Origin of the sequence: Roseburia sp. AF22-2LB, from assembly GCF_003461125.1 — a bacterium.
GTDB classification, from domain to species: domain Bacteria; phylum Bacillota; class Clostridia; order Lachnospirales; family Lachnospiraceae; genus Roseburia_C; species Roseburia_C amylophila.
On sequence record NZ_QTWM01000009.1, the window covers coordinates 57672 to 115342 of the forward strand.

50 protein-coding genes (2 of these 50 cut by a window edge) are annotated in these 57671 nt (G+C 42.1%); 4 read left to right on the plus strand and 46 right to left on the minus strand.

Going from position 1 to position 57671, the window contains the following annotated elements; genetic code table 11:
• The 10 genes from lysS to DWX96_RS12315 all read right to left on the minus strand — a co-directional run.
• Positions 1 to 1210 carry the 5' portion of a lysine--tRNA ligase gene (lysS, locus tag DWX96_RS12270; protein ID WP_118057617.1) on the minus strand. The gene continues 749 nt to the left of window position 1, outside the view, so the window shows 1210 of its 1959 coding nt (coding positions 1–1210); the start codon lies at positions 1208 to 1210; its stop codon lies beyond the left edge, outside the window.
• An 18-nt stretch (positions 1211 to 1228) separates the two neighbouring features.
• Complete coding sequence (greA, locus tag DWX96_RS12275) at positions 1229 to 1708, minus strand: transcription elongation factor GreA (protein ID WP_117698121.1); 480 nt, start codon at positions 1706 to 1708, stop codon at positions 1229 to 1231.
• A gap of 29 nt (positions 1709 to 1737) precedes the next feature.
• Positions 1738 to 2373 (minus strand): hypothetical protein, encoded by a 636-nt coding sequence (locus DWX96_RS12280; protein ID WP_118057616.1) that lies wholly within the window; start codon positions 2371 to 2373, stop codon positions 1738 to 1740.
• Entirely contained in the window at positions 2370 to 3344 is a 975-nt protein-coding gene (gene dusB / locus DWX96_RS12285; protein ID WP_117947315.1) for a tRNA dihydrouridine synthase DusB, read from the minus strand. The genes DWX96_RS12280 and dusB overlap by 4 nt, the downstream gene beginning before the upstream one ends.
• Positions 3341 to 4111, minus strand: coding sequence for a type III pantothenate kinase (locus tag DWX96_RS12290; protein WP_118057615.1), 771 nt, complete (start codon positions 4109 to 4111; stop codon positions 3341 to 3343). Before DWX96_RS12290 ends, dusB begins: the two co-directional genes overlap by 4 nt.
• 1 nt (position 4112) lies before the next feature.
• The gene (locus DWX96_RS12295; protein ID WP_022242890.1) at positions 4113 to 4460 is read right to left on the minus strand and encodes a DUF6145 family protein; all 348 of its coding nucleotides are present in this window, start codon (positions 4458 to 4460) and stop codon (positions 4113 to 4115) included.
• 94 nt (positions 4461 to 4554) lie between these two features.
• On the minus strand, positions 4555 to 5532 hold the full coding sequence (locus DWX96_RS12300) for a biotin--[acetyl-CoA-carboxylase] ligase (RefSeq protein WP_022242889.1): 978 nt from the start codon (positions 5530 to 5532) through the stop codon (positions 4555 to 4557).
• Between the two features lie 6 nt (positions 5533 to 5538).
• The gene (gene argF / locus DWX96_RS12305) at positions 5539 to 6528 is read right to left on the minus strand and encodes an ornithine carbamoyltransferase (RefSeq protein WP_118057614.1); all 990 of its coding nucleotides are present in this window, start codon (positions 6526 to 6528) and stop codon (positions 5539 to 5541) included.
• Positions 6529 to 6628: 100 nt separating this feature from the next.
• On the minus strand, positions 6629 to 7555 hold the full coding sequence (locus tag DWX96_RS12310; RefSeq protein WP_022242887.1) for an SPFH domain-containing protein: 927 nt from the start codon (positions 7553 to 7555) through the stop codon (positions 6629 to 6631).
• A 132-nt stretch (positions 7556 to 7687) separates the two neighbouring features.
• Complete coding sequence (locus DWX96_RS12315) at positions 7688 to 8869, minus strand: cell wall hydrolase (protein WP_118057613.1); 1182 nt, start codon at positions 8867 to 8869, stop codon at positions 7688 to 7690.
• Positions 8870 to 9118: 249 nt separating this feature from the next.
• On the opposite strand from DWX96_RS12315, the gene DWX96_RS12320 reads away from it, so the two are divergent.
• On the plus strand, positions 9119 to 10930 hold the full coding sequence (locus DWX96_RS12320) for a methyl-accepting chemotaxis protein (RefSeq protein WP_118057612.1): 1812 nt from the start codon (positions 9119 to 9121) through the stop codon (positions 10928 to 10930).
• Between the two features lie 243 nt (positions 10931 to 11173).
• On the opposite strand, the gene DWX96_RS12325 is transcribed toward DWX96_RS12320, so the two are convergent.
• The 3 genes from DWX96_RS12325 to DWX96_RS12335 all read right to left on the minus strand — a co-directional run bounded on the left by DWX96_RS12325 (position 11174) and on the right by DWX96_RS12335 (position 14436).
• Entirely contained in the window at positions 11174 to 12520 is a 1347-nt protein-coding gene (locus DWX96_RS12325; RefSeq protein WP_117947310.1) for a glucose-6-phosphate isomerase, read from the minus strand.
• 93 nt (positions 12521 to 12613) lie between these two features.
• Entirely contained in the window at positions 12614 to 12913 is a 300-nt protein-coding gene (locus DWX96_RS12330) for a hypothetical protein (protein ID WP_022242883.1), read from the minus strand.
• 119 nt (positions 12914 to 13032) lie between these two features.
• Positions 13033 to 14436 (minus strand): hypothetical protein, encoded by a 1404-nt coding sequence (locus DWX96_RS12335; protein WP_118057611.1) that lies wholly within the window; start codon positions 14434 to 14436, stop codon positions 13033 to 13035.
• A 150-nt stretch (positions 14437 to 14586) separates the two neighbouring features.
• Here DWX96_RS12335 and DWX96_RS12340 point away from each other — a divergent pair, with 150 nt between their 5' ends.
• On the plus strand, positions 14587 to 15669 hold the full coding sequence (locus DWX96_RS12340) for an undecaprenyldiphospho-muramoylpentapeptide beta-N-acetylglucosaminyltransferase (protein ID WP_118057610.1): 1083 nt from the start codon (positions 14587 to 14589) through the stop codon (positions 15667 to 15669).
• Between the two features lie 57 nt (positions 15670 to 15726).
• On the opposite strand, the gene DWX96_RS12345 is transcribed toward DWX96_RS12340, so the two are convergent.
• The 14 genes from DWX96_RS12345 to DWX96_RS12410 all read right to left on the minus strand — a co-directional run bounded on the left by DWX96_RS12345 (position 15727) and on the right by DWX96_RS12410 (position 28201).
• A complete protein-coding gene (locus DWX96_RS12345; RefSeq protein WP_118057609.1) occupies positions 15727 to 16146 on the minus strand; it encodes an HIT family protein in 420 nt (139 codons plus the stop codon).
• A gap of 15 nt (positions 16147 to 16161) precedes the next feature.
• Positions 16162 to 17154 (minus strand): SCP2 sterol-binding domain-containing protein, encoded by a 993-nt coding sequence (locus DWX96_RS12350; RefSeq protein WP_117698112.1) that lies wholly within the window; start codon positions 17152 to 17154, stop codon positions 16162 to 16164.
• A 79-nt stretch (positions 17155 to 17233) separates the two neighbouring features.
• Positions 17234 to 18334 (minus strand): rhomboid family intramembrane serine protease, encoded by a 1101-nt coding sequence (locus tag DWX96_RS12355; RefSeq protein ID WP_242988796.1) that lies wholly within the window; start codon positions 18332 to 18334, stop codon positions 17234 to 17236.
• A gap of 87 nt (positions 18335 to 18421) precedes the next feature.
• Positions 18422 to 19654, minus strand: coding sequence for a DUF6382 domain-containing protein (locus DWX96_RS12360; protein ID WP_118057608.1), 1233 nt, complete (start codon positions 19652 to 19654; stop codon positions 18422 to 18424).
• On the minus strand, positions 19638 to 19778 hold the full coding sequence (locus tag DWX96_RS14295) for a hypothetical protein (RefSeq protein ID WP_156454674.1): 141 nt from the start codon (positions 19776 to 19778) through the stop codon (positions 19638 to 19640). Before DWX96_RS14295 ends, DWX96_RS12360 begins: the two co-directional genes overlap by 17 nt.
• A gap of 59 nt (positions 19779 to 19837) precedes the next feature.
• Positions 19838 to 20254, minus strand: coding sequence for a prepilin peptidase (locus DWX96_RS12365; RefSeq protein WP_118057607.1), 417 nt, complete (start codon positions 20252 to 20254; stop codon positions 19838 to 19840).
• A 105-nt stretch (positions 20255 to 20359) separates the two neighbouring features.
• Positions 20360 to 21106 (minus strand): TadE family protein, encoded by a 747-nt coding sequence (locus tag DWX96_RS12370; protein WP_118057606.1) that lies wholly within the window; start codon positions 21104 to 21106, stop codon positions 20360 to 20362.
• A 158-nt stretch (positions 21107 to 21264) separates the two neighbouring features.
• Positions 21265 to 22707, minus strand: a complete 1443-nt coding sequence (locus tag DWX96_RS12375) for a DUF5702 domain-containing protein (RefSeq protein ID WP_118057605.1) — start codon at positions 22705 to 22707, stop codon at positions 21265 to 21267.
• A 36-nt stretch (positions 22708 to 22743) separates the two neighbouring features.
• On the minus strand, positions 22744 to 22968 hold the full coding sequence (locus DWX96_RS12380) for a Flp1 family type IVb pilin (protein WP_022242873.1): 225 nt from the start codon (positions 22966 to 22968) through the stop codon (positions 22744 to 22746).
• Between the two features lie 112 nt (positions 22969 to 23080).
• Positions 23081 to 24304, minus strand: coding sequence for a type II secretion system F family protein (locus DWX96_RS12385; protein ID WP_117841884.1), 1224 nt, complete (start codon positions 24302 to 24304; stop codon positions 23081 to 23083).
• A 717-nt stretch (positions 24305 to 25021) separates the two neighbouring features.
• Complete coding sequence (locus tag DWX96_RS12395; RefSeq protein WP_117841883.1) at positions 25022 to 26248, minus strand: CpaF family protein; 1227 nt, start codon at positions 26246 to 26248, stop codon at positions 25022 to 25024.
• 78 nt (positions 26249 to 26326) lie between these two features.
• Positions 26327 to 27328 carry a hypothetical protein gene (locus DWX96_RS12400; protein ID WP_117841882.1) on the minus strand — a complete coding sequence of 334 codons (1002 nt, stop codon included), beginning with the start codon at positions 27326 to 27328 and terminating at the stop codon, positions 26327 to 26329.
• Positions 27328 to 27873 (minus strand): A24 family peptidase, encoded by a 546-nt coding sequence (locus tag DWX96_RS12405; protein ID WP_158552112.1) that lies wholly within the window; start codon positions 27871 to 27873, stop codon positions 27328 to 27330. The genes DWX96_RS12400 and DWX96_RS12405 overlap by 1 nt, the downstream gene beginning before the upstream one ends.
• A 55-nt stretch (positions 27874 to 27928) precedes the next feature.
• Entirely contained in the window at positions 27929 to 28201 is a 273-nt protein-coding gene (locus DWX96_RS12410; protein ID WP_118057659.1) for a pro-sigmaK processing inhibitor BofA family protein, read from the minus strand.
• 155 nt (positions 28202 to 28356) lie between these two features.
• Between DWX96_RS12410 and DWX96_RS12415 the strand changes: the two genes are divergently transcribed.
• Positions 28357 to 28611, plus strand: coding sequence for a YaaL family protein (locus tag DWX96_RS12415; protein WP_227700759.1), 255 nt, complete (start codon positions 28357 to 28359; stop codon positions 28609 to 28611).
• Here DWX96_RS12415 and DWX96_RS12420 read toward each other — a convergent pair.
• The 14 genes from DWX96_RS12420 to DWX96_RS12485 all read right to left on the minus strand — a co-directional run bounded on the left by DWX96_RS12420 (position 28575) and on the right by DWX96_RS12485 (position 51728).
• Positions 28575 to 29051: a flagellar export chaperone FliS gene (locus DWX96_RS12420; protein WP_118057604.1), complete on the minus strand. Its 477-nt coding sequence runs from the start codon at positions 29049 to 29051 to the stop codon at positions 28575 to 28577. The genes DWX96_RS12415 and DWX96_RS12420 overlap by 37 nt on opposite strands.
• A gap of 15 nt (positions 29052 to 29066) precedes the next feature.
• Positions 29067 to 30455: a flagellin N-terminal helical domain-containing protein gene (locus tag DWX96_RS12425; protein WP_118057603.1), complete on the minus strand. Its 1389-nt coding sequence runs from the start codon at positions 30453 to 30455 to the stop codon at positions 29067 to 29069.
• Between the two features lie 81 nt (positions 30456 to 30536).
• Positions 30537 to 33638 carry a DUF6240 domain-containing protein gene (locus tag DWX96_RS12430; protein ID WP_118083007.1) on the minus strand — a complete coding sequence of 1034 codons (3102 nt, stop codon included), beginning with the start codon at positions 33636 to 33638 and terminating at the stop codon, positions 30537 to 30539.
• A gap of 203 nt (positions 33639 to 33841) precedes the next feature.
• Positions 33842 to 34342, minus strand: a complete 501-nt coding sequence (locus DWX96_RS12435) for a PTS sugar transporter subunit IIA (RefSeq protein WP_118057601.1) — start codon at positions 34340 to 34342, stop codon at positions 33842 to 33844.
• Between the two features lie 88 nt (positions 34343 to 34430).
• Complete coding sequence (locus DWX96_RS12440) at positions 34431 to 35288, minus strand: MurR/RpiR family transcriptional regulator (protein ID WP_147337986.1); 858 nt, start codon at positions 35286 to 35288, stop codon at positions 34431 to 34433.
• Between the two features lie 135 nt (positions 35289 to 35423).
• Positions 35424 to 36803, minus strand: coding sequence for a PTS transporter subunit EIIC (locus DWX96_RS12445; RefSeq protein ID WP_118057599.1), 1380 nt, complete (start codon positions 36801 to 36803; stop codon positions 35424 to 35426).
• Between the two features lie 38 nt (positions 36804 to 36841).
• Positions 36842 to 38731, minus strand: a complete 1890-nt coding sequence (locus DWX96_RS12450; protein ID WP_197420824.1) for an oxidoreductase — start codon at positions 38729 to 38731, stop codon at positions 36842 to 36844.
• A gap of 368 nt (positions 38732 to 39099) precedes the next feature.
• On the minus strand, positions 39100 to 39672 hold the full coding sequence (locus tag DWX96_RS12455) for a PBECR4 domain-containing protein (protein ID WP_117841874.1): 573 nt from the start codon (positions 39670 to 39672) through the stop codon (positions 39100 to 39102).
• Positions 39673 to 40095: 423 nt separating this feature from the next.
• On the minus strand, positions 40096 to 42003 hold the full coding sequence (gene glgB, locus DWX96_RS12460; RefSeq protein ID WP_117698780.1) for a 1,4-alpha-glucan branching protein GlgB: 1908 nt from the start codon (positions 42001 to 42003) through the stop codon (positions 40096 to 40098).
• 27 nt (positions 42004 to 42030) lie between these two features.
• Complete coding sequence (locus DWX96_RS12465) at positions 42031 to 44475, minus strand: tetratricopeptide repeat protein (protein ID WP_118057598.1); 2445 nt, start codon at positions 44473 to 44475, stop codon at positions 42031 to 42033.
• A gap of 341 nt (positions 44476 to 44816) precedes the next feature.
• The gene (locus tag DWX96_RS12470) at positions 44817 to 46151 is read right to left on the minus strand and encodes an AI-2E family transporter (RefSeq protein WP_118057597.1); all 1335 of its coding nucleotides are present in this window, start codon (positions 46149 to 46151) and stop codon (positions 44817 to 44819) included.
• Between the two features lie 25 nt (positions 46152 to 46176).
• Positions 46177 to 48462, minus strand: a complete 2286-nt coding sequence (locus tag DWX96_RS12475) for a hydratase (RefSeq protein ID WP_022242856.1) — start codon at positions 48460 to 48462, stop codon at positions 46177 to 46179.
• 176 nt (positions 48463 to 48638) lie between these two features.
• Positions 48639 to 51023 carry a HAMP domain-containing sensor histidine kinase gene (locus DWX96_RS12480; protein WP_118057596.1) on the minus strand — a complete coding sequence of 795 codons (2385 nt, stop codon included), beginning with the start codon at positions 51021 to 51023 and terminating at the stop codon, positions 48639 to 48641.
• A 15-nt stretch (positions 51024 to 51038) separates the two neighbouring features.
• Positions 51039 to 51728: a response regulator transcription factor gene (locus tag DWX96_RS12485; RefSeq protein WP_022242854.1), complete on the minus strand. Its 690-nt coding sequence runs from the start codon at positions 51726 to 51728 to the stop codon at positions 51039 to 51041.
• A gap of 234 nt (positions 51729 to 51962) precedes the next feature.
• Here DWX96_RS12485 and DWX96_RS12490 point away from each other — a divergent pair, with 234 nt between their 5' ends.
• Positions 51963 to 52553, plus strand: a complete 591-nt coding sequence (locus tag DWX96_RS12490) for a hypothetical protein (RefSeq protein WP_022242853.1) — start codon at positions 51963 to 51965, stop codon at positions 52551 to 52553.
• 30 nt (positions 52554 to 52583) lie between these two features.
• On the opposite strand, the gene DWX96_RS12495 is transcribed toward DWX96_RS12490, so the two are convergent.
• The 5 genes from DWX96_RS12495 to DWX96_RS12510 all read right to left on the minus strand — a co-directional run.
• Positions 52584 to 53315 carry a hypothetical protein gene (locus tag DWX96_RS12495; RefSeq protein ID WP_118057594.1) on the minus strand — a complete coding sequence of 244 codons (732 nt, stop codon included), beginning with the start codon at positions 53313 to 53315 and terminating at the stop codon, positions 52584 to 52586.
• A gap of 21 nt (positions 53316 to 53336) precedes the next feature.
• Positions 53337 to 54275, minus strand: coding sequence for a phosphoribosylformylglycinamidine cyclo-ligase (purM, locus tag DWX96_RS12500; RefSeq protein ID WP_118057593.1), 939 nt, complete (start codon positions 54273 to 54275; stop codon positions 53337 to 53339).
• A gap of 61 nt (positions 54276 to 54336) precedes the next feature.
• Complete coding sequence (locus DWX96_RS12505) at positions 54337 to 56286, minus strand: bifunctional metallophosphatase/5'-nucleotidase (RefSeq protein ID WP_118057592.1); 1950 nt, start codon at positions 56284 to 56286, stop codon at positions 54337 to 54339.
• Between the two features lie 113 nt (positions 56287 to 56399).
• Entirely contained in the window at positions 56400 to 56561 is a 162-nt protein-coding gene (locus DWX96_RS14300; RefSeq protein WP_158561854.1) for a hypothetical protein, read from the minus strand.
• A 264-nt stretch (positions 56562 to 56825) separates the two neighbouring features.
• Positions 56826 to 57671: the 3' portion of a DUF362 domain-containing protein gene (locus tag DWX96_RS12510; RefSeq protein ID WP_117841868.1), read on the minus strand. The gene runs 264 nt beyond the window's last position; the window shows 846 of its 1110 coding nt (coding positions 265–1110); its start codon lies off the right edge, out of view; its stop codon occupies positions 56826 to 56828.

A 57671-nucleotide genomic window follows, 5' to 3' on the forward strand; every position in this document is an offset into this window, starting at 1 on the left:
AACGTTCTACCTTGGTTGGGTCAGACGGTTTCTTCTTGGTAAGCGGAGAAATTGCTACCGGATGATCCATGATAAAGGTCGGCTGAATCAGTTCTTTCTCACAGAATTCTTCGAAGAAGAGGTTGATGATATCACCCTTGGTATGACGCTCTTCGAATTCAATGTGATGTTCTCTTGCCAGCGCCTTTGCAGCTTCATCATCTGCTACGGTATCAAAATCGATGCCGGCATATTTCTTGATGGCATCGTTCATGGTCAGACGCTCAAAAGGCTTTCCAAGGTCGATTTCAATGCCATTGTAAGTAATCTTTGTAGTGCCGCATACTTTTTCTGCAAGATAACGGAACATGCTCTCGGTAAGTTCCATCATGCCTTCATAATCAGTGTATGCCTGGTATAACTCCATCAATGTAAATTCCGGATTATGGCGGGTATCAACACCTTCGTTACGGAATACCCGTCCGATTTCGTAAACACGCTCCAAGCCACCAACAATCAGTCTCTTTAAGTATAACTCAAGAGAAATACGGAGCTTTACATCTTCATTTAATGCATTGTAATGTGTTTCAAACGGTCTTGCGGCTGCTCCACCTGCATTGGAAACCAGCATAGGAGTCTCAACTTCCATGAAGTCACGTCCAGCTAAGAAATTACGGATTTCCTTGATAATCTGGGAACGTTTGATGAAAGTCTGCTTGGATTCCTGATTCATGATAAGGTCTACATAACGCTGACGATATCTGATATCGGTATCAGTAAGTCCGTGGAACTTCTCCGGTAAAATCTGTAAGCTCTTGGATAATAAAGTTACCTCAGATGCATGGATAGAGATTTCTCCGGTCTTGGTCTTAAATACCTTTCCTTTGATTCCTAAAATATCTCCGATATCATATTTCTTGAAATCTTTATAGGAATCTTCTCCGACTTCGTCTCTTGCGACATATGTCTGGATGCTTCCCTTTAAATCCTGTACATTACAGAAAGAAGCTTTTCCCATCACACGTTTGAACATCATACGGCCTGCGATAGATACCTCTTTTCCCTCAAAAGCATCAAAGTCGTCTTTGATATCTGTGCTGTGGTTTGTTACATCATATTTGGTTATCTGGAACGGATCTTTTCCATTTTCCTGAAGTTCTTTTAACTTATCACGGCGCACCTTGATTAACTGGTTAATATCCTGTTCCTGTACGTTCTTCTGTTCCGCCATCTTTGTTCTCCTAATCTGTTAGTTTGATCTTTGGATTCCTAATACTTTATATTTTAAGTTACCCATCTGGGTCTCAACTTCTACTACGTCACCAACGCCGGCACCGATTAATGCTTTACCAACCGGAGACTCGTTGGAAATCTTTCCCTTTAAGCTGTTTGCCTCTGTAGAACCAACAATTTTATAATCCAGTTCCTCATCGAATTCCATATCAAGGATTTTTACCTGACATCCGATGTTAATCTTGTCTAAATCAACTTCTTCTTCTACTACGACTTCTGCATTCTTTAAGATTTTCTCGATCTGTTCGATTCTTGCTTCGATATCACGCTGCTCATCTTTTGCTGCATCATACTCAGCGTTCTCAGATAAGTCTCCCTGCTCTCTTGCTTCTTTAATCTTCTGTGCAACTTCTTTTCTTCTGACCACTTTCAGATTCTGTAACTCGTCTTCCAGTTTCTGTAAACCCTGATAGGTCAAAATGTTTTTCTTATCCATGCTTATTAGCCCTTCCTTTTATAGATTTTCTATTCTGCATAAAATTCTCGCTCTAATCGATCTGAAACCGCTTCACAGCCTGTAAAACCGGTTCCCTTAACAATCATAATATTATACCCAATAGGTACCTCAATGTCAAGATTTGCCCGCTGATACCAGTTCCTTTTATAAATGGAAATATAGATACTTTTTTCCGATAGAAATTCTTCCCGGATTCTTCCGTCAGCTTCAAAATCCAGTATCAGTCTGCCCTCTTCCTGGCCGGTTCCCTTTTGAATTGCATTTTCCTCTTTTCCAATCACTTCTACAATCAGTCCCAGTTCCTCATAGAGATACTCTATTTCCCCTTGGTGATGTTCTGACTGACCGGTGCAAAGCGTATATACATTAAGTCCCGGATAAAGCTGCCGGAGCATATACTGTTCTTCCTCCTGCTGAAGATATTCCCCCGCTTCCGCATCAATGACAAACAGCCGCATGTCCCGGTAGGAAATGTCTTTCTGCTCTAATACTGCTTCGATTATTTTCCGAAAAAATGCATTGCAGGGAAAATAAATTTCTTTTTCAATAAAGTTATTCTGTTCCTGACGGCTGTTCCTGTTTTCTGATTGCAGATTGCTTTTATTTCTGCGTAAAAGACTTTTTAATTTTTTCCACCATTTCATGCTTCATTATATGATGCAAAGGTTTCTAATAATTCCTCCAGCTGTTCGTAAGTCTCCACTTCATTGAGCAGGCTTCGAAGCCTGGATGCATGCTTGTAGCCGCCGGTGTACCAGGCTGCGTGCTTACGCATTTCCCGCATTCCGGTAAATTCGCCCTTAAAGGCAATCTGCATCTTTGCATGACGCAGCACCATATCCACCATTTCTTTGGCGGATGGCTTCGGCAGTTCTTCACCTGTTTCTAAGAAATGGTTAATCTGTGCAAATATCCACGGATTTCCCTGTGCTCCCCTTGCTATCATCAGCCCGTCACAGCCGGTTTCCTGCTGCATCCGGTACGCATCCTGTGGGGTAAAAATATCACCATTTCCAATGACCGGAATCTTTACTGCTTCTTTCACTTTCCGGATAATCTCCCAGTCCGCTTTGCCGGAGTAATACTGTTCCCTGGTCCGTCCATGCACCGCAATGGCAGCTGCCCCGGACTCTTCCGCAATATGTGCCATTTCTACCGCATTGACATGGGCATCGTCAAAGCCCTTTCTGATTTTTACCGTCAGAGGCTTCTTTATGGCTTTTGCTGTTTTTTCGATGATTTCACCTGCCAGAATCGGATTTTTCATCAGTGCAGAGCCGTCACCATTATTGACTACCTTTGGCACCGGACATCCCATATTGATGTCAAGAATATCAAACGGTCGATGCTCGATACGCTTTGCCATCTCGCTCATAATTTCCGGGTCGGAGCCAAAAAGCTGCAGGGAAACCGGATGCTCCCGCTCATCAATGGCAAGCAGGCTCTCGGTATTCTTATTATTATAATAAATGCCTTTAGCACTGACCATTTCCATGCAGATAAGTCCTGCTCCCTGTTCTTTGCAAAGTACACGAAATGGCAGGTCTGTTACCCCTGCCATTGGTGCTAATATCAAATTATTATCAAGTGTTACATTTCCTATTGTCAGTTTCATCGTTTCTGTTTTGCGTAAATAAGACGCATTCCTTCTAATGTCAGTGTCGGATTGTAGTACTGAATATATTTTGTCTCATTTGCAATGATTTTACCCAGTCCGCCGGTTGCAACTACTTTTACATCCTTAAGTCCGGATTCTTTTATCATATTTTTTACGATATATTCTGTCTGTCCAATCTGTCCGAATATCAGTCCTGCCTGCATACTGCTGATAGTTTCTCTTGCAAGGATGGTAGACGGTTTCTTAATCTCGATTTCCGGAAGCTTTGCGGCATCTTCCCAGAGTGCCTTTGCAGAAATGCGGATTCCCGGGGAAGTTACTCCTGCGAAGAAATCTCCATTTCCATTGACGAAGTCATAGGTGGTTGCTGTACCATAGTCGATTACTACAACCGGTCCGCCATAAAGCTCATATGCACCTACAGCGTCTACGATTCTATCCGCGCCAATCTGCGCCGGATTCTCGGATGTGATACGGATTCCTGTCTTCACGCCCGGCTCCACCACCATTGGCTGAATCTCAAAATATTTAATCATTCCACTGCAGAGGGAATGCATGACATTTGGTACTACCGATGAAATGATGGCATCCTTGATTTCATTATGGGAAATCTCGTTATGCTCTAATAAATCAATGATTGTAATACCGTATTCATCAGAAGTTCTCTGCATTTTTGTTGTCATACGAAATGTTGTGATTAATTTTTCCTTATCAAACACTCCAATGGTAATGTTGGTATTTCCTACGTCAATTGCCAGTAACATATTAGTCCTCCTTATCTTCTGTGAATTCTTCTCCCAGGAAAAATACACGGTAATACATTTCAAGCGATTCAAAGAGCTCTGTCTTTTCCCGCTGCATCTGTTTGATTTTTAACACACTGCCGATTTCATCATAGAAGAAATCTCCATCCTCACATTCCGTCCGGAAATTAAGATTTCCCTCTTTGTCAAATATAAGCTGCAGTGTTCCTCCGATATCCTCTGTATACAGTACACAAAGAATATTCAAGTCCTCTTTGATTCCCTCCGGAAGTCCGTTAAACAACGGATTCAGATAGAATTTCTTGGTATAAGCGCTGGAACCGCATAAAACGATTTCTTCCTGCTCCATATATTCATACTCCTTTTTCTTATTTATGCCTTTTTTATATCTGGTAAATGTGGTTTTTCCTGTCTATCCTATAAACATCTATCTCTATGCATATCTATACATATCCATAAATCCCGCGGACAGATACTTCCCCGGAAGACACCAGTTTTCTTGCTTCCCAGGTATCCACGATTAATTCGCCCCGGTCGGTAATGCCCTGTGCCACTCCCTCAAATGGCTCTTTCGGGTCTAACACTCTTACCTTCTGCCCTTTATTGGCAAGACTTGCATCGTATTCCTTCCGCAGATCCCGTAAATCCTGATATGCCATAAACCGGTCATAATAATGCTCGAATTCTTCCCAGACAGCTTCTATTAATGCTGCGCGGTTTACCCGTTTTCCACTTTGTAACAGAAGTGAGGTGGCATTCTGCGCAATTTCTTCCGGAAAACTTTCATTATTTACATTGATGCCTATGCCAACCACAATATGGTTTACATAATCCATCTGTGCACTCATTTCCGTCAGAATTCCTACTACTTTCTTACCGTTGATGACAATATCATTTGGCCACTTTATCTTTGCTTCCATACCGGTGCAGCGGGTAATGCCCTTTGCCACTGCCATGGCTGCCACCAGTGTCAGCATGGATGCATTGGAAGGATTCAGCTCCGGTTTTAAAATCAGTGTCATAAAGATTCCGGTTCCCGGCAGGGAACTCCAGCCTCTTCCGCGTCTGCCTTTTCCGGCATCCTGCTGGTCTGCCACCACAAGGGTTCCATGCTCTGCACCCTCTTCTGCAAGACGGCTGGCTCTTACATTAGTAGAATCTGTTTCATCATAATAATAGATTTTCTTTCCAATCCAGTCTGTTTTACGGATGCTGCTCAATTCATTTTCGCTTAAGATATCCGGTGCGCCTACAATCCGGTAGCCCCGGTTCTGCACCGCTTCAATTTCATAGCCATCCTTTTTCAACTGATTGATTGCCTTCCACACTGCGGTTCTTGATACACCAAAGCGTTCACAAAGCTCCTGTCCGGAAACATAACCTTCCGCTTCCCGCAGTGCTGCAAGTATTTTTGCTTTCATAGGTTCTTATTCTCCTAAAGTTGCAAGCATAACTGCCTTAATCGTATGCATACGATTCTCTGCTTCATCAAATACGATGGATTTCTCACTTTCGAATACTTCATCGGTTACTTCCAGCTCGGAGTATCCGAATTTCTCATAGACATCCTGTCCAATCTTAGTCTTAAGGTCATGGAATGCCGGGAGACAATGCATAAACAACGCCTGCTCTCCTGCATTATCCATCAGCTTCTTATTTACCTGATATGGCATCAGGTCTGTAATACGCTCTTTCCAGGCCTCTTCCGGCTCACCCATGGATACCCACACATCAGTATAGACAATGTCTGCACCCCTGGTTCCTTCCATGGCATCTTCTGTCAGAGTAATGGTTCCGCCTGTGCGGGATGCCACATCTTCACAATATGTAACCAGCTTTGGATCCGGGAAATATTTTTTATTGGTACATGCCACAAAATGCATTCCCAGTTTTGCACAGGTTACCATCAGGGAATTTCCCATATTATAACGGGCATCTCCCATATATGCCAGCTTTACGCCCTTTAATCTGCCAAGATGCTCTCGGATGGTTAACATATCTGCTAACATCTGGGTCGGATGAAATTCATTGGTCAGTCCGTTCCATACCGGAACGCCTGCATATTTTGCCAGTTCTTCTACGATATCCTGTCCATAGCCGCGATATTCGATTCCGTCAAACATACGTCCCAAAACTCTTGCGGTATCCGGAATGCTCTCTTTCTTTCCAATCTGGGAGCCTGACGGGTCAAGGTAAGTTACGTGCATGCCAAGGTCATGGGCTGCCACTTCAAAAGAACAACGGGTTCTGGTACTGGTCTTTTCAAAAATCAGTGCAATATTTTTGCCAATCAGGCTGTCATGCAGAATACCCTGTTTCTTCTTTGCTTTCAGGTCTGCTGCCAGATCTATCATATAGAGGATTTCTTCTGGTTCAAAATCCATCAATTTTAAGAAATTACGTCCTTTTAAATTCATTGCTTTTTCCTCTTTTCTTCTTACTCTTTGATACAAAACGGGCTGTCCTACATAGATGTGGCAGCCCGATTTCATTTTAGGTTTATGGTTTCCTTTTTAATTATTTATCTCCGGCAACCTCTGTAATTGATTTTACCAGTCCTGCAACGCCCTGTATCTCAGATGGAATGATAATCTTTGTTGCCTTTCCGTCCGCAGCCTTTGCAAAAGCTTCCAGGCTCTTAAGCTGTAATACAGCATCGTCCGGTGCTGCTTCTTTCAAGAAACGAAGTCCGTCTGCATTTGCCTGCTGAATCTTTAAGATTGCTTCTGCCTGACCTTCTGCTTCTTTTACGGTTGCTTCCTTCTGTGCCTCTGCACGTAAAATTGCGGCAGTCTTCTCTGCCTCTGCATCTAAGATTGCTGATTCTTTCTTACCTTCTGCTACAAGAATCGTAGATTTCTTCTCACCTTCTGCACGAAGAATTGCTTCACGTCTTTCACGCTCTGCCTTCATCTGTTTCTCCATGGCATCCTGAATTGCCTTTGGTGGGATGATATTCTTTAACTCTACACGGTTTACCTTGATTCCCCATGGGTCTGTTGCCACATCCAGGGAAGCTCTCATCTTGGTATTGATGGTCTCTCTTGAAGTAAGGGTCTCATCTAATTCCAGATCACCGATGATATTACGAAGTGTGGTTGCTGTCAGATTTTCGATTGCCATAATCGGATTTTCAACACCGTAAGCAAATAACTTCGGGTCTGTAATCTGGAAATATACAACGGTGTCAATCTGCATGGTTACATTATCTTTGGTAATTACCGGCTGTGGTGGGAAATCAACCACCTGCTCTTTTAAAAGAACTCTCTTTGCGATACGGTCAATAAACGGTGCTTTAAAATGAAGACCTACGCCCCAGGTTGCAAGATATCCGCCCAGACGCTCTACAACAACTGCATTTGCCTGCGGTACAATCTTGATACAGGATACAATAATTACCAGTACTAGTATTACTAAAATGATAAGTGCTATTAATCCTTCCATTTTTACCCTCCAAAACTTATATTTTGAATAACTATTCACATATTACTATACTTTTTCCAAGATTACAACAGGGTGCCAAAAACTTCTTTTGACACCCTGACTTTATACTCTCTTATATTTTCTTACATTTTCCTAGAAAAATACATGGTTTCCGATGACTACTCCTGCCTGACCGGAACTTGCACGGCGGAAGCTTAATGCCCCACCGGTATTATCTACACCGGATAATGCTTCCTGTGCTGCCTGTAAACAGCTTCCGCTGACACCGCTTGAAATAACAGATGCAACTTTTCCGTTTCCTGCTGGTGTAAACTGACCGCTCTGGTAAATTACATCATAAAGACTGGATGGATATGCACCACTTCTCAGACGGTTCATAACAACTGCTCCGACTGCCAGCTGGCCTTCATAACACTCACTGCCTGCTTCGCACTGGATTAATGCAGCAAGAAGTGTTACTTCATCACAGTTTGCTGCTACAGATGCATTCTGTGTTACCATGGTTGTTGTAGTCTGTGCAGCTTTCTTTGCTGCCTCTTCTGCAGCCTTCTCTTCCAATGCAGCTCTTTCTTCTTCCATGGAAACTGCTGATGCTACATTTAAGGATACGGTTACATAATCTGCAGATACAAATGCAGTGGAATTCTTTAAGCTGACTGCGACCCATCCTTCCGGAGATTCTATCTGTGTATCAACTACAAGCTTATCTCCTTCTGATGCTGCCTTGATAACAGATGCATCCGGATTTGCTTCACTGCGGACACGAAGACCACCGGTGGTTACGGTTGCTACGGTGTCACATACGGTCTGTGCATAAGCATATGCTTCCTGACCTGCCACACAATATTCGCTCTTTACATATCCGTCTACAGAACCGGATGTAATATGATACCAGCCATCTAATGTCTCTACGATATCAGCTGCTGCACCTTTATATAATTTTCCAATTACTTCAGACTCTCCATCTGCGGAGCTTCTTATATATAAGAAATCATCCACATTTGCCATAAGCTTACTGTTCCATGCCTGCTGCTCCTCACTAAGCTGAGGCTCCTCTTCCTGTGCTTCTGCAACAACCACTACATCTGCACGTTCAATGGATGCCTGCTCGGTTGCCGCGTCTCCCAATGATGCCAATTCTTCTATAATGCCGGCGGAGCCATCTGCCTGTACATCTGCCACAGCTTTTGTTTCCTGCTGCGGTTCTGGTACATTTTCTACTGGTGCTGTCTGCATAACTGCTGTGACTGCGGTTACAACGGTAAGCATCACTGCTATAATTGTGCTCTCAATCACTCTTTTTCTTAAATTCATTTTGACCTCCATAACATATATCCTGTTTATCTTTTTTAAGGATTATTAACAAGTATATGTCATTTTATTCATTTTTATTACATTTATTACAAATTTGTTACATCACGGATTATAACAAAGTAATTTTTATTTGTCAAGTTTCTGTACTTTTTATCCAATTCATGATATAATTTCCTAATAATAATTACGCAAAATCACAAGAAAAGATTTCGTCTTTTTCGTAATGGTTATCAAGGAGGATGTATTTTTATGAAGGAACGTAAGCAAAAAGATTCTGCTTTGAAGCAGAATCCAGTAAAGGCTCCAAAGCCTGTGAAAGCGCAGAAAGTGCCGAAAGCACCAAAGGCGCCAAAAGTGCCTAAGGAGAAGAAGGAGAAAAAGGCCGGACTTCACTCCATGCGTTTTAATGTTGTACAGTTAGTTCTGCTGAGTATTATCATCAGTGTTGCTTCTCTTCTGATTATGATTATACCGGTTGCGGATAATGCAATTTCCACTTTGGCAGAAAGTTATATGCGTGATGTCTGTGATACCTGCGGTTTAAATGTTGATGCTGCCCTGAACCGGAGCGGTAACGTTATTTTAAATCAGGCATATCTAGAAACTCTGATCGGTGATGTCTGCATCAATGATCTGGATTCCAGTTACGCCTATGTGGTTGGTTCAGATGGAACCATGATTTACCATCCGGATGAAAGTAAAATCGGACAACCTGTAGAAAATGCCGCAATTAAACAGGTGGTAGCTGATTTAGAAGCAGGTAAAGAACAGCAGAAGGGTCTGGTAATCTATGAATTCAAAGGTGCTGAAAAATATGCGGCTTACTATGTCACTTCCAATAAAGCAGCTATTTTGGTCATTACTGCTGACCGTGGAGATATTTTAAGTGCTAAGGATGCAATTTATGCCCGCGCCGGTGGTGCCGCAATTGTTATCTTTATTGTACTGGGAATCATTTCTTTCCTTATTGCAAGTAAAATGACCCGTCCGATTGTAGAGATTACCAATGTTATCAAACGTTTCTCTTCCCTGAACTTTGCAGAAAGCCCGACTACTATCCGCATCAGCAAACGTAAGGATGAAACCGGGCAGATGGCAAGAGCTATCGGAGATTTACGTGAGAAGTTAGTTACAATTGTTTCACAGATTAAGTCCCAGAGTGAACTGCTTTACAATGCATCTACTGAACTGGATACCAATGCATCCCACACAACATCAACCGTGGGAAATGTAGAAACCGCAGTAAATGAAATTGCTACCGGAGCAACCAATCAGGCTTCCGAAACCCAGAAAGCTACCGATGATATCGTTAATATGGGTAACATGATTGAACATACCAACAGTCAGGTTGAAAGTCTTACAAGCACTGCTAACCTGATGCGTGAATCCAGCGAGGAAGCTGCTGCCACCCTGAAAGAGCTGGACAACATCAACCAGCAGGCAATTGCTTCTATTGATGTTATTTATGAACAGACCAATATAACTAATATCTCTGCCCTGAAAATTAAAGAAGCTACAACTTTGATTTCTTCCATCGCAGAAGAAACAAACCTGCTTTCCTTAAATGCTTCTATCGAAGCAGCCCGTGCTGGTGAGGCAGGACGTGGATTTGCCGTTGTTGCATCGCAGATTCAGAAACTGGCTGACCAGTCCAATGAATCTGCAAACCAGATTGACCAGATTATCCATGCTTTAATTGAAGATTCTGAAAAAGCAGTTAAGACCATGGATGAGGTTAAAACTATTATGAACCTGCAGAGCGAAAACGTGCATAAGACCGGTCAGGTATTCGAACAGGTTCGTGATGGAATCAGTTCTTCTATCAGTGGCGTAGGCGAGATTGCTACCAAAACAACACAGCTTGATAAAGCCCGTGGAGATGTTGTGGATGTCGTACAGAATCTTACCGCAATTGCCCAGCAGAATGCAGCAAGTACCGAAGAAACTTCCGCTTCCGTTATGGAAGTCAGCAATGTTATGCAGGAAATCATGGAAAATGCAAATCGTCTGAAAGAGATTGCTTCCATCCTGGAAGAAAATATGAATTCATTTACTTTATAATATGCATAAGAATGTGCCTTGGCACATTCTCGCGCCTGCGGCGGTCGCTTGCGACATCTACCTTATACGCCGCAGTGCGCATCCTCGCAGAGCGTTTTTTGCTTTAATGGAAAGCAATTTTCTGTAAAGCAAAGAAAGAACTCCATCCGGCTGGATATCCAATCGGATGGAGTTCTTTTTTTGCTGTAATGCAAGGACTGATTCAAATTTAAATGATTCCATCTTACCCTGCTTCAGCAGTTTTTATAAACGTTTCATTAATGCTTCTCTTGCTTCTTCATAACCTGGTTTTCCAAGTAATGCGAACATGTTCTTCTTGTAGCTTTCTACACCTGGCTGATTAAATGGATTTACTCCAAGCAGGTATCCGCTGACACCACATGCAAACTCGAAGAAGTAGAATAATTCTCCTAAATAGAATTCGTTCTGCTCTGGAATCTTTACCATGAAGTTTGGAACCTGACCATCGGTATGTGCAAGAATGGTTCCGTTCATTGCGCTCTTATTTACAAAGTCCATATCTTTCCCAGCAAGATAATTTAATCCGTCTAAGTCAACCGGTTCTTCCTGAATTGTGATATTGTGCTTCGGAGTCTCAACGTTCATAACAGTCTCAAACATAATTCTGGAACCATCCTGAATGAACTGTCCCATAGAATGTAAGTCTGTTGTTAAATCTACAGATGCCGGGAAGATACCCTTCTGGTCTTTTCCTTCACTCTCTCCGAATAACTGTTTCCACCATTCAGATACATAATGAAGACTTGGCTCGTAGTTGCAAAGAATTTCTACTGCTTTGCCTTTTCTTAATAAAATGTTACGAACTGCTGCATACTGTAATGCATCATTCTCTGTGAAATCCTGCTCTAAAGCAAGTTTTCTTCCTTCTGCAGCTCCATCCATTAATTTCTGGATATCTGCACCACTTACTGCGATTGGAAGAAGTCCTACAGCGGTAAGTACGGAGAAACGTCCTCCGACATCATCCGGTACTACAAATGTCTCATATCCTTCTTCATCTGCAAGATGTTTTAATGCTCCCTTTGCTTTATCTGTGGTTGCATAAATTCTCTTTGCAGCTTCTTCTTTACCATATTTCTTCTCTAACTTTTCTTTGAAGATACGGAAAGCGATTGCAGGCTCAGTTGTTGTTCCTGATTTTGAAATAATATTTACGGAGAAATCACGGTCTCCTACTACATCAAGCAGTCCCTGTAAGTAGCTTCCGCTGATGCTGTTTCCTGCATAATAAATCTCAGGAGTCTTACGAACTTCCTTAGAAACATTATTATAAAATCCATGTCTTAAGAATTCGATTGCGGCTCTTGCACCAAGGTAAGAACCACCGATTCCGATTACTACTAACACTTCAGAATCAGACTGAATCTTAGCTGCTGCTTTCTGAATTCTTGCGAACTCTTCCTTATCATAATCTACCGGAAGATCCAGCCAGCCCAAGAAATCATTTCCGGCTCCGGTTTTATCCAATAACTCTTTTTTTGCATTGTCTACAAGTTTGCTCATATAGCCAACTTCTTCTTCACTGATGAAGGAAGCTGCCTTTGAGTAATCAAATGTTACTTTACTCATTTCAAATTCACTCCTTTGTTTTTTCTATACACAATTCCCTAATTATGAATAAAATTTCATTAGAGTTTATTTTATCAAACCTATATGCATTTATCAAGGAAAAATTTCCTTCAAAACAGCATTAAATACCGCTTCTTCCTGCTGTTTTCTCTTCTTTTCAATAGAATCCCGCATCAGTTCTTCCTGTCTCGATACCAATGGTTCTTCTTTTCCACTGTCTTCAGTTAATATGACATTCAGATAATCTTCTACTTTTCCCTGTATCATTTGTAATCTGCGGTCTGTCCGGTTCACTTTAACCAGAACCTGCAGAATTATTATCATTTGTAAGAGCATTCCTGCCAGAATTATGTAATTTGCATATTCATACACCAAATTCATGAAAGCTCCCATTCTTATAACCTCTTTTCCTTTTTCTTTCTATTATAAAAAGGAACATTCCATTTGAAAAGAGGACAACGCCGTGTTTTCGCCGCATCTTTTTCCATTTTTCCCTTTGTTTCTGCGGTCTTCTACAAAAGCTGCTGATATTCTTCCCCATCCAACATATAGCCGGAAAGGCAGTAGCCATATTCTTCATTTACGCTGATAATCCGGTTATAGGACCCAGCCAGCAGAATATCTTTTAGTATCTTCGTATCCATTCGCTCATTGATATTTCCAACCCAATAACGGATACCTTCTCCTTCAAATTTCCACGGAAATTCCGGATTCCATTTTGACACATCGTCATTGCCGGGAATCGATACAATCCGTACCGTCTTTCCATAGCCCCGATAACGTTTTAAAATCTCTTCCATATTTTTGTGCATATCAATATTTCCCAAAAACAGTACGCCCATTCGAAGGGTTCTGCTCTCCCTGGTAAACTGGTTCCGGAGCATTCCATAATCATTTCGCTGGATACATTTTAACATGCATACCGTTCTGCCGGCATCCAGATACGGAGAACAATGATTTTCTCTGCCAAAAGACTGTTCATACATGGCACCATTGATTTTACTTCCGCTTTCTTTTACCTGACCCGGACCTGCATACATAATAACTGCTGCAAATGCTTCCAAACCGTAAGTCTTCTTATATGCCTCTAATAACCGTTGCATTCCCGCCTGATACTGTGTATTTTCCGGATGACGAAGTGCCCTGTCATAGCCTTCTTTCGTATAATATCTTCTGGTAAACTGATATAGTTCCATTACATTCATTCCATATGCAGAAAAATAAAATACCCACTTATTTTTAATGATGCATCCGGCCTTGACCACCGGAATGTATTCCCGTTCCATAATCTTTATCGTTTCTAAATCCTCTGCATCTGCCAGTTCGAAATAATTTCCTTTTCTGGCATTCTGCACTGCGTCCAGGGAACAGGGCGGACAATTTCCATATAATAAATAGACATTTTCCACCCCCATATTCTTTAATGCATGGTAAGGATGCCGGATGAGGCAGGAAAATTCTAATAGTTTTTCCGGTGACATTTCCGGCCCCAATATCCATTGTTCCGGTAATGCCTTCTCTTCCATATCCTGTTCCTCCGATATCCACTGCTCCACCAGCATCCGGTGAATCGGTGCTACATAAGGCATAATCACCGTCTGAATCGTCGTATTTTGCAATAGTGCATACAATATGCCAAGACAGTTCCTCGTATATTCTCCTACTACCACAAGATCTATCGGTGCACCGGCCAGTCTTCTGATGGTTCTTTTGTCCAAGATACCGATGCCTGTTATATCATTTGTTCTACTGCTGTCTTTACTGCTTACACCGTCGTTTATGTTACTGTTCGTAGGATTTCCGGATAAGTATACATAATTCACACTGCAGTCATTCTCCTCGTTATAGATACTGCCTGCCTGAATCATTCCATTTTCCACATTTTCAAATAAGTACCGATAATACAATGCTTTCATTTTCACATACCCCCCGCTTTATTTTCTGGTATTTTTACGATTGTATAAGGTTTTAAATAGAGTTGACTTTTTTTACCAAGAGTATAATATATTATTCAGCAAATCATTTTACATTATAAGTAATCTGATATTAAAGAAAGGATTCTTTTCATGAAAAAAATCGTTTTAACAGGCGGTGGTACCGCCGGTCATGTAACTCCAAACATTGCTCTTTTTCCTGCTTTAAAAGAGGCTGGTTATGAAATCTCTTATATCGGTTCCTATGCCGGCATGGAAAAACAGTTAATTGAAGAACAGAACATTCCTTATTATGGAATTTCCTCAGGAAAACTCCGTCGTTATAAGGATCTCCGTAATCTCACAGATCCGTTCCGTGTGATCAAAGGCTACGCACAGTCTGTATCTCTTTTAAGAAAAATCAAACCGGATGTTGTCTTTTCAAAAGGTGGATTCGTTTCCGTTCCTGTCGTTCTCGCAGCGAAACGCCTCCGGATTCCTGCTATTATTCATGAATCTGATATGACACCTGGTCTTGCTAATAAAATTGCAATTCCGGCAGCCTGCAAGGTCTGCTGTAATTTCCCGGAAACTGTAGAATATCTTCCAAAGGATAAGGCAGTTCTTACCGGTTCTCCAATCCGCCAGGAACTTTTAAGCGGCGACAAAGAACAGGCTGCCAGACTTTGTGGTTTTACCATGGATAAACCGGTTATCTTAGTAGTCGGTGGAAGCAGCGGTTCCAAATTTATTAATGATGCGGTACGTGGTCTCTTAGATGACCTGCTTGCCAACTATCAGATTATCCATCTCTGTGGGAAAGGAAATATAGATAAATTATATAACAACCGTTCCGGCTATGTCCAGTTTGAATATGCTGGGAAAGAACTTCGGGATATGTTTGCTTTAAGTTCTCTTGTCATTTCCCGTGCCGGTGCAAATGCAATCTGTGAATTGCTTGCTCTTCACAAGCCAAATATTCTGATTCCGCTGTCTGCTGCTGCAAGCCGTGGTGACCAGATTTTAAATGCCCGCTCTTTTGAAAAACAAGGGTATAGCTATGTGATTGAAGAAGAGAATCTGACCAAAGAAACCTTAGATGCTGCCATTAAGAAAGTCATGACAGAAAAGGAGACTTATATTTCTAATATGAAGTCCAGCCAGCAGTTAGATTCTATTCATACCATTCTTAAGCTCATTGAAGAAGCCAGTGAGAAAAAGAAGAAGAAAGCATAAAGTCAAAAGGTGTAAAGTCCTGATTTTATATAAGACTTTACACCTTTATTTTTCTTACTATTTTACTTTTATCTTATCCAAGATTTCTTTCATTTCATCATCAGAAAGCTCTAATGGAGTATATTTTAAAATATCATCATTCTTGTCTCCCTTGTATCTTGGAATCAGATGCATATGGAAATGAAATACTGTCTGTCCTGCAGTCTCTTCATTGTTCTGAAGTAAATTAAATCCATCACAGTTTAATTTTTCTTTCATATGAACTGCCATTTTCTTAGCAAGCTTCATTGCTTTTGCTGCTACTTCCTCATCCATTTCATAAAGATTTGCAAAATGGTCTTTGGGAATAATTAAGGAATGTCCCCTTGTTGCAGGACTGGCATCCATAATGACACGGAATGTATCATCCTCATATACGGTATTTGTCGGGATATCGCCTGCTGCCAGTTTACAAAAAATACAATTATCGTCTTTCATGGTTACTCCTTCTTTCTATTCAAAAATAAAAATCTGATCTAAGGTACGCAGTGTCTTAAAGTTTCCTTTTGCAGTCATCTCACCGGTCATAAATGCTCTCTGAAAAGTCATTCTGCCCGCCAAGATATTATTCATGACTTCTCCGGTAAGTTTCGCATATACATCTACATTTTCCTGTTGTCCATAATAGCAGTTTAACTCCTCTCCTGCTACTTCCACTACCAATGGTTTCTTTTTCTCTTCAATCATAAAGAGATAGTTCGCCGTGAAATCCCCCTGTGGCACAAAATGGCTTTCTAATTCTGTAATATATTCTGTCTGCGTGTCATTCTGCTGTACACTTAATTTATCCTTAAACATGGATGCTAATTCTTCAATATCTTCTTTCTGTTTCTTTACGTAAGAATCATCTGCCACATACTGTGATAACTGCTCACTCTCCTGTGGTGTTAAATCCATCTGCTGTGTCCGCAGGATGGTTCTGGTTACCGCCTGATTAGAAGTCGGCAGACTCTTCTGTTTCTGAGAAATTGTACGATAAAGATTTTCTGCTTTTTTCTCAATAATCAGGGAATAGTCATGATTCATTTCAAAGCTTACCAGATCATCTACATAGCCACACATTCCACTGCACGGCAGACCGCCTAAAATTTCCCATGCATTGGACAATGTCAGTTCCCCTTCACGTTCTCCATACGTGGTTGACATAACGATTGGCTGCATATAGGTTGTCTTAATCTTTTCCTTGTCTCCGTAAAGCCAGCAGGAATCCAAAAACTGCTGCATATAACCACCGATTCCAAGCCACTCTACTGTCGTTGCCAGAATGATTCCATCTGCATCCTTTAAGGTCTGCGGCAACGTAGAGATGCTATTCTTGTGCTCGTATATATTATATCGTTCCACACTGACACGAAGCTCTTTTAAAACTTCTTCCATTTTCCCGATTACATATAAAGTAGGATCATCCAGAAGTCCTCTACCACCGTAATATATATTTACTTTCATTTCTGCCTCCGTATCTTAAGTTTTTCATCTTACTTCATTCAATCATATATCAACAGTATATAAATTTTCCGGAATAAAATCAATCCTTTCTGCGATATAGAAGCAGTGACAGAAAAAATCCGCTAATCAGTCCGCCTACATGACACCAGTTGTCCACTCCGGTACTGGTAAATCCATAATATAGGCTCAATGCAATCATAATTACAATTCCTCTGATATTCAGTTCCTCTACCCTTCCTCTGTTGGCAATTATTACCCAGAGTAAAGCTCCAAATACACCAAAAATGGCACCTGAGGCACCTGCTGACACCGTCAGGGTTCCTTTGCCCTGTGTTACCAGAAGTGAAAGCAGATTACCGCACAATCCTGCGCCAAAATAAATGATAAGATAGCGCCACTTTCCTATCAGACGTTCCAGTCTGTCTCCAGTCCAGAATAATACAATCATATTATTTGCAAGATGTGCCAGTCCAAAATGTAAAAACATGGCCGTAAACAGTCTCCACCATTCTCCCTGTCCAAATACATCCGGCAGAAATACTGCTCCATGTTGTTCCATAAAAGCTGCAGATTCCGTATCGCCAAGTACGCTCAATAACAGAAATACTATGATATTTATCAAAACAATGCCGGCGTTACACCAGGACGGATACTGTTTTATCCTCTGCCACAAAGTAAGACCTCGCTTCTCTTCTGTTCTACGGTAATTATCCGTCTGTGCATACCCCTGTGAAGCATAACCTCTTTGCCTCCCACCACCGGATATCTGTTCCTGTAATGCATCTCTTAATCCATAGAAATCTCCCGGCTGGTTTTCAAAAATCATAAGCTGCCCTGTCTGCCCATTAATAAGCCAGACATTCCGACAGCTGCCACCGAGCATACGTGCCTGTCCTATATCATCTGCAACCAGTAACGTCAGTAACTCCACCTGATAGATTGCCATATTCTGTTCACAGCCCGGAATCCTTCCTTCCGGATGAAGAAACAGCTCCTGCAGTTTTTTCTGAATTGCCTGCAATTTTTCTGTTTCCAGTACAAATCCCGGATGCATAAAGATTCCAGCAACCACCTGTGCCCTTCCTTCTGTAAATCTATAGTATACCCCAACCTCTTCCGGCGACACTTTGATAAAGGAATATCCCCGCTCTTTTAAACATGCATCTATTTTCTGAATCAATATAACTTATCCTTCTTCTAGTCTTTTATGAATCTGACAATAACACTTTCAAAAGGCACTGTCAACGAAGGAAATATAACCTTTTTCTTAAAGAAATGTAAACCTCTCACGTCCCAGCTGAATCACATCATTCATGCATAACTGCTCCTTCTCCCGATATGCCAGCATTTTCCCATTGAGCCATGTTCCGTTCATGGAATTTAAATCTTCCACATAATAATTCTCTTTTTCTCTGGTAATGCGGGCATGCATGCGGCTGACTCCCTGTATACATACATTTCCGTCCGCCTGCTCACTGCTACCTATGATAAAAGGGAAATACTCCATCCGGATATTCGAAATATCCTCTTTTCCATCATAACGCAGAACTCCTTCCGGAGCCCGCTCCGTTCCAAGATAAACGGTCGGATTTTCCTCCTGCATTTCTTTGTAATCCATAGGTGTACACACGATTGGTTCCTCCTCCTTCTCATGATTTATCTTTCCTGTTAAGAATGCCGGAATCCGGCTGATTGCAGCAATGCATTCCTGCAATTTTTCTTCCATTGCCATATTCCAGCCACGGCTTTGAGCATCCTTCTTATAATATTCATCATCCTTTTCAATTGTATCTATCTCATATTTTTTCCAATACCCCTTCTTTTTCTTTGCAGTTGGCTTTTCCTCCACAGCTGCATCTTTCTTTTCCTGCTCCCATGGCATAATGCCCTTCTGCAATGCCTCTACCTTTTTAGATGAAACAGATTTCTGCCGGACCGGTACATAATCCTCTACATCCTGCTGCCGGTACTGATATAATATCCTTAGGATTTCACCCAAAGAAAATCCTTCTTCTGTTGATTTCTGATATGCCTCATAAGATGCAAGAACCATCTGTTCATCTTCATGATTAATCTTTGCCAGAAGATACTCCATCAGCTTTCGGAATCCTTCTGTAACAGGTTCCTGTCTGCCGGGGCAATAGGTGAAGTAGAACTTCTTGGTTCCATTCTCAAGATAAATACTCTCCGGGTCTAATAGAATTCCCTCTTCCTCCAAAAGATATGGCCGGATTTCCTGACAGATTCCCAATAAAGTTTCTAACATTTTTGCAAACATATCTATGGCAAAATCACTGCTCTCCAAAACATGATCCAAAGAACGTTTTCCGGTAATTTCATATCGAAACTGTGTCTCCCCTTCTGAAACTACCGGTTCAAACTGCAATAAATTATGAATATGATTCTGTCGGCACATATGAATCTGATATCCGGAATATGCGGGATCTGATGTAATAAACATATAACTCTGATTCAGATTTCTCTTATAACATATCTCCAATATAAATTTCCTCCATACATTCTATTTTGTTCTTGCTGCTTTCTTCCGCCGCCAGCTTTACCCTGTCATGCAGTTCGTAGCTGACTACAATCAGGGTACAGAATAGTGCCAATATCATTGGCACTATAACTGCCGCCTCTATGGTATAAGAAGCCGGCAGATAACATTTCTTTTTCCATTGTCTTATAAAATCAACAGAATGAGATATGCCGCCAGCAGAAACGGAATAAAAGGAATGGTGTCTTTTCGTCTTTTTCTGTGCATGAACAGCAATACCAGTGCATACAAAGAGGACAGGAAAAGTCCTGTCAGAAGTAGACGCATGGTATTGATTCCTCCAATGTAAATTCCCGCTACACAAAGTACCAGTCCATCGCCAATTCCAATAATTCCACCAGACACCAATGACAGAATAATAACTGCTGCCCCGACGGCAATCCCTCCTAACATGCTGTATAATGACTGGTTTCTCTGCCAGAGATGCAGCAAAATCCCACCAATGCCAAAACACAATACTCTTATGCTTTGTATTTCTTTTTTTCGGATATCTTCGATGGAACATATCCCCAACATTCCAAGTACAGAACATATCGTCATCATCCCCTTATCTCCTTGTTATTCGTTATTTTCTATCTGCTACTTACTGCTTATAACCTGCTATCTGCCGTTTCTTTCTTCTCATATTTTTCTGATACATTTATTTCCTCAGGAAGCTTTTCTCTTTTCACATTTTCCACAGGGCGAATGATTTCCCGCTTCTTCCAGCAAAATACGGTATACGGTACGCTTTAACCCACTGCAGGAAAGACTATTGTGCACTGCCTCTCCATATTCTGTTACAAATACTGTTTTGGTATCTTTCTTTCCTATGCGGCATTTCTCGCAATCTTTATATTTCGCTCCGGAATCATTCCGTAATCCGGATACCGTCTCTTCCGGCACCGCCAGAATGCTCAAATCCAAATAGGTACAGTCCGAAAACCAGTGATAGGATTTCCCTGTCTCTGTAATATAGACATAAGTTCCATCTTCATTTCCACTGCCTGTATAACCAATCCATTTATGCACTTTTGCCCGCTGATCCATGTCATAAGAAAATAGTCCCAATAACTGCAATGGATTTTCAATCCGATAAGATACACATAAATCAATATCATTTCCCATTAATTCAGAACGCCAAAAAGAGAACCCCTTTTCTTCCCCTTCCACATAAATTACCGGTGCTTTCAGTTCTTCTAATTTTCTTTGAAACAGGATTTTTGCTTCTGCAATTGGCACAACGGAATCCAGCCCGCTTTCATGTGTCATATGTGCATGAATGGCACTTTTTCTGGCGGCATATTGCAAGGCATATTCCACATCCAGCTGTAATTCCAATACCCGGAAAAGAAAGATTACCGATAGTATACAGATTACAAACAGTGGCAATGCGATAGCTGCTTCTATTGTCATAGACGCCGTCGTGGAGGCACATAAAGGTGTCTCTTTTCTGTTTGTAGAATTGCTATACAATAGATTTGTATTATCTGGGTTAGAGAGAGTTTTTTTATATTGATTTTTTATTTGAATTCTGAGAAGAGACACCTTTATGCACCCCCTTTCTTCTTTTGTTAATAAACATAGGAAAATGAATTTTTTTCCTGAAAATGATAATCTCCTTTGAAGCTTTCGCCACTTCCAAACCACCCGAAGAACAATGGTTTTGACAGATAACTGCACTGTATTTCCATACTACCAATCATGCAGTCCATCCGAAAATTCTCCCGGTCCGGCAGCCGCCTGATATTCTGCTCCATCAGATTCATTGCCCGATAGGTAAGCTTCTCCTGTCCGGTAAGATATAATAAAATTCTTAAATAATCCCCATAACTTAAACCACTTTCACTGGTCTTACTTTCCTCTTCTTTTGCAAAGGATTCCGACAATGCTCCAACGTCTAATGTCCACTCGGCATTTCCTTTTAAAAAAGGAACCTTGCCACCCTTTAAAAGCGTTTTTACATCTTTTATGCTTTCTGAAAATGCCCATGCCACAAGAATTCCTTCTTCTACCACCTTGACTACCGCCGGATTAGCTGTCCAGCCCGCAGTTACAAGTGCTATGGTATTCGCCAATGCCGTTTTCTCGGCATCCCCTTTCAAATAAATATAGTTTGCCACCTCACGAATCGCCAGCATGCGTTCTGCAACGCCAGCAAGGTTTGCCACATCAGAATCTTTCCCTGCAATGAGATATTCCATCTCATATTGCAACACTTCCGACTCACTCTGATTTCGGTAATCACTAAACTGCTTCAATAAATATTCCCGGAAGAAAAGTCCCGTTGTCATATCCTCCTGCTGTGCCTCTCCATTTCCTGTAAAACAGGTTCTCTTTGCAATATCATCGGATAAATCAATGGTCTGTGTCGATACCGCTGATACATCTTCTACCACCAGTGACAGGATACTTTTATTCTTGAGTTCTTTTACATAATCCAGTGGATTCTCATTCTTCTGATTTGCGCTATTCCGTTTTGTGTTTCTTTCCAGCCCACTCTGTGTATCGGTCTCCTGAATAGCAGCTTCGAACTTCTTCTCGATGTCTTTATTGTCTTCTGTCAGTTCCTTTGCTTCTGTTGCCTTTTCATATAATTTTTCAATGGCCGCAATTCCCATGGTACGCTTTACATAATCTGCTGCCTGCCTTCGAAATTCAGCTCCCGCATCATCGGTTGCCATCGTATAATTCGTAATATAGCAGTTCTCTAACTGCATCTCATAAAGATTGGTATATGACATTTTTAAGAATCCCGGCTTCGCCTTAAGGTTCTCTTCTCCAAGTTCCTGCAATGACTGTTCCAGACTACTAAGTTCCGGCTCTCCTTTCCTGCCTGCCTCCAGGAAATAGAAATGATACTGCTCAAAAAGCGCGGTATCATACTCTGCCATTTTGGATTCCAGCAAAAGTTCCGTTTCCATTTTGCTCTGCGCCTCTAATCCATAGAGGCGTGCAGATTCCAGCAGAGTAAATACCAGACTTAAAATCATCGTCAATGCAAGGCTTAAGAACAATGTAATACTCCCTTTTTCCCTTGTTCTTTCCATTTTCTACAAAGAACCGGTCCGCTGGGTAATTGTCGAAAAGATACTGTTTAAAAGAACCGTCAGTTTTGATTTAAAAATAACAATCAGTCCAATCAGAACCACCAGAATCAGAACCACTTCCACAACACCTACCCCATCTTCCTCTTTTAAAAACCGGGTCAGACTTCCTTTTATTCTTTTTACAACGTTCATTGGATTTGTCCGTTTTACATTTACTACACCTTTCATGTTCCTTCCTCCTTTATTTACCTATTGTTTTAGTTACATATTGTTTTAGTTACCTGTTATCTGCTTACAGCCGAAACCTGCCACTGACAGCTTCTTACGGCTGCCTGGTAACTTATATGTGCATGGTCATACATGCAGGCACAACAAGAATGACCATAATCACCACCATCATCATTAGCATAGGAAACAATAATTTTGTTCCTGCTTCCTCTCCCAGTCGCTGCGCCATAGTCTTTCGCTGGGAAAATGCATCCTCTGATTCTTTTGCAAGAATTCTGCCGATTCCTACAGTTCCCTTCTTGAGATTCTGTGTCAGAATAGATGCAAACCTGCGATAGGATGCCAGTCCGCATCGTTCTCCAAACCGCTCATATGCCAGGCTTTCCCCCATTCCATCCTCTAATTCTCTTCTGGTAAGCAGCATTTCCTCGTAACCGGCACGTTTTGGCAGTCTTTGTTCCTTCCGTTTACTCTCATATGTATCTGTCAGCTTCTTCCACGCCTGACGCAATGACATACCGGCTTCTAATAATAATCCCAATCGACTAACCATTTCCGGATAATCTTTTACCAATTCCTCTTCCCAACGTTTTTTTGCATCCTGCTGTTCCTTTTTCCCACTCCATAGAATCACTACTGCTGCAAATATCCCCAGGAAGAGAAAAATAACCAACGGCTTCTCGGTTTCTTCTTCCCAGCGAAGTGCTACACCATCCATATTCTGTGGCAGCTCCACTTCTTTTTCTTCTGCATTTTGATTATAAAGATATTGTTCTATCTTTTTTCCCAGATTGGTTTCATTCTGGTTTTCTGAAGGATAAAGACAGATGGGAAAGGAATACTCTGCCTGATTTTTTCCATTCGACAAAATTGCGGTAGCATTCACCACCTGCCCCGGCAAAAGATTTTCTTCCTCTATATTTCCCTGTAAATCAATCCAGATATCCGGTTCTAACTTCCATTCCACAGAAATGAGACCATTTTTAACACGTTCGCATAAAACCACCTGTCCACTGACATGGTCTGCCTGCTGCCCGTTTCGAAATACTTCTTCTGCTTCTTTTTCTGCCTCCGGCAATATCTCTTTCCATTCCGCTGCTGTTAAAGTACGTTCCTGCAGATTTAATACAATCTGCCCTTTTTCCCCACTATCTTCTTCTATATAATTTAAAGATTCCTGATAGTCTCCTTCCCCCGGTTCATTTCTTATTAAACAGTTCTCCTTAAAATGAGATTCCTGCTTTTGCATCCACTCCGCTGCAATTCCCAGTAAAACTGCTGCCAAAAGTACCAGAATTGCCAGCTTTTTCTTTTGCTTCTTCATTTTCTTTAACATATACTTTCTCCAATACGTCTTACGATTTTCTCTGACCAAAGATATGCCAGTCCATAGAGAATAAGACACCCTGTCATAATCAGCACCCCCGCCACATTCCCATACAATGCTTCCAAAAAGCTTCCCGATGTCACATTGACAAATGCCAGTATAAATAAGGGAATTACATTCATTACCTTCTGTTCCATCTTCCTTGCTGTCAATGCTGTCTCTATGGTTTCCTGCAATTCCATCCGGTCTGCCATCTGCCGAACTGTATTTCCCATAATTGCAGTAAAATCCCCGCCGCTCCGCTTGGCATAAGAAAAAATTCCCGCAAACTGCTCTACATCCTCTATCCGGCTCCGCTCTGCAAAATCCTCTAACAGCTGCTCCAATGGCACATTACAGTCCATCTGGTGTATCATCTGGCGCATTTCCACCGCCATATCACTTTCCATGCCATACTGCTGTATCACATCTTTTTTTGCTTCCCGCCACGCATTTTCAATGGAATATCCTGCCCGCATTGCTCCTGCTGCCGATAGCAGTGCATCCTTAAACTGAAGCTTTAAATCATTCTGGCGCTGTATCTTAGCAGAATTCCTTTTGTTTCGAAGAAATACTGGACATAAACCAAATCCTGCAAGAATTGCCAGAGTGGACTGATAAAACAGCCAGCCTATCAGAATATCCAGCAGCAGAAATTCTCCAACATATAATAAAAACTGTCTTTTCTTAAAATGATATTGACGATAATCCGGCAGCCTGTAATTTTTCCTGATAGAGAAGTTCTCCTTTCTTCTCCCAGATTCCGCCGATGCTTCCCTGTTCTTTTTTCTCCCGGAACCGGAAGAGCTCGTGTAAACATACCTTGCCATTTTCTACCCCCTTCACTTCCACAACCTGCAGCAATTTTCTGCTGCCATCCCTGATTCTGCCAAGTTGTATGATAATATCAATGGCCGATGCTATCTGACTCTGGATTGCTGCCAGCGGCATATCCATTCCCATCAGCACCATCGTCTCAAGGCGGCTTACCATATCCATTGCCGAATTGGCATGTCCGGTACTCAGGCTGCCGGAGTGTCCGGTATTCATTGCCTGCAGGACATCCAGTGCTTCTGCCCCACGGCATTCCCCGACGATAATCCGGTTTGGGCGCATACGAAGTGCACTTTTTATCAAATCCCGGATGGTAATCTCCTCTGCTCCCGGAAGCTTGATATCCCGGCTCTCCAGACGCACCAGATTGGGTAGCCCAAGCAGCTGCAGCTCCGCTGAGTCCTCAATGGTAACCACACGTTCTTCCTTTGGAATAAATTCCGACAAAGCATTTAGAAATGTAGTCTTACCGCTTCCTGTTCCTCCTGATACAAAAATGTTATAGCCGGCACACACCAGATGCTTTAAAAAATCTGCCACTTCCCTTGAAATAGAACCCCATTCTATCAGTGTCTGCATCCGGACAGGCTCTTTGGGAAAACGGCGGATGGACAACGCTGTTCCATCTATGGCAATAGGTTTTAAGACAATATTTACCCGGGAGCCATCCGGCAGTCTGGTATCTACAATAGGATGTAATTCATTTACCATACGGTTACTGCCTCCTGCAATCTGCTGTATGACATCCTGAAGCTTTTCTTCTGATGTAAAGTGTTTATCCCACTGATAAAGCCTCCCTGCCTTTTCATAAAAGATTCCTTTGGTCCCATTTACCATAATTTCTGTAATGTCAGCATCCTCAATAAGCTCCTGCAAAATATCCAGCCTCCGCAGGGAATGAAAGATTTCCCGAATCAGATTCTGCCGCATGGAAATACTCATAGGCATTCTATGGCTGTCTTCTTCCAAAGTCTTTTGCACCAGTTCTAAGATTTCTTCATCTTCCATGGTTCTTGAAATGTCCATCCGTTCCATTACCTGATGCTTCAAGCGTTCCTTTAAATTCTCCTTTGTCTCCATCTGAATGCCTTTCCCCCATACATCTTCTTACGCATTTACTTATGTACTTTCTTATCCATTTCCTTATCTACTTCTTTCCTAAGGCATTTCTTTTTCATTGTCTTCTTCTCTTTCTATTTCCTGTGCTATCCACTCTTTGAAATAGCCTGCTGCTGCAACCGGATTACCGGAATTTTCATATCTTTCACCTGTCTGCAATCGTTCCGGAATCTTTATAATCTGAATCTTTCCTTTTACTTCCTGTGACATAAGCTGTTGCTCTACCGTATCCATTCCATATTCCTGCTTTAAAAATGCATACACCCTGTCACACTCTTCGATAATTCTTCCCGTATCAGCAAGCTCCGGCTGTATCTCTAATATCACATAATCAAAGGACAATTCCTGCCAGATAATTTCTAAAAGTCTGTGATAATCCTGTGCTTTTACTTCACCCAATAAAACTGCCTGTTCTACCGGAACCATAATGCCAAGTTCGCCCACAGTAGTAATTCCGCTCATCACGCTGGCACCCCCATTGGTACTTCCAAGCCGGAGAGATAGCAAAACATCGGATAAATTATGGCTTTCTTCCATTTCCGGCAGCTTCATGCCGCAATATCCTCTGGTATTAATGTATAAAACCTTTCCCTTCTCTGCCAAAACCTGTGCTACAGCCAGTCCTGCCAATAAAGACAGCCCGTCATACCAGGGTGACAGCAGTCCTATGGTACGACCCTTCCTGCTTCCCCGCAGACAGATTTCCGTTGGACGCTCCGCCAGTAATGCATACATTTCCTGCAGGATGACATTGGCAGACTGGTACTTATAAATATGCGGCAATGCTGCCTCTCTTGCTCCCAGCCGTTCTTCTGCCAGACATACCATTTCTTTCTTTAAAGGAAGGGTTTCTGCTTCTTTCAACAGCCCTGAATTAATCAGCCAGATATCTCTTTTTTCTTCATTTAAATCTGCCTCCACACTGTTCCAGTCTGTATATACTTCTGCCTTTGCCACATTTCCTGTCTCCAGAAGATATTCTGCCAGTTTATTTCCATAGGCACTGTCCGCATCGCAGATTGCAATTGATATCTGATTCATTACACCACCCCCAATGTCAGTAAATAGCCGCCCAGTACCGCCGGTGCCAGATGCATGCAGGAATCATCCATACCGGACTGCTCCCGATAAGGCACCCACTGTTTTCTCACCAGACTGCTCTGCATATAAGTTCTAAAATACAATATACGCTGTATTAATGTTCCCTGCCTTATCAGCCGGAACAATCCGTATACTGCTGCCAAACATAAGGAAAAAATAATTGTGTGAAGCACAATAGAATAATCTGTCATGCAGGAGAGTGCCATAAAAAGCTTAATGTCTCCGGCTCCCATTGCATGCATCAAGAATAATAAATAGAATAGAATCACGGGAATTAACATCATTACTGTTACCAGTATAATTCCCTTTTCTCCTTCTCCCCGGATATGTGCTGCATATCCTGTCATCACCCCCATGCCCGTCAGCCAGTTCGGTATTTTTGACTTCCATAAGTCAAAGCAAACTGCCAGTCCAAGCATAATTATCACCAGTATTGTTATAATTCCTTCCCCCTTCGCTGTAATCGCATTATACGATGTCCCCATGACCTTGTACATGTCGAATTGGGAAAGTTTTTTCTTTCGTCACATTTCACAAATATTACATCAGACGATATGCCATAATTCCATAAAGCAGGGTAAATCCTCCTGCTCCCAGCAGTCCCACCGTTGTAAGGCTCCATGGATTCAGTCCCACCATAACGTCTATGCCATTCTTCGAAAGCAGCTGGTTGCAAAAGACAATTGTCACCGCTCCTGCTGCCATCCGGACAACAAAATTTAAGACAAGGTCTGCCCTCTGTTTTAAGATTCCGATAAACAAAACCAGCAGACAAATGCCTATAATCACCATAATTCCTGTTTCTTTACTCATTACACTGCTTAAAATCCTTTTCAAGTATCCATTTCCTTACCATTAACATATTTTTCTGCAAAAAAAAATATTCCTTTTTTTTGTATAGATTGGATTTTTCTGATTATACTTAGTAAAAAGAGGATTTATTTTCCATAAAGAAAGTGGGGATCGTATTGTTTGGAATTGTAAAAAACACACCTGCGCCGGATGCCGGCTACCGCTTACTTTTAGATGATTTAAACCGGACAAAGAATGACTTAGACTTCGCATATGCGAATTTTCAGAATGTTGTAGAACCGGATCTGATTGATGCCTATATTTATGAAGTAAATGCCATGCAGCTGAAATATAAATTTCTGCTGCGCCGCTTAAAACAAAAAACAGAGGATTCTTATGCGAAGAATCCTCTGGAAGTATCTGACTCCTGAAAATTTTCATTTAATTGTTCTTTTCCATACGTCATACCCGCATATACCTGCTGGGTATTGTGCATTAAGGGTTCTGAGGTATCCTGCTTTGCGACCTCGCAGAAGGCCTGATACAAACCGCTCAGAACTCTTTTTGCATGGGCGATGCCGTCACCGCTCTGCTGATACATACTACACATCAGCTCTCTTCTGCAATAGGAATAAAGCGGATAAAGCTGTGGGGAAAGTTCATATTGAAAATTCAATGCCGCCTGAAGTTCTCCAATCACTGCATCAGCTTTCCGGACGGCTTCTTTGTATACATCAAAATCTTTTTCCTTCAGATTTTTTTCTGCTTCATCAAGATAAGAAAAGCAGATATCATATAAAACCACTACCAGTTCACTGCGGTTACTCTGGGTAATCCTTCTGGTAAAGTCCTGCTTCGTTCTACTATCCATGACAGTCTCCTTTGATTACTGAAGTAACTGTAATACCTGCTGTGGAATATCATTTGCCTGAGACAATACGGAAATTGCTGCCTGGGACAATACATTCTGCTGTGTATAATTGGTCATTTCCTCTGCCATATCTACATCTGAAATACGGGAAAGTGCAGATGTCATATCCTCGCTGGTCTCATCAAGACTTCCTACAGTAGAATCCAGACGGTTCTCACAGGCTCCGATGGCAGAACGTACAGAAGATACTCTTGCCAGTGCATTATCTAATGCAACGATTGCCCGGTCTGCTCCGGTTACGGTTGTTACATCCAAATCATCCAGATATAAGGTCTCGGTATCAATCTCCGGAATATCTACTTTAATGGTCTGGTTTTCATTGGCTCCTACCTGAAGATCCATGGTTCCAATATCGGTCACTTCTAATTTAACAGTGCTTCCCGCGGCAAGTCCGCTCTTGGTAAGAAAAGACATTTCAAATCCATCACGGTCTGTAATAGTTACTTTATTGCCATCGACTGCGGCAGTTGCAGTGGTTGAAAATCCGCTTCCTGCAGCATGAATATCTACCTCAGCATTGGTTCCGTAAGATACTGCCGGTGTCATGGAATTAAATCCAAGCTGTGCTGCCAACGCAGCATCGCTGATTGTGATTTCTACTTTGCCTGTCTCTCCATATGCAGTGGATTCAAAGGAAAGCTTACCGCCATCTGCTTTTACGGTAGTCTCGCCTAACTCACCGGCTGTTCTGATTTTCTCAAAGACCTGCTCATAGGTATCGGTTGCTTCTATTTCTACGGATGAACTGTTAATTTTCATTTTACCGGACGCTCCGATTGTTGCTGTCATATCATTAAATGCAACGGTATCTGCATCCTTCTTTGCAGTCTCAGCTGCCTGATTGATGGTTACGGTATAATCTGCTGCGGTTACATTACTGGATACTGCCATTCTTGTAGCGTTGGTTCCATATACTCTTCGCTGGATGCTGCCATCCAGTAAGGATTTGGTATTGAACTCGGTATCCTTGCTGACACGGTTAATTTCTTTCTTTAATTCTTCTACTTCCTGCTGAATTGCTTTCTTATCATCCGGTGTATTGGAATCACTGGCTGCCTGTACAGAAAGCTCACGCATTCTCTGTATCAGGGAAGTCACTTCATTTAAGGCTCCATCGGTTGTCTGTAATACGGAAATACCATCAGACGCATTCTGGGATGCCTGGTCAAGTCCTTCAATCTGTAAATTTAATTTATTGGAAATTGCCATACCTGCCGGATTATCTTTGGAATGATTAATCTTTAATCCGGAGGACAGACGCTCCATTGCCTCGGTTACTTTATTTTCTGTACGCAATAACTGTTTATTTGTAATTACCGCTGACATGTTATGGTTTACTTTCATTTATCTTAATTCCTTTCTTCCATTCATGCCCGCATCCTTGCGGTCTATCGACGTTCCATGTCTTATGTATTGTATATCGGACTACCTTTCTAAGGACTTAACCGCTTTTAGGAAACTTTCTGCCATTCCATAAAGTGTCTTTGTCTGAATTTCCGTATCTGAAGAATTCTTTTCTTCCGTCTTGTCTGTATTTTCAGAAGAAACTTCTGTGCTGTGATGGATTCCATCCTTCTTTATTTCTCCGGTCATATAGCTGATGCTGACTTCCTGTCCCGGCTCCTGTGCAAAAAGATTTTCCCACTCTTTCGCATGGCTTTCAAATAATGCAGTGGTCTCTTTGGATTCTGCTGCAATATAACCGGAAATCTTTTCCTTGCCGGCACGAAGCTGTGCTGCCACTCTTCCTAAGCGGTCTGTCTCAAAGACGATGTCTACTAGACCTTTCTTTTCTTCGCCACGGACAATCTTAAGAGACACATTGCAGGTCTCGCCCTGTACCAGCACCGGAACTGCATATTCTTCTTTTTTTGCCGCCGCACTTCCCAAAGCAATCTGGGTATGCATCATTTTCAGTTCCTGCAAATCAAGGCTTGTAAGATTATCCTCCGACATCATCATGGTCTTCATGACATTCTCAGCGGTATCTTCCAGCTTCCGCTGAGCCTCTGCCATTTCCTTCGGTGTCTTAACTGCCTCTGCAAAATCAGAAAATATTTTTTCTTTGATATTTTCCAGTTCCTCTGACAGATTTTCGCTCCGGTCTGCCATCTTAAACAGACGGTTAAATACCTGATTCCGGTTATTCATATAATCTGCCGCTGCAAGCACCCGGTTGACGGTTGCCGGCATATCAAGCTGTTCTAACCACTCATAGACTTCCTGTGGTGCCGCTGCTGCCTGGGACAGCTCCTGTACCTGTTCCTTCCGGTAAGCTGCCTCTGTTTCTTCTTTCTGCTCCACTTCTTTCATGGCATCTGCCAGCTCTTCCGGTGTCATGGAAAGCCATTTTTCATCCTTCATAAACGGTGCCACCTTCTCCGGTGCCAGTCCGTCTTTCACATCGGAAAGCTTATTCTTCTGGTACACTCCCTCAATCTGTTCCGTAATGGACATGCCGGCTCCTTCTTTGGTCTGTACGCCTCCAAAATCATCATCTACCTGATAATCCATGGCACCATGCTTTGCGGAACGAACCTGAGTCAGAAGTCCACGCAATGTAATATCTCCGCCCTGCTGCAGCAAGGCTCCGATTGCTGCGCCGTCTGTCTTTTCTACCTGACGGATCAGCCGGTATACACCAATATAAGCACTTCGTTCTTCTTCGCTGATTTCCTTATTCTGCTCTAATTTATAAAGGTATTTACTGAATTTTTCCTCTTCGGTAATGCCCTGTTCTTCCTGAATCTGCTCAGATACGGTATTTATCTCTTCAAAGCTCATATCCAGTGGATTCATGCCTTCTTGTATCATGGTACGGACAACTGCCGGTTTTAAATGGTCAAATGCCCGCTGCACTTCTTCATCCGCAGCTTTCATTTCCGCAATATTTTCCGGTGTCAGCTCCATCTGGTTATAAGCTAAGATTCTGACGGCACGCTGATTTCCATAGCTTGTTTCCAGGTCTAAATCCTTTAAAATATCATCCACATTGCGGAATGCCTTGGAAATGGAATCTCCCATGTCCTGACGAGGTGCGGTCATCATAGTCTCATATCGTTCTCCTGCCTTTTCAAAGGTATCCTTTAAGGCAGCTCCATCTTCATAGAGACTCTGCAATGTTGTTTCATCTACCGGATGGATTCCAAGAGCATATGCCGGCATCGCTTTTAATGCTTCAGATGTGTCCATGACATTCCGGAACAATGCCACATCCGCTTCCTTTGGTACAATGCCATCCCCGGAAAGGAGTCTGCTGTAATATTCATTTTCCTGTGTTTTCAGTTCTTCCACCAGCTGGGACAATTCCATGGTATCAATGGAAATTCCTTTTTTCAGTAAAGAAAGGTTCGCTTCACTGGTCATTTTCAGTCTGGTTTCCTCTAACTGTCTTCTTGCAGTCAGAAGGTCTAAGCCGCTTTTCGTATAAGCTGTTTTATCCGCTGCCGCTGAAACTTTTGTGTCCTTGTTCTTTATCTCATCCGCAGCTTTTTTCAGATTCTCAATAGTAAACGGTTCTCCGGAATTTACCACATAGGCAAGTTCCTCATCCGTTACATTGGTAATGACGTCCAATGCATCCTGTGCCTGATCCTTGAAATCATTTCCGGAAAGTACGACATCCTGCGGACGGATTCCATCGGAAATTGCCTCTGCCGATACCGTTATGATTTCTTCTTCGCCAAGTGGAAGCTGTAACTGCTGTAAAGTGGATAACTTTTCCAAATTCTCTGCAGTCAGTGGAATACCATTTTCAATGAGCCATCTGCCATCTGCCATATTCTGCTCATTGACATCCATGCCGCTTTCGGATATTACGGCTTCTATCTGCTGCTTTAACGCATCATAATCAAGGTCTGTCATCTGCTGGATTCCGGCATAGGTTGCACTTCCGGAAAATTCTGCTTTGTACAAATTGGCAGTGGTAACCGGCAGTTCATTATCCAGTATATATTTCATGCTTCCTTCATCCGGTGTATGAAGTTCTTCCATCATATTGGCAGTCTCTGTAATATCTTTTACATTATTCTCTGTCACCGGGATATTTACGGTATTCAGGGCTGATTCTATATGCTGTGCCATTGCAGTGCTTCCTGCCATCGCTTCAATCTGGGCATCACTGAGTCCGTCCCCGAAATAGCTGATGTCTTCTCCTGACTTTGCCAGACGCATCTTCATCTTATCGGTCTCGGTTACTACCGTTGGAATCTCCGTATCCGTCAGGGAAAATCCATCTTCTTCCATTGCTTTTACATCTTTTCCCGTAGTATGGTCTGATGCAAAAAGCATCTCATTTTTCATCTGGGTTGCGTCCAGATTGGATGCCTGCTCCTTAATCTTCTCTAAGGCATTTCCCTCTTTTTCCGGCTTGCCATAAGTCGGCTGCTCTAACAGACGATCTGCCTTTCTGTCTTTTTCTATTCTTACAATGGATGCGTCCTTCTTCGCAGCTGCCACATTGTCCTGTCTGGCGTTTCCTGTCACCACTACATTGGCATCCATTTTCTGATTCTGTTCTATCCGCATGAAATTCCTCCATTTTCACGGTCTGTCCATATGTCTTACTAATTTATTATGTCGGATGATTCCGCGGAAAACTTAAGGATTATCCGGAAATGCCCTTGGCAAAAATGAAAAGAACTCCGGTGATTACTTTATATTTCAAGTAACCTCCAGAGTTCCGGTATCTTTCTATATTTTTTATTCTGCCTCTGTGTCTTTTATCCAGCTTAAAATTCTACGATTACCGTCTCGTTCTGTACTGCATCCATTCCGGTATGAATCTTCATATCCGGGTACTCATCTCCGTTGGTAAATACCAGAATGCAGGTTTTCTCATATCCCTGGGCTTTGATTTTCTCCGGGTCAAATTCTAAGAGCTTGTCTCCCGCTTTTACCTTTTGTCCCTGTTTTACAAAATACTTGAAACCTTCTCCCTGCATATTTACGGTATCGATTCCTTCATGAATCAGAATCTCTGCACCGTTGGAAAGCGTCATTCCAACCGCATGTTTCGAATCATCCATTAATAAAGATACTGTTGCGGCACACGGAGCAGTAACAATATTTCCTTCCGGCTCAATTGCCAGTCCATCACCTAACGCCTTTGAGGAAAATACCTCATCCTTTACTTCTTCAATCGGAATTACTTTTCCCGACAGATATGCTTTCAGAACCGGTGTCTGGTTCTCTTCTGCAGAATTTTCTTTATTTTTAAAAATGGAAAACATCTCTATTTCCCGCCTTTCTTTTCTTTTTTCACTTCTATGCTGCCAAGCCTGGTTGGTTTACATAACTATAGACAACATCCTTGTCTTTCTACTGCTCTTTGCTTTCTTTTATGAAATACGCCTTTTCCTTTGTCTCCTTTTCATTGCTTTCATAATCAAGCTGATACAAAAATGAAAACATGCAATCCAATATAAAATGGAATGCACTATATACCGCAAACGTATCTATTTTCTCTTCATAAGAGCCCTGCTCCTGGATGTCCACCAGGATGACTTCCTGACACATTTTCGCCACGGAGCTGTCTGGAGTTGCCGTAATTCCTACGCTGTACCGTTTATTCTTTTTCAGAAGCTTTAAGCTTTCTACCACATCCCGGTTTTCACCAGACTGGGAAATTGCAAGATTGACGGTGTGCTCCGTTGCTGTCAGCGCATAGCCCGGCAGGAAACAGGAACTCATCGTCAAGTTTACTATTTTACCAAAACGCAGCATTTTCTGTTGAAATTCCAGTGCTACTGTGGCAGATGTACCCACACTGAAAACATTAATCATATCAGCTCTGCTCATCCGCTGTACAATGCGGTGCAGCTGGTTATAATCAAATCCAGACACTGTTTTTCTTATAGTCTCATTATTTAATTTTGCAAGTTTCCTTGCTATCTGTTCAAAAGAGTCATTTCCCGAAAAAGGATAGTTTGCATCTACTACGCCCTGATTTGCAAATGCTTCATATTCTGAATAAAACAGAATCTGAAATTTTTTATATCCATCCAGTCCCAGCTTTCTACAAAATCTTGTAATAGTAGACGGCGACGAAAAAGTCGCACGCGCCAAGGACTGAATGGACATATTTTTTACATCAAACCCATTTTTCATCAAATAAGCTGCAATACTTTTTTCAACATCTGTAAAGTCTGCCTGCTTCATCAGTTTTTCTATAATCATAGCATTTCCCTTTCTTCCGGCAGCCTTTGCCAAATAATTTTACATTTATTTTAGCAGAGAATCCACCGGAAAAAAAGGGAAGATATTGTAAATTACCTAAAATATGCTTTGCGGGTTTCCCGCATCAATTATATTCTAGTCATATTCTTTTACTTTTCCGCTCTTAAGCAGGAATGCTGTAATTCCGAATCCTAAAACAATGGATACAATAATTCCTACGCAGTACATCGGGAAGTTGACACATCCAAACCAGCCACTGAAAGCAAGAAGTCCTGAGAAGGAGAAGTTTGTTGCTGCAACACCGCCGATTCCAAGAACTAATCCTGCTGCTGCACCGGAAACAATCATTGTTCCAAGCAACCATTTGCTTCTTAAAATGATACCGTAAAGTCCAGGTTCTGTAATACCACAAAGTGCATTGGTAAATGCTGCTGAGCCGGCAGTTGTCTTGTCTCCTGCATTTTTTGCAAATACTGCTACTGCAAGGCAGATTCCAAGTGCTGCATAGTTGCCCATTCCACCTGCTGCCAGTGCCGGCTCAAAGCCCTGCTCTGCCATAATTCCAAGTAGAATCGGAGTAACTGCCCAGTGCATACCAAGAAGGATTACCAAGGAGAATAATCCACCAAATACAATGCCTACAAGAATCTTGCTTGCGCTTATTACACCGTATACAGCATTAATTCCGTTTGCAACAAGTCCGCCCAGTGGTCCAAATACAAGAATGCTAAGTGGAACAAATACAATCAAACATAAGAATGGAACAAGGATAAACTGCACTACCTGTGGCAAAATCTTTTTCAGCCATTTTTCAAAATAACTCATGCAGAATATTGCCAGTAAAATCGGGATAAAGGAACCGCTGAAATTATATGCGGTAAAGTTAATTCCCAATAAGGAAGCTTTCTCACCGGTTACCAGAAGGTCTGCTACACCAGGATACATAATGGATGCACCCAGTGTTACGGCTACATATGGATTACATTTAAAATGCTTTCCTGCTGTAAATGCCAACAGAATCGGGAAGAAATAAATCAGCGAATAAAAAATAGAATAAAAGGTCTGGTAAGTAAGACCTGTGCTGTCTACTACGCCAAGGTTTGCCAGTAATCCAATTAATCCGGATGCGATACCACCGGTTGCCAGAATCGGAATATACGGTGCATATACATCGGACATCATTTTTGTAAATCTGTCTAAAAGTCCGACTTTCTTCTTCCCTTCATCCACAGCTTCTGCTGGATTTTCTGCTTTTAATTTGGATTTCAGTGCCGGAACTTCTGCAAGCTGTGCATAAACATCACCTACATTTGGTCCGATTAATACCTGATAATATCCGGAGCCGATTAAGGTTCCCAGTACACCTTTTACTTTCTTTAAGGAAGCCTGATCAAATTTTGCTCCATCCTTTAATGTAAAACGGAGTCTTGTTGCACAGTGAATACAACTTTCAATATTATCTGTGCCACCCACGCCGGCGATAACCGCCTGAATTAATTCTGAGTAGTCTTTCATTCGTATTACCCCTTTCTTTTGTGTAATTCACATTTTTCTTATATATTTAATCCTGCTGCAAACCCTTCAAAATTTGCATTCATAATGTTCGATGGACTGATACAGTCCCCAATTGCTATGGTATCTTTACAAATTCCGTAAAATGCTTCTACAAGCTTTTTCTGTGCCGAAAGTCCGGTAGAAAGAATCAGGTTGTCATAGGAAATACTCTTCTCTTCTCCCTTTTCATCCTTATAAACAACAACATCCTCTTCGATTCTGCTGCAACCGCATTTTAACAGGCTGTGAAGATTCTCATACTGCAAAAACTTCTGACGTAATGCTTCCCGGTATAAAGAGTTGGCATTTGCTGCCAGTGTATCGGTCAGTTCCAGAATGGAAACATTCTTTCCCTGCTCGGCAAGTTCCAATCCTATCTCGCATCCAATACTTCCTCCACCAAGGATTACAATATCCTGTCCTAGCTGTTCCGGATGCATAATCGCTTTTGTTGCAAGCTGTACCTTGGGATTATCAATTCCCGGAATCGGAAGAACCCGCTCCGTAGCACCAAGGGCAACTATCAATGAATCCGGCTGAAGCTCTTTTATGAACTCCGGTGTTGCTTCTGTGTTCAGACGAACCTCTATCTTTCTTTTTGCCATCTGCGTCCGGTAATAATTTAAAAGCCGCTTAACTTCTTCCTTGTGTGCTTCTTTTTCAATGAAGCGAAGCATGCCGCCCAGTTCACTTTCTTTTTCCAGCAATGTCACCTGATGTCCCCGGTCATATGCTGTCATGGCAGCTTTCATGCCTGCCGGTCCTCCACCAACGATTACCACATGTTTTTTCTCTTTTGCTTCCGGCAAATCAAGACCTGATGGAATAAATTCCTCATTGTGATATCTTGGATTTACCGAGCAGCCTACATTCCAGTGGTCTGTGGAAATGTGATAACAGTTGGAGCATCTGAGACACGGAACAATGTCTTCCGGATGCCCCTCCAGTGCTTTCTTCGGCCAGTTCGGGTCTGCCAGAAGTGTTCTTCCAAATGCCACCATATCCACGTAACCCTTTGCAATAATTTCATCTGCCATTTCCGGCGTCATAACGGCGCTGACCACAGAAACCGGAATCTTAAGCTCCTGTTTTGCAATTTTTGCCCATTTGAGATTCGGCATTTCTTCTTCCAGATTGGTTGTGATGCAATGCACATTTGCTTCAAACACTTTATCAATTCCAGATGAAATCTGAACAGTATCCACATACCGCTCTGCCTGCTTCAGGAAGTACATCACATCCTCAAAGCTTATGGAATCTTCAATCCATTCATAGGCACTGACACGCATATCAATCGGATAATCTTTTCCAACTGCTTTCCGGACGGTTTCTAATATCCGAAGTGGAAAACGGCTGCGGTTTTCGATGCTTCCACCGTAGGAATCTGTCCGGTGATTGTAATGTGGGGAAAGGAACTGTGCCGGAAGCCAGCCATGTCCGAAGTGAAGAAAAATGGAATCGAAACCAATTTTTCTTGCACTTGCTGCGGTCTCGGCATACCACTGCAACGTTTCTTCCATCAACGCTTCATCCATTTCCTTTACTTCCACTCCATCCGGGCGGATAAATCCAGACGGTCCTTTCGCATAATCCACCGTTCTTGCATCCTGTCCTGCGTGAAAGATTTCGATAGAAGCTTTCGCTCCGCCTTTGTGAATCTTCAACACTTTCTTTCTGGTGGCTTCTCTTTCATACTTGGCAAATGGATACGGTTCTTCCGGACTTGCAAAACTGGAACGTCCCGGTTCTACTATTGCATGTCCCGCAATTACAAGTGCTGCACCGCCCAATGCTTTTTCTTCAAAATCATCACCTGTCGGTGTTGCCACAATTCTATTTTTTAATATCATTCCATTAATAGAAATTGGCTGAAATAAATGATTATACACGTTCTTCTCCTTTCTGCTGTATTTTATTTACCTTCATCTTAAGGCACTTAAACCGCAGAAACAAGCCATTGAAAACAACTGGAAAATATTTTTCACAATCTCTATTTTTCATCATTTATTTATGAAATTTATTATCTTTTTATAATTTTGGGCTTCACTTTTTGCTTATATTTACTTTCATACAGCAACTACGAGAAACACGCTTTGCGAGTTTCTCGAGTTATCGCGTTGCTCGCCAAATCTGAGTAGAAAAGGAGTTCACTCAAGCAAGCTTGGCTCCTTCTTTTCTCCCAGATTTTTCTCGCTACTCGCGTAAATAAAACAGCCATCTGGAATTTCATCCAAATGGCTTGCTAATATACATATTATTATTTTTTTAACCTGTCATACAAAACAATTTCTTCACCTGTGTTCAAATTATATTTCTTTTTATATAACAGGGTCCATGAAGCCTGCTTCTTGGTATAATCTTTTTCCCCTTTCGGAAAGAATGACCTGCAAAAATACTTATCATCTGTAGCATGCGATAAAAACAGATATAAATCTTTCTCTTCCATTTTATTTTTCATCAGATAATCAGCCTCTATCATAGAATACATATTTGCCTTCTTGTTATACTTAAATATTGTATCATTACTATCTAATAACTGCTCCAACAACGGAAGGAAATTCACTCTTTCTTCTATTCTTTTATAAAAATCCGATGACTCAACTTGTTCTGTGCTAATGCTTCCCGACATTATTCCATCAAATACTTTTCCTCTGTCTCGATTTAATTCAGGTCGATCAACCAAATACTGTAATCCCATCAAATGAAAGCAGTCCTTTTTATCAAAAGTAATTCTTAGAGTTACAGCTACCTCTTTTCTCCCCAATACAATCTTGTATTCAGTATTTAAAAGCGGAAGGAAAGCACTTACACAATCTTTTATATTTCGCATAAAGTCAGTTCCTCCTAATTATGTATAAACTACGAGAAACATGCTTTGCGAGTTTCTCGAGTTATCGCGTTGCTCGCCAAATCTGAGTAGAAAAGAAGTTCACTCAAGCAAGCTTGGCTCCTTCTTTTCTCTCAGATTTTTCTCGCTACTCACGTAAAAAGAAAGGCTCTGCTAAAATTAGCAGAGCCTCCGACATTTTCTTTCGAAACCCACGGTCTCTAGCCAGATTGTGGTAAATGTCAAACCCTTATAAAGCTCGTAAGGCACTGCTCTCTGGCACAACACCTTACCTCCACGCTTGGCAGACACTCAAGTTGCCTGTCTTTAATATTATACTAATCACATTGAAAAAATATGTCAATCCATAATTCTTAATTTTATAAAAAATTCATATTTCCCACTCATGCGATTTTTTTCTGTCCTCTACATTACCCGGAACACTGCGACACCAAATGGCGGCAATGGATAGGAAATGGAATACGCTTTGCCATCGCATTCCGACTTCACTGCCTTGTAGCTTGCCGGTCTGCTCTTATCTGCTTCTGTACCGCCGAAACGGACTTCATTGCTGTTTAACAGCAGATGGTAAGTACCTTTCTTTGGTACACCTACACGGTAATCATCTCTGGCTACCGGTGTCATGTTGCAGACAAAGAGAAGAGAGTTCTTGCCATTCTTGCTCTTGCGGACGAAGCTGTAGATGCTTCGGTCTGCATCATTTGCATTAATCCATTCAAATCCGTTCCAGTCACTGTCCTGCTCATACATTGCCGGATATTTCCGGTAAATATGAAGCAGTTCACGGAAGTATTCATTTAACTGTCTATGACGTGGTTCTTCCATAAGATACCAGTCTAATTCACGCTCTTCGCTCCACTCACGAAGCTGTCCGAAATCCTGTCCCATAAAGAGGAGCTTCTTGCCCGGATGTCCCATCATAAAGGAGTATGCGCTCTTTAAATTACGGAATTTGTCTTCCTCATCACCCGGCATCTTCTCCCACATGGATTTCTTCAGATGCACCACTTCATCATGAGACAGCACCAGAATGTATTTTTCAGAGTTGTTATAACTCATGGCGAAAGTCATCTTGTGATGATTATTTTTACGGAAATATGGGTCTAAGGACATGTAATCCAAGAAATCATGCATCCATCCCATATTCCATTTGTATGTGAAATTCAATCCACCCTTGTCTGCTGGTCCGGTTACCATCGGCCATGCGGTAGATTCCTCTGCAATCATGACAGTACCGTGATTTCTTCCGGTAATTAAGGTATTGATATGGCGGAAGAATTCGATGGCTTCTAAGTTCTTGTTCTCGCCATATTTATTGGCAATCCACTGTCCGTCCTTCTTGCCATAGTCAAGATATAACATGGATGCCACCGCATCTACACGGAGTCCATCAATGTGATAATGTTCAATCCACATTAAGGCACTTCCAATTAAGAAGTTCTTTACTTCTGATTTTCCATAATTGAAAATCTTGGTTCCCCACTCCGGATGCTCGCCCATCCGCGGGTCGGCATATTCATATAACGGGCAGCCATCAAAGTCAGCCAGTCCGTGGGCATCCTTCGGGAAATGTGCCGGTACCCAGTCCAAGATAACGCCGATGCCATGCTTATGCAGGTAGTTTACCAGATAAGCAAAATCCTCCGGCGTTCCATACCGTGAAGTCGGTGCATAGTAGCCGGTTACCTGATAGCCCCAGGAGCCATCGTATGGGTATTCGGAAATTCCCATTAATTCTACATGGGAATATCCCATGCCTTTAACATATTTCGTCAGTGCTTCTGCCATTTCACGATAGGAATAATATCCATCATCTTCTCTTCCCGGATGGCGCATCCAGGAACCCAGATGTACCTCGTAAATTGCCATTGGCTCTGCATAGACATCTTCTGTCTGTTTCCGTTTGTCCATCCACTTATCGTCAGTCCATTTGAAATGCTCAATGTCTGCAATACGGGATGCTGTTCCCGGACGTACCTCTGCATAGTTGGCATATGGATCTGCTTTATACAATTTCCGTCCATCTGGTGTGATAATCAGATATTTGTATAAGTCTCCCAGCTCTGCCTTTGGAATAAATGCTTCAAAAATTCCAATTCCCGCCGGCTCTAACCGCCGCATCGGATTTGCTGTCTCATTCCAGTCATTAAAGGTTCCAATGACATAGACTTCTGCAGCATGTGGTGCCCAGACATCGAAAAGAATCCCCTTTTTCTTCCTTATCTCTGCCGGATGAGCTCCCAGTTTCTTGTAAATATCATAGTGTGTTGCCTGGCCAAATAAATACATGTCCAGTTCTGTGAAGTTCCCCATTTATACTACACCTCGTTTCTTTCTTTCCTATTCTTCGAAATCCTTTTCATGAAGAATGACATAATCATCATCCTTGTATTTCTTCGAGAAAAATACTTTCTTAATGCTGAATTTCTCGGAATTGGCAATTGCTTCGTCCACGATTTCTTTCACCTCGGTCAGCGTGGTCGCTCTGTCTAAGCGTTGAATGTTACTAATTCTGTTGTATAGAGCAAGAACCGCCATCTCATCTATTTCATAGGTCAGTTCGTGGGCATACGATTTTGCAAAGGATACCAGCTCATCACTGGTAAATATCGGAAGCGTAATCTTCTCGGTAAATCTTTTGGCAAAGGACTCATCTCTTCCCATTGCTTTGGTGATTCCCTCTCTTGTATCTTCTGCGATTACAAGAATTCCGGTATCATCTGCTTCTAATGCCAGTGATAATTTCACGGCTGTCTCCCGGTTGATTCCTCCGATTTTTTCTATAATAAGACATCCACCGGCAACTTTCTTTAAAAGCTCCGGGATATTTTTCTGGTTTAATGAAACGGCATCTATCTTTCCGACACGCTTGCCCGGCTTTCCGATTTCATTCTGGATTGCCTTCACCAGTGCGGTGGCAAGTACGGTCTTACCGCTTCCTCTTGCTCCCTGAATCAGGATGTTTCCACCTTTGATTCCCTTTTCTAAATGTTCAATGGATCCTTCCATTGCCTGACAGATCTGCGGCTCCATTCCGGATACCGGAACAAAATAAGTAAAGATAGCTTTCTGCTCCTTGGAAAGATGGGTAATCGGTTTTCTCTCTCCGATGTTATCCTCATCTAAATTCGGCTCTGCAATCTCCGGAAGTTTCTCCTCCGGCTTTGCATCCTCTGTCTCAGCTTCCGGTTCTAACTGTATATTCGGTAAGACTTCTTCTGCAGCATCGGATACTTCCTCTGCTTCTGTTGCTGCCACTTCTTCTGCTATATCGTCCGGCAGTGCAATCTCTGGGAGTTCTTCTTCCGGAGAAAGTTCTGTCATTTCTTCTGTGCCAGCCGGCTCTTCTTCATCGGCAGCTGCAATACCTTCTTCTTCCGGAATTTCCATCGCATCTGCTGCACCTGCAGCCGCCTCTCCGCTCTGTCCCGGTACACCGGCAGCTAGGAATTCATCGATTTTCGCATTTGCCTGACTGATGGAATCAATCTGCTGCTGCAAAATATCATTCATATTGGCAACAAGTTGTCCGGCTTCTTCCTCCGGCAGCTTGCCTAAGTATTCTTTTTCTAATAATTCTTTGGAGGTAAGTCCTGCATCCAGCTGCGGAATTACATCTGCAAGACGCTCCATGATATCTCCGGCTTCTGCTAATGCCTTTGCCTTGGCAGATTCTAACTTCTGCTGCTCCGCTTCCTGTAATGCTTTCTCTGCGGCACGCTTGGTCTTCTCCCACTCCTCTAAAATATCCTGTATGCTCATCTGTCCGGTAATCTGTGCTTCTAATGCACTCTTCTCCGGGACTACCATACGCATCTGACCATCATAATCTTCGCCTAACATCTCCTGGAAATTAATTTTCAGGGAGCCATCGATTTCTTCATCGGTTGGGATATCCGCAAAACGCTCTTTCTGTGCTTCTTCATCCTGTGGGAGCTGTAAATAAGGAATCTCTTCTACAATTTTCTTGATTCCCTGCATGGTATCTGCCACTTCTTCCTTCTCTGTGGCATTCATAATCTGCTGCATGCTGCGGGCTAATTCTTCCTGCAGGTTTACCGTATTAAATTTCTCTGCATTGGTGGTTACCGGTTTAATCTGTACCGGCTCCTTGATAATCTCACCGGATTCCAGATAATCCTCCGGCCGCACTTCCACAATTCCGTCCTTCCGTTGTTTAAACTGGCGGTACTTGTCCTCCTGTGCCCGGTTTAACGGCTGATAAAGCATCTTTAATTCCAGTGCTTTCTCTACATATGGACCATCGCCAAACCAGAGAATCAGTTCATCACAGGCATTGATACATTCTTCGCTGCGTCCTGCCTGATGATATAAATATGCCAGTTCAAATGCCCATTTCTCGGTATATTCCTGTTCCTTTAATTCTTCGAGAATCTGAATTAAGACATCCAGACCTGCACCCTTTGCTTTATTCATCTCATAGCGGAGAATATATTTCAAATTATCATGGGGTGCAATCTCTACAAACTCATCATAATATTCCTGTGCTTCATCAAATTCCTTCGTTTTGATGGCAATCTCTGCCAGCTTATAGATAATCATTCGTCCGATAGGAGAACGGTCATATGCCATCAGGAGAATCTCTTTTGCTTCATCATAACGACCAATCTGTGCATAAATATCTCCGGCTTTCATCAGTGCGTTGACATTACGGACCTTTCGCCAGTTGATACTGTCAGCAATTTCAGCAGCTTCTGTATACTGCTTCTTCGCCATCAGATTTTTTATTTCATCTAGTTTTAATTTGTATTCATATTTATCCAAAATATGTCACCTCAATATCTATTTCAAGTAAACTTAAATTCGTCTTTTTTCGTCAGGGTATACTGACCCCAATTATTGTTTTAAGTGTACCATAAGGGGTGCCTTCTGTCAAAAATAATCGAACCGGCACGACGGACTTTTTCATGTTTAACAAAGAATGTGCCTTGGCACATTCTCGCACCTGCGGCGGTCGCTTGCGACATCTACCTTATACGCCGCAGTGCGCATCCTCGCGGAGCGTTTTTTACTTTACAGAAAACAATTTCCTGTAAAAAAAATCCGAAGAATCATAACATTTTATCTGCTATCATTCTCCGGATTATTTATTTCCTTACCAGAATTTACTTTTTCTCTTTTTTCTTTAAAGATGGAATATGAAGTTCCTTTTTCTCAGAGGCTTCCTCTACCGGCTCCTTCAAAAGTACGATTTCATTGGTCTTTTCATCGACTTTTTCCAGGCGGATATATTCGTCCGTATCCTCCGGCAGCTTTCGTTTCCGCAGACAGTAATCCACGGTCTTATCGATAATATAATAGATGACTGCGAAGGTCGGAACACCAAGAATCATTCCGCCGATTCCAAAGAGTCCGCCGCCTACCATGATGGCAAATACCACCCAGAAGGAATTCAGTCCGGTGGAATCTCCTAAAATCTTCGGTCCGATAATATTTCCATCTACCTGCTGCAAAATAAATATAAATATCAGGAAATAGATTCCCTTAATCGGATCTGCCAGTGCGATGATAATAACGCTCGGTATTGCTCCGATAAAAGGGCCAAAAAACGGAATAATGTTGGTCAATCCCACGAATACGGAAACCAGCAGGGTATATGGCATCTTCATAATCAGAAGACAGATATAACATAATACACCGATAATGGCGGAATCCAATAATTTACCGGAAATAAATCCACCGAATATTTCATTACTCTTCCGGAAGGTGTCAATAATTACATTGCCCCGCACCGGTTTGAAAATGGCATATACAATTTTTTTGGACTGACCGATAAATTTCTCCTTCGTCATCAGCACATAAACGGATACGATAAGTCCGATGATTGCATTCATCAGCACCTTAACCATATTGATTACACCACTGGTAATAGATGTAATGTAGGTCTGGATGTTTGGCAGGAAAGACTCCTTTACCCAGTTTTCAAGGTACGTTACCATATCCATCATGTTCGTTTCTAATGACTGTATGATTTCATTATCTGAATTTGTCAGTCCATTGAACCAGTCAATAAATGAATCCACCTGCTTTGGCAGGGAATTTACCATTCCAGAAATACTGCTGATTAACTGCGGAATCATCATGGCAAACAGCAGGATTACAATTAATACAAAGACAACTACCGCTCCACCGGTTGCAATACTCCTTGCAATCTTCCTGCACTTCTTCTCTTTCTGCACTCTTGGTTCTAAGAAATGCAGCAAATGCTTTTCAAAGAATTTCATAATTGGATTAATGAGGTATGCAATCACAAGTCCGAAGGTAATCGGCTGTAATACCCTCATTATAGTGTCCCAACCCTTTGAGACACCATTGTACCGGTATATCATAAAGAAAAACATTGTGCAGCAGCAGAACAGTACAAATACCAGCACTGCAAGGCTGATGTACCAGCGCATCTCATGTTCTGTTTTCCCGCTCTTTTTCTTATCTTCTTCCATTCCGTTCTCCTTCTTTTTCCGGATATTATTTTCGGTTATAGTTAATGAGGCATCCTTTACGGATAATCTCTCTCTCCTCGTCAGTAAGGTCACCCAAGGTTAATGAGAACTCGGTTAACTGTCCGTCTTTTACGGCATACGCTTTTACTTCCGGAGCTTTCTCTTCTACTGCTTTGCGGATTTCCGGTACAAAGAGATAGTCTCCGTTGGCAAATGGCAGTTCTCCTTCTTTGATGATAAATGGAAGCATACCCCAGTTAATCAGGTTGGAACGATAACGCTTGGTTGCATATTCGTTGGCAATGTTTGCCCAGCCGCCTAATACTTTCTGACAGGATGCTGCCTGCTCACGGGCAGAACCGTCGCCTGGTTTTACTGCAAAAATGGTACTTCCGATTCCGGTATTCTCTTCATTGATATCCGGGAACTGTGTACGGATTGCATCTACAGCTGCCTTTAATTCCGGCAGCACAGCGTATGGTTCTTCGCCTGCTTCTCTTGCTGCTTCTGCCTTCTGTACTTCTTTGGCACGTCCAACGTATGCAGGGTCTTTTCTGGAAAGTGTGAACTCTGCCAGTCCCAGTGGATTAGAACGATAAGAAGATGTCTCTCCGGAAGGAATCAGCTCATCGGTTGTAGTTACCGGATCATGAATCTCGGATACTACTTTTAAGATGAGGTTATCGGTTAATGCTACCATCTTCGGCCAGTCTTTAATGTTTGGTCCCATCTGGATTTCTACGGATGGATCTGCTACACCATGGCTGTCAAAGACACGGTTCTCATATATGGTCTTATCAAAGAAATATTTTGGCTTACTGAAGTTCACATCCACATCAGTTGCTGCGGTTAAATATCCCTTGTTTGCTGCGGTTGCTGCAATAGAACGGGCATCCATCAATGCTACGGATGCAATCTGGCCGTTCTGTACCTTGGAGCCTTCACGGTTCGGGAAGTTTCTGGTAGAATGTCGGATGGAGAATGCATTGTTAGCAGGTGTATCTCCTGCGCCGAAACATGGTCCGCAGAATGCAGTCTTAACGATTGCTCCTGTCTCCATTAATTTTGCTACAGCTCCGTTTTTCACCAGTTCCATGTAAATCGGGGTACTTGCCGGATATACGCTTAAGGTAAATTCATCCGGTCCGATGCTGCTTCCCGCTAAGATGTCTGCTGCATCACAGATATTTTCAAATCCACCACCGGCACAGCCTGCGATGATTCCCTGGTCTACATATAGTTTTCCATTGCGGACTTTATCCTTAAGATTTAAGTCTACTGCTCCATTGAAGCTTACCTGTGCTTTCTTCTCGCAGTCATCCAAGATGTCCATAAGGTTTGCATTCAGTTCTTCAATGGTATAGGTATTACTTGGGTGGAATGGCATTGCAATCATTGGACGAATGGTGCTTAAGTCAATTTCAATCATGCCATCATAGTAAGCAACCTGTCCCGGATTTAATTCTTTGTATTCTTCTACTCTTCCGTGAATGTCATAGAATTCTTTCACTTTCTCATCAGTTGCCCAGATAGAGGAAAGACAGGTAGTCTCTGTGGTCATTACGTCTACACCGATACGGTAATCTACGCTTAAGTTTGCAACACCAGGTCCTACGAATTCCATTACTTTATTCTTTACATAGCCATTGGCAAATACTTCACCGATGATTGCCAGTGCGATATCCTGCGGCCCAACGCCTTTTACCGGTTCTCCGGTTAAATATACGGCTACAACGCCCGGCATATTGATATCATAAGTCTGCTCTAAAAGCTGTTTTACAAGCTCCGGTCCACCTTCGCCCATTGCCATGGTTCCCAGTGCTCCGTAACGGGTATGGGAATCAGAACCAAGAATCATTTTTCCGCCGCCTGCAAGCATTTCACGGGCAAACTGGTGAATAACCGCCTGATGAGGTGGTACATAGATTCCGCCGTATTTCTTTGCACAGGTCAGTCCAAACATGTGGTCATCTTCGTTGATGGTTCCACCTACTGCACAAAGGCTGTTATGACAGTTGGTCAGTACATAAGGAATTGGAAACTTTTCCAGTCCGGATGCTCTGGCTGTCTGGATAATTCCAACATATGTAATGTCATGGGAAGTCAGCTTATCAAATTTGATTTTCAGCTTCTCCATGCTGCCAGATGTGTTGTGGTCCTTTAAAATACCGTATGCAATGGTATTTTTTGCTGCTTCTTCTTTGCTTACCGCAGTGCCTGTCATGGATGCAATAGCTGCGGATGCTTCGCTATTGTCTTCTACTACGGTACATCCGTTTACGAGATATGCCCCTGTCTCATGTAACTTCATGAATGTTTCCTCCTGTTTTCTGAACTGATTACTATTTTATACCTCTTCCTATATAGGAAGAAATCGGCGGGGAAAAAGCCACCGCCGATACTCTTTTTCTAATTCGTTATTATAAAGAAACGTCTGTTAAAAATCAACCCTTTTCAAGGATTCCCCACGGTTTGCAAGGTTCCTTATTATGCCAGCGGAAAGGTAATGGTAACAGAGAATAAATCACCGTCCAGAGTTACTTCAAAGGTTCCGCCCATAATCGTGGTAAGATTCTGGGCAATGGAAAGTCCCAGTCCGCTTCCTTCCGTGGTTCTGGATTCGTCTCCTCTTGCAAAACGCTCCGTCAGCTCTGCCGCACTTCCATGCAGTGGCTGCTCGGAAATATTTTTAATAGAGAAGATTACCTTCTGCTCCGATGTCTCCATGGTCACATAGACTCTGGTATGTGCCATGGCATATTTTGCCACATTGTTATAAAGGTTCTCTACCACACGCCAGATTCGTCTGCCGTCTGCCATAATGACAACGGATTCCTTCGGCAGCTTTGTAATCGTGGTCAAATCCTTGGCTTCGAATTTCTCATTAAATTCACCTGCAGTCTGGTAAATCAGTTCCACAAAATTAATTCTTGTCATCTGAAGTGTAATATTTCCGGAGCTGATTCGTGATGCCTCTACCAGATCTTCTGTAAGCTGCCTTAACCGCTGGGATTTTTCTTCCAGTACATTCAGATAATTCTGCATCCGCTCACTTTCCGGCTTCTCCATTTTCATAAGGTTTACATAATTCAAAATAGAAGTCAGCGGTGTCTTGATATCATGGGATACATTGGTGATTAAGTCTGCCTTCATACGCTCGTTTTTGGTATTCTCTTCCACCACAAGATGCAGGCTGTCTCCAATGCTGTTTACTGCCTCTGCCAGCTTTTTGCTGTCGCTGTGAAGATTCTCTAACGGAATCTTATAGGATAAATCTCCTTCCGTAATCTGTCTGATTCCCTTCATGATTTCCTGCTTCTGTACTACATCCCGGAGATAGATTACACCGATAACAATAATCTGAAGTGCCAGAAGAATTCCACCTAACAAATGTCTTCTTGTAAAGAACTGATACGCCAAAAACAAAAATAACAACGCATTAAATACAAAGGTAACAATGACACGCACCGATGCTTTCCATGTTCCAAGTACTCGCAAAGTGCTGACATATACCCAGTTGGTAAAGCTGTATTCCCAGAACACGCCGGCTTTCATCCGCCGGATAACACTGGTATAGAAAATCTGGAACACGCCGTCATAGATAAAGGAAATCACTCCTACTACCACAAGCATTCCCGGAATATCCCACTCATAGGATGCCGCAGAAAAGCTTAAAACCAATATCAGCACAGAAAATACAATAAATATCAAAAAGAAAAATTCCGTCTTAATATGGTCAATCCAGTTTAAATGAATCTTATCATCCTTATTATTGCGTCCTGCTGCAAGGGTAAGATAAACCAGTGTTACAATCCAGCCCAAAAGACTTACCACAATGGTTACAATCGAAATCATGCCCCAGGGATGCAGCGTCATAAATTCCGATTTTGCTATTGTAAATCCATCTTCATTTGGGAATGTGGTATCTACTGCCACCAGAAAGACTGCATTATTTCCTATGCCAGACATGGTTCCATCAATGTATTTGTAATAATAATCTTCCATTCCCTTTACATTGCTGCGGAATTTCAAATCTTTATCATTACAGTAGAGATAGCTTCCCTTTTCTTTTCCGTAATCCAAAAGGTTATGTGCTTTGTCTCCGAATACATAAGAGGTAATATCTTCTTCCGTATCCTCTAACATATTTGTGTAGATAACCTGCTCATTTTCAATAAAGACATAAGATAAATTCGTCTCAGAATCATCAAATTCATTCAGTGCTTTCCGGTAGGCAGTTTCTTCCTGGCCGATACGATCCAAGGTCTTTGCCAGTGCCTGATACAGCTCCTGTCCTTCCTCTTCCGTAAGCCTGCCCTCCTGTATGCCCTGGGCAATGGAAATACCGCTCTGTGGCAGATATTTTTCCTCAATTTTATCAGAATACTGTACATAGCCTTCCTTCGACCATGCCACCAGATCACTTAAGGTATAATTTTCAAACTGTGCCTTGTCATTTTCCCCGTCATATTCTTCTGCATTGGAGATACTGCTGTCATCATACATCCAGTATGCCGAGGCACCATTCCGCACCAGTGTCATGGTATAGCTTTCTTCTGCGTCGTTACGGATAATGCCGCTTCTTGCGTATTTGATAACATTGACCGGTTTCTCCGAATCGTATTCCCCGTTGGTCTCAAAATTTTTCCGGGTCATTAAGAAATTAGTCAGTTCCGTTACCTTCTGTTCATAGACATAGCTGTAGTAACTGGAATCCACATAGCTCTGATTCGTCAGATTATCCATGTCTATCATGTGCTTTCCGTTTAATGCCGCTACCATAAAGACGGACATCAGCAGCAGGACAGAAAACAGTAACTGCAGGAGAATAATGGTATTTTTCCATACATTTCCATAGTGTCTGTTCTTCATATTTGCTTTCCTTCGTTAATTCTTCTCAACTTTATATCCAACACCCCATACTACTTTTAAGTATCTTGGCTCCTTCGGATTAATTTCAATCTTTTCACGGATATGACGGATATGAACAGCAACGGTGTTATCTGCACCAATTGCATCTTCATTCCAGATATTTTCATAAATTTGTTCAATAGAAAATACTTTACCCTGATTCTTTACCAGAAGCAGAAGAATATTATATTCAATCGGAGTAAGCTTCACTAATTCACCATCCACGGTGACTTCTTTCAAATCATCATTAATCATAAGACCGCCAACCTGATATACTGTCTCATTGCTTTCGCTGACATTGCCAAGCTGGGTATAACGGCGAAGCTGTGATTTTACTCTTGCTACCAGTTCCAGCGGGTTAAATGGCTTGGTCACATAATCATCAGCACCGATGTTAAGTCCTAAGATTTTATCAGAATCCTCGGATTTTGCTGATAAAATAATAATTGGAATGCTGCTTTCCTCCCGAATCTTTAAAGTTGCCCGGATACCATCCAGTTTCGGCATCATGACATCAATAATCAGAAGATGCACCTCATTTTTCTTAAGCATATCCAGTGCCTGTTCTCCATCATATGCTTTCAAGACATGATAGCCTTCCTGTTGCAGGTAAATCTCGATTGCTTCTACAATTTCTTTATCATCATCACATACCAGTATATTCATTTCGTCCTCCTGTCCTCATGCTCTATCTTTACTGATTTTTGAATACTTCATACTGCGAACACATAAACTACCTCATAATTATCTATAGCGTATCAGATTTTTCTTAATAGGAAAAGCGTACTTTTCTTAAAAAACCTTTAAAATTGTGTTATACTATATTAAATTCGTATCTTTCATAGCATTTTGTTGTGAAAATATCTGTTTTATGATTGATTATTTTTGAAAGGATTGTTTATGAAGAAGCATTATACCTTTATTCCTTTAAAGGAAAAAGATTTATCCTCCTTCCGGAAAGCATTAATCAGCAGCCTGTGGTTCCGCCCCTGTGCCTGCCTGCTTGCCCTGATTGTCATTGGCATTATCGGTTACCGGAAGCTTGCGGTGCTCACCAGTGAGATGTATTTTCTTATTCTCTATGGAATTGCCGCCGGTTTCATTCTCTACCGCATGATACGAGAACTTGCCAATCTGCATCAGGTCAGCACCCTGCGTAAATCCAGCCTGCTTCCTTTTATTCATACTGCCAAAGAAGACGATACCTTCTATTCGGAGGAATTATCCGGCGGGTTTATTATCCAGACCGAGCCGATTAATCTGGTAGAGTTATCTACCAGCAAAGAAGTACTCGCTGAGCTTGCCGCCAACTGCGAAACTCAGAATCCACTCTTTGCTTATCTGGAATCCTGCATCAACAGCGGTGATGAAAAATTAATAAACAAAGGCGTCATCTATATTGAGATTATTAAAAAACAATTGGAAAAAGGAAATGTGGATATTCTTGCCACATATGACAAATTAAAAAATTGCAGGGAGGAACTTCTCTAAAGTCCTTCCTGCAATTTGGTTTACGTAGTTCTATTTCTTTTTGTTATCTTTTTCTTTTGCTTTCCACTTGAAGTACTCTGCATCCAGATCCACCGTAACTTCCGGAATCTCTTTCTTTCCTTCGGCCGCATCTTCCTCCGGTTCTTCATCCTCTAAAGGAATTCCGGCTTTCTTAAAGTATTCCGGATTAATCCGGATTTCCGGCTTGATTGCCTGATATGAGGATTTCTTTTCTTCCCTCGGCTCTTTCTTCTCTTTTTCACGTTCCTTTTCCAGTTCGTGGTTACGTTCTTCGATTAATTTCAGATACTTTTCGGTATCTACCATATCCTGAAGCTGGCTCTTAAGCTCTGACTGGTTCTCCCGGATAACCACCTTCTGGGTCTTCATATCATCCTGGGCTTTCTTCAGAATATCCTGAAGGGCATCTGTTGTATCCTGCATAATATGCTGTATCCGCTGAAGGGCATCATCGGTATACAACACAGCGGCTGCATAGACATCTTCAGCATTCCGGCTTGCTTTAAAAATCATGGCATCGCCTTTTTTGCGTGCCTCCCGTTCTGCCTTGTCCCTGCTCTGCTGCGTCACTTCATATTCATCCATCATCTCGTAAATACAGGCATTCAGATGATTGAGATATTCAAACATTTTCTTCTTCTCAACAATAATCTTCTCACCGGTATTGTCATAAAGTTCACTTCTGGATATTAATACATGTATATCCCGTAATACCCTCTCCAGTTTGTCCTGTGTACTCATGATATTCTCCCTTCACCTTGGCTATATATATCGTACAATGTCCGAGCCTGTCTCTGCAAGACCTAATTCCACCGGTTCTTCTCCCGCTGCTTCTAACAGTTCTACCACCCGGTCTGTATCTTCTTCTGCCACCAGTATCAGCATTCCGATTCCCATATTAAAAATATTTCTCATCTGCTCTTTGCTGATATTACCATCTTTATGCAGCATATCGTAAAGTGGTGGAATATCTTCTTCCCGCTGCTTTATCACTGCACCGGCAGCATTATGCATCAGAGTATGTACTGCCTTATCAATACCTCCATGAGCCACCTGTACGCAGGATTTGATTTCTATCTCACTCTGAAGCAATGCTTCCATGGCATCCCGGTACATACGGGTCGGTGCCAGAAGCAAATCTCCTAACGTAGAACCTAATGATTCATAATAGATTTCCATAGAAGTCTTCGTCAGATATAGTTTTCTCCGGGCTGCCACATAGCCGTTATTATGAAGTCCATTGGATGGAAGTCCAATAATAACATCTCCAGCTTTCACCTGTGCTATTCCTATTTTCTTCTTTTTCTCTACAACTCCGGCAATAAAGCCAACCAGATCATACTGATCATAAGAGAAAATATCGGAAAGCTCCTTAATTTCACTTCCGGCATAAGTCACATTTCCCTGCCGGCAGCCATTTTCCATACCCGCTTCCATGTCCCGGATATATTCAAACTTGGGACGGGCACAGGAAATATTATCATAAAAGAGAAGTGGTTTTGCTCCCATTGCATACATGTCATTGATACAGACAGCTGCACAATCATAACCTACCGTGTCAAATCTCGACATTTCCGAAGCCAGCAGCAGTTTTCCACTTACCGCATTAGTTCTCGATACCAGAACCGGCTCCTCATATTTTAAGAACTCTCCCAAAGGTATTTCATTTGTCAATTCTTTTAAGTCAAACTTATCTCGCACTCTCTAACTACTCCAAACTTTTTTCATCTGTTCTATAGCATACCACACTTCCACTCATGTGTTAACTTTTTTTCAATTTTCTTCTGCGGATGCGGCGTATGACTTTGACAATCAATACAATTATGAAAATCAGAACAAGGAGTACCACAAGAACAACTCCCACAATCATTGCTGCATATTTATTCGGATTTTTCAGTCTTGCGCCAAGGCTCTTATCATCATCTACCACCTTGCGGTCATGAAGTCCATTATAATATTCCGGCATCTCTGCAATACCATTTTCTCCTTCTTCAAAGGATTCCATATAGCGGGCAATGGATATCCATGCCTTTAATTCCTGGTCACCATCATAAATAATGCAGTCTTCAAAATCTTCTACTTTACTTCCATCTGCATTCTTTGGCACAATGGAAAGCAGGCCATACGACATATCCGTTACTGCACTAAGCATCTGGCCGCTGTAAAGGTCAGCTACGACGCAGTATAATTTGTCATCTTCAATTTCTTCTCTCTTATCATTCTTCGTCAGATATACATCTGTTACCCGGTTTAATATCAGACGGTTCGGATTATAGGTCATATTCAGTCCGGAGCAGTAAAGTCTTGCCGTTGTCATATAATCAGAAATGGAAGCATCAATCTCTGCTACCGTCTTTAATTCTTTTCCGGTCAGGTATACCTTAATCAGTGGGTAACCCGGCACACCATCTGCCCCGATTCCAAGGGAGAAGGAGTTAAAGACATCTGTTACCGTAACATCCCCCGGCACATAGGTATCACGGACAGTTCCGCTTGGAACGACTGCCACATCAATTTCTTCTCCATCATAATCCCTCGTATGGGTTGCCCCGTAAATATAGGCATCCGCCATGAGATCCCCCAGATTGTGCTCCGTATGTTCCTCATACAAATCATCTACAGATGCAAATTCATATTCATTCTCACATAATACTTCCGATGCAGTATATCCAAACTGTTTTAAATATACTTCATCAATATTGGCTTCGAAAGTATCTATCTTCTCCTGGGCTGCTTCATCTGCCTCTATATCCGGCCGGATTGGAATAAGCTTATAATCTTCTACCTCCCAGCGTCCTTCCTTATTCTGTGCTAAATGCATGGTTCCAACATTGATTCCATACTCTCCGGCAGAAACAATTGCAGTATTTCCCTGTATAATCGGCTCTTCCAATGTGGTATGGGTATGTCCGCTGATGATAACATCCAGCTCCGGCACTGCCTTTGCAAGAAGTTCATCCTCGGATTTCTTTGGGTCTTCACTGGTTCCACTGTGGGAGAGGCAGACTATCATATCCACATCTTCTTTTTCCTTTATGGTTGCCACAGTCTCCTTCACCGCCTCGATTGGATCTTTAAACTCAAGCGCGCAGGTTGGTGCACAGGAAAGGGAATCCTTGCCGAATACTCCAAGCAATGCGATTTTTACACCGCCCTTCTCGATGACTTCATAATCCTTTACACCATAATGATCAAAGGCATCTTTTAAAAGCTGTCTCTCATCATTCATCTCTGACCAGTCAACGTTACAGACCAGCAGGGACGGCACTACATCACCGCTGGCTGCCGCTGTATCAAGCATCTGCGCTAAGCCTTTGCTTCGATAATCAAATTCATGGTTTCCAAAGGTCGTTGCATCATAGCCAAGATAGCCCAACATCCGAAGCTCAGATGCCTCTTCTTCATAAACTGTCTGGAACAGTGTTCCCATGGAAAAATCACCACCGTCTACCACCAGCGTATCCGGATTTTCTTCCTTCTTCTCATCAATGACTGTTTTGATTCGTGCAAATCCGCCTGCTTCCACATTTTCTCCATCTACTACCGTACGGAAGCTGTTCAAATGGGAATGGGTATCATGGGTAAATACGATATCCACCGACTTCGGCTTTTCTTCTGCTGCGGATGCTGTTGTTACCTGCAGACTGCATACCCCCATACATGCTGCCAGTAATAGTGCTTGTAGCTTTGCTCTTATTTTTTGTCCCCTCATATTGTTCTCCTTTTTTTCTATTTTAGATGCGAAAGAAATTTTTAGGGTATTGTAATTTTGTTTTCTGGTTTTATCCATTAGATTTTCTTTTAAGCAGAATACGCCTGCTTCTTTCAGACATTTTTGCTTTCTGCCGTTTTGTCTTTCCGGTTGCTTTGACCGGATACTTCCGACTGTCCGCCTGCTACGGATACCAACATTATGTCTGCAAGGGACTCTAAGAATTTCGATATACAATCTATATTTTGCGGCAACCGGCGCAAATTCACATCCATGTTCAGTTGCGCCTCGCTGGCACGTCCCTGCGCCAGCGTTGCCGGTTGCTGTCGAAATTCTAAGAGTCCCTAACAGACTGCATAAATGGTATCCGTATGCAGACGAACCGCCGGAAGTATACTGTCAAACATTGGAAAGACAGGACGCTATAAGAAAAATAAAAATGTCTGAATTAGAAGCAGCTGTGTTCTGCTTTTGGAAATCGTTGGATAAATCCAGAAAACAAAAACAATACATAAAATCTCTTCCGTATCGAAATTCGTTTAAATCTGAATTAACTCATAGTTCCGGGTTCCAAGTCCGATTTTTTCTGCATGCTCTACACAGGATTCCCAGTTGGTATCCGGATGCACCATATGAAAATGGTCTTTCTCATGAACATGCTGCATCTGTTCTTCCAATACACTGCCGTGTACTACCGGCTGCTTATTGCAGGCATCTGCACATGCCATGTCCAGTGCTACCGGATCGAAGGATGCAAACATTCCTACATCCGGGATGATAGGAATATCATTTTCTGCATGGCAGTCGCAGTTCGGTGACACATCACATACCAGTGAAATATGGAAACACGGGCGGTTCTGGCAGACTGCCTTGGAATACTCTGCAATCCGGTAATTCAAAAGATTGGATGCATCCCAGTTGGTTGGATTGACTGCGTCTTTTGGGCATACGCCGATACATCTGCCACAGCCCACACATTTATTTTCATCAATACCTGCCTTGCCATCTGTGATATGTGGTGCATCATGGGCACAGATTCTTACACAGGCTCCACAGCCTACACACAGGCTCTGGTCTACCGCCGGTTTGCCGGAGCAATGCATTTCCATTTTTCCGGCACGGGAACCACAGCCCATTCCAATATTTTTTAAAGCACCGCCAAATCCGGCCCCCTCATGTCCTTTAAAATGTGTCAGGGAAATAAATACATCTGCATCCATCACGGCTCTTCCAATTTTGGCTTCCTTCACATATTCCCCATCTACCGGAACCAGTGCTTCGTCCGTTCCTTTCAGCCCATCTGCGATAATCACATGGCATCCGGTGGAAAATGGTGTAAATCCGTTTTCATATGCTGTATCCATATGATCCAGTGCATTCTTTCT

What these genes read in the sequence shown, in the direction of transcription:
- DWX96_RS12315 (WP_118057613.1), bottom strand. Translation starts at nt 8,869, where the DNA reads ATGAATTTAAGAAAAAGAGTGATTGAGAGCACAATTATAGCAGTGATG.
- DWX96_RS12330 (WP_022242883.1), bottom strand. Translation starts at nt 12,913, where the DNA reads ATGGGAGCTTTCATGAATTTGGTGTATGAATATGCAAATTACATAATT.
- DWX96_RS12490 (WP_022242853.1), top strand. Translation starts at nt 51,963, where the DNA reads ATGAAGAAGCATTATACCTTTATTCCTTTAAAGGAAAAAGATTTATCC.
- DWX96_RS12400 (WP_117841882.1), bottom strand. Translation starts at nt 27,328, where the DNA reads ATGAATCAGATATCAATTGCAATCTGCGATGCGGACAGTGCCTATGGA.
- DWX96_RS12345 (WP_118057609.1), bottom strand. Translation starts at nt 16,146, where the DNA reads ATGAAAGACGATAATTGTATTTTTTGTAAACTGGCAGCAGGCGATATC.
- DWX96_RS12420 (WP_118057604.1), bottom strand. Translation starts at nt 29,051, where the DNA reads ATGGATAGTAGAACGAAGCAGGACTTTACCAGAAGGATTACCCAGAGT.
- DWX96_RS12385 (WP_117841884.1), bottom strand. Translation starts at nt 24,304, where the DNA reads ATGTTAAAGAAAATGAAGAAGCAAAAGAAAAAGCTGGCAATTCTGGTA.
- DWX96_RS12485 (WP_022242854.1), bottom strand. Translation starts at nt 51,728, where the DNA reads ATGAATATACTGGTATGTGATGATGATAAAGAAATTGTAGAAGCAATC.
- DWX96_RS12475 (WP_022242856.1), bottom strand. Translation starts at nt 48,462, where the DNA reads ATGAAGTTACATGAGACAGGGGCATATCTCGTAAACGGATGTACCGTA.
- DWX96_RS12295 (WP_022242890.1), bottom strand. Translation starts at nt 4,460, where the DNA reads ATGGAGCAGGAAGAAATCGTTTTATGCGGTTCCAGCGCTTATACCAAG.
- DWX96_RS12320 (WP_118057612.1), top strand. Translation starts at nt 9,119, where the DNA reads ATGAAGGAACGTAAGCAAAAAGATTCTGCTTTGAAGCAGAATCCAGTA.
- DWX96_RS12455 (WP_117841874.1), bottom strand. Translation starts at nt 39,672, where the DNA reads ATGCGAAATATAAAAGATTGTGTAAGTGCTTTCCTTCCGCTTTTAAAT.
- argF (WP_118057614.1), bottom strand. Translation starts at nt 6,528, where the DNA reads ATGAATTTAAAAGGACGTAATTTCTTAAAATTGATGGATTTTGAACCA.
- DWX96_RS12370 (WP_118057606.1), bottom strand. Translation starts at nt 21,106, where the DNA reads ATGACAATAGAAGCAGCTATCGCATTGCCACTGTTTGTAATCTGTATA.
- DWX96_RS12310 (WP_022242887.1), bottom strand. Translation starts at nt 7,555, where the DNA reads ATGGAAGGATTAATAGCACTTATCATTTTAGTAATACTAGTACTGGTA.
- DWX96_RS12395 (WP_117841883.1), bottom strand. Translation starts at nt 26,248, where the DNA reads ATGGAGACAAAGGAGAATTTAAAGGAACGCTTGAAGCATCAGGTAATG.
- DWX96_RS12280 (WP_118057616.1), bottom strand. Translation starts at nt 2,373, where the DNA reads ATGAAATGGTGGAAAAAATTAAAAAGTCTTTTACGCAGAAATAAAAGC.
- DWX96_RS14300 (WP_158561854.1), bottom strand. Translation starts at nt 56,561, where the DNA reads ATGGATGTGAATTTGCGCCGGTTGCCGCAAAATATAGATTGTATATCG.
- DWX96_RS12290 (WP_118057615.1), bottom strand. Translation starts at nt 4,111, where the DNA reads ATGTTACTGGCAATTGACGTAGGAAATACCAACATTACCATTGGAGTG.
- DWX96_RS12335 (WP_118057611.1), bottom strand. Translation starts at nt 14,436, where the DNA reads ATGAAAGCATTGTATTATCGGTACTTATTTGAAAATGTGGAAAATGGA.
- DWX96_RS12440 (WP_147337986.1), bottom strand. Translation starts at nt 35,288, where the DNA reads ATGATTATAGAAAAACTGATGAAGCAGGCAGACTTTACAGATGTTGAA.
- DWX96_RS12300 (WP_022242889.1), bottom strand. Translation starts at nt 5,532, where the DNA reads ATGAAAGCAAAAATACTTGCAGCACTGCGGGAAGCGGAAGGTTATGTT.
- DWX96_RS12435 (WP_118057601.1), bottom strand. Translation starts at nt 34,342, where the DNA reads ATGTTTTCCATTTTTAAAAATAAAGAAAATTCTGCAGAAGAGAACCAG.
- glgB (WP_117698780.1), bottom strand. Translation starts at nt 42,003, where the DNA reads ATGGGGAACTTCACAGAACTGGACATGTATTTATTTGGCCAGGCAACA.
- dusB (WP_117947315.1), bottom strand. Translation starts at nt 3,344, where the DNA reads ATGAAACTGACAATAGGAAATGTAACACTTGATAATAATTTGATATTA.
- DWX96_RS12430 (WP_118083007.1), bottom strand. Translation starts at nt 33,638, where the DNA reads ATGCGGATAGAACAGAATCAGAAAATGGATGCCAATGTAGTGGTGACA.
- DWX96_RS12325 (WP_117947310.1), bottom strand. Translation starts at nt 12,520, where the DNA reads ATGAGTAAAGTAACATTTGATTACTCAAAGGCAGCTTCCTTCATCAGT.
- DWX96_RS12470 (WP_118057597.1), bottom strand. Translation starts at nt 46,151, where the DNA reads ATGGAAGAAGATAAGAAAAAGAGCGGGAAAACAGAACATGAGATGCGC.
- DWX96_RS12495 (WP_118057594.1), bottom strand. Translation starts at nt 53,315, where the DNA reads ATGAGTACACAGGACAAACTGGAGAGGGTATTACGGGATATACATGTA.
- DWX96_RS12445 (WP_118057599.1), bottom strand. Translation starts at nt 36,803, where the DNA reads ATGAAAGACTACTCAGAATTAATTCAGGCGGTTATCGCCGGCGTGGGT.
- DWX96_RS12380 (WP_022242873.1), bottom strand. Translation starts at nt 22,968, where the DNA reads ATGAAAGGTGTAGTAAATGTAAAACGGACAAATCCAATGAACGTTGTA.
- DWX96_RS12340 (WP_118057610.1), top strand. Translation starts at nt 14,587, where the DNA reads ATGAAAAAAATCGTTTTAACAGGCGGTGGTACCGCCGGTCATGTAACT.
- DWX96_RS12350 (WP_117698112.1), bottom strand. Translation starts at nt 17,154, where the DNA reads ATGAAAGTAAATATATATTACGGTGGTAGAGGACTTCTGGATGATCCT.
- DWX96_RS12410 (WP_118057659.1), bottom strand. Translation starts at nt 28,201, where the DNA reads ATGAGTAAAGAAACAGGAATTATGGTGATTATAGGCATTTGTCTGCTG.
- DWX96_RS12365 (WP_118057607.1), bottom strand. Translation starts at nt 20,254, where the DNA reads ATGATGACGATATGTTCTGTACTTGGAATGTTGGGGATATGTTCCATC.
- DWX96_RS12505 (WP_118057592.1), bottom strand. Translation starts at nt 56,286, where the DNA reads ATGAGGGGACAAAAAATAAGAGCAAAGCTACAAGCACTATTACTGGCA.
- DWX96_RS12480 (WP_118057596.1), bottom strand. Translation starts at nt 51,023, where the DNA reads ATGAAGAACAGACACTATGGAAATGTATGGAAAAATACCATTATTCTC.
- greA (WP_117698121.1), bottom strand. Translation starts at nt 1,708, where the DNA reads ATGGATAAGAAAAACATTTTGACCTATCAGGGTTTACAGAAACTGGAA.
- DWX96_RS12405 (WP_158552112.1), bottom strand. Translation starts at nt 27,873, where the DNA reads ATGGGGACATCGTATAATGCGATTACAGCGAAGGGGGAAGGAATTATA.
- DWX96_RS12425 (WP_118057603.1), bottom strand. Translation starts at nt 30,455, where the DNA reads ATGAAAGTAAACCATAACATGTCAGCGGTAATTACAAATAAACAGTTA.